The 56,655-nt window shown below is 66.9% G+C and carries 55 protein-coding genes, 2 tRNA genes and 1 pseudogene (2 of these 58 running past the window's edge); 11 read left to right on the top strand and 47 right to left on the bottom strand.

Features of this window, described 5'->3' with window-relative positions; all coding sequences use genetic code 11:
• A protein-coding gene (locus VHP37_32485; GenBank protein HEX2831098.1) for a hypothetical protein crosses the window boundary here: on the top strand, positions 1–128 show its 3' portion. The gene continues 1 nt to the left of window position 1, outside the view; only the last 128 of its 129 coding nucleotides appear in the window; the start codon is cut by the window's left edge — 2 of its three bases fall inside, at positions 1–2; its stop codon occupies positions 126–128.
• 123 nt (positions 129–251) lie between these two features.
• On the opposite strand, the gene VHP37_32490 is transcribed toward VHP37_32485, so the two are convergent.
• The 23 genes and pseudogenes from VHP37_32490 to VHP37_32600 all read right to left on the bottom strand — a co-directional run bounded on the left by VHP37_32490 (position 252) and on the right by VHP37_32600 (position 19,362).
• Positions 252–325 (bottom strand) — tRNA-Cys (locus tag VHP37_32490).
• 89 nt (positions 326–414) lie between these two features.
• Positions 415–490 (bottom strand) — tRNA-Gly (locus tag VHP37_32495).
• A gap of 42 nt (positions 491–532) precedes the next feature.
• Positions 533–1,099, bottom strand: coding sequence for a CDP-diacylglycerol--glycerol-3-phosphate 3-phosphatidyltransferase (gene pgsA / locus VHP37_32500; protein HEX2831099.1), 567 nt, complete (start codon positions 1,097–1,099; stop codon positions 533–535).
• Positions 1,099–2,901 (bottom strand): excinuclease ABC subunit UvrC, encoded by a 1,803-nt coding sequence (gene uvrC / locus VHP37_32505; protein ID HEX2831100.1) that lies wholly within the window; start codon positions 2,899–2,901, stop codon positions 1,099–1,101. Before uvrC ends, pgsA begins: the two co-directional genes overlap by 1 nt.
• 1 nt (position 2,902) lies before the next feature.
• Complete coding sequence (locus VHP37_32510; protein HEX2831101.1) at positions 2,903–3,544, bottom strand: uracil-DNA glycosylase; 642 nt, start codon at positions 3,542–3,544, stop codon at positions 2,903–2,905.
• On the bottom strand, positions 3,541–4,476 hold the full coding sequence (locus VHP37_32515) for a cation diffusion facilitator family transporter (protein ID HEX2831102.1): 936 nt from the start codon (positions 4,474–4,476) through the stop codon (positions 3,541–3,543). Before VHP37_32515 ends, VHP37_32510 begins: the two co-directional genes overlap by 4 nt.
• Positions 4,473–5,534, bottom strand: a complete 1,062-nt coding sequence (gene nagZ, locus VHP37_32520; GenBank protein ID HEX2831103.1) for a beta-N-acetylhexosaminidase — start codon at positions 5,532–5,534, stop codon at positions 4,473–4,475. The genes VHP37_32515 and nagZ overlap by 4 nt, the downstream gene beginning before the upstream one ends.
• Positions 5,527–5,922, bottom strand: coding sequence for a holo-ACP synthase (acpS, locus tag VHP37_32525; protein ID HEX2831104.1), 396 nt, complete (start codon positions 5,920–5,922; stop codon positions 5,527–5,529). Before acpS ends, nagZ begins: the two co-directional genes overlap by 8 nt.
• Positions 5,919–6,656 (bottom strand): pyridoxine 5'-phosphate synthase, encoded by a 738-nt coding sequence (locus VHP37_32530; GenBank protein ID HEX2831105.1) that lies wholly within the window; start codon positions 6,654–6,656, stop codon positions 5,919–5,921. Before VHP37_32530 ends, acpS begins: the two co-directional genes overlap by 4 nt.
• Positions 6,657–6,666: 10 nt before the next feature.
• Positions 6,667–7,398, bottom strand: coding sequence for a DNA repair protein RecO (gene recO, locus VHP37_32535; GenBank protein ID HEX2831106.1), 732 nt, complete (start codon positions 7,396–7,398; stop codon positions 6,667–6,669).
• Positions 7,395–8,288, bottom strand: coding sequence for a GTPase Era (gene era, locus VHP37_32540; GenBank protein ID HEX2831107.1), 894 nt, complete (start codon positions 8,286–8,288; stop codon positions 7,395–7,397). Before era ends, recO begins: the two co-directional genes overlap by 4 nt.
• Positions 8,289–8,311: 23 nt before the next feature.
• A pseudogene (rnc, locus tag VHP37_32545) lies at positions 8,312–8,953 on the bottom strand (ribonuclease III).
• A 28-nt stretch (positions 8,954–8,981) separates the two neighbouring features.
• Positions 8,982–9,335, bottom strand: a complete 354-nt coding sequence (locus tag VHP37_32550; GenBank protein HEX2831108.1) for a DUF4845 domain-containing protein — start codon at positions 9,333–9,335, stop codon at positions 8,982–8,984.
• 11 nt (positions 9,336–9,346) lie between these two features.
• Positions 9,347–10,150: a signal peptidase I gene (gene lepB, locus VHP37_32555; protein ID HEX2831109.1), complete on the bottom strand. Its 804-nt coding sequence runs from the start codon at positions 10,148–10,150 to the stop codon at positions 9,347–9,349.
• A 133-nt stretch (positions 10,151–10,283) separates the two neighbouring features.
• Complete coding sequence (lepA, locus tag VHP37_32560) at positions 10,284–12,074, bottom strand: translation elongation factor 4 (protein HEX2831110.1); 1,791 nt, start codon at positions 12,072–12,074, stop codon at positions 10,284–10,286.
• Between the two features lie 58 nt (positions 12,075–12,132).
• Positions 12,133–12,417, bottom strand: a complete 285-nt coding sequence (locus VHP37_32565; GenBank protein ID HEX2831111.1) for a glutaredoxin family protein — start codon at positions 12,415–12,417, stop codon at positions 12,133–12,135.
• 2 nt (positions 12,418–12,419) lie between these two features.
• Complete coding sequence (locus tag VHP37_32570; GenBank protein ID HEX2831112.1) at positions 12,420–13,817, bottom strand: DegQ family serine endoprotease; 1,398 nt, start codon at positions 13,815–13,817, stop codon at positions 12,420–12,422.
• A 115-nt stretch (positions 13,818–13,932) separates the two neighbouring features.
• A complete protein-coding gene (locus tag VHP37_32575; GenBank protein ID HEX2831113.1) occupies positions 13,933–14,961 on the bottom strand; it encodes a MucB/RseB C-terminal domain-containing protein in 1,029 nt (342 codons plus the stop codon).
• Positions 14,962–14,965: 4 nt separating this feature from the next.
• Positions 14,966–15,496: a sigma-E factor negative regulatory protein gene (locus tag VHP37_32580; protein ID HEX2831114.1), complete on the bottom strand. Its 531-nt coding sequence runs from the start codon at positions 15,494–15,496 to the stop codon at positions 14,966–14,968.
• 2 nt (positions 15,497–15,498) lie between these two features.
• Positions 15,499–16,098: an RNA polymerase sigma factor RpoE gene (gene rpoE / locus VHP37_32585; protein ID HEX2831115.1), complete on the bottom strand. Its 600-nt coding sequence runs from the start codon at positions 16,096–16,098 to the stop codon at positions 15,499–15,501.
• A gap of 192 nt (positions 16,099–16,290) precedes the next feature.
• Positions 16,291–17,808, bottom strand: coding sequence for a glycine betaine ABC transporter substrate-binding protein (locus tag VHP37_32590; protein ID HEX2831116.1), 1,518 nt, complete (start codon positions 17,806–17,808; stop codon positions 16,291–16,293).
• Positions 17,805–18,533 (bottom strand): ATP-binding cassette domain-containing protein, encoded by a 729-nt coding sequence (locus tag VHP37_32595; protein HEX2831117.1) that lies wholly within the window; start codon positions 18,531–18,533, stop codon positions 17,805–17,807. The genes VHP37_32590 and VHP37_32595 overlap by 4 nt, the downstream gene beginning before the upstream one ends.
• A complete protein-coding gene (locus VHP37_32600; GenBank protein ID HEX2831118.1) occupies positions 18,517–19,362 on the bottom strand; it encodes a polysaccharide deacetylase in 846 nt (281 codons plus the stop codon). Before VHP37_32600 ends, VHP37_32595 begins: the two co-directional genes overlap by 17 nt.
• 69 nt (positions 19,363–19,431) lie before the next feature.
• Here VHP37_32600 and VHP37_32605 point away from each other — a divergent pair, with 69 nt between their 5' ends.
• Positions 19,432–20,763: an aspartate aminotransferase family protein gene (locus VHP37_32605; protein ID HEX2831119.1), complete on the top strand. Its 1,332-nt coding sequence runs from the start codon at positions 19,432–19,434 to the stop codon at positions 20,761–20,763.
• A 5-nt stretch (positions 20,764–20,768) separates the two neighbouring features.
• On the opposite strand, the gene VHP37_32610 is transcribed toward VHP37_32605, so the two are convergent.
• Both VHP37_32610 and VHP37_32615 read right to left on the bottom strand, forming a co-directional pair.
• A complete protein-coding gene (locus VHP37_32610) occupies positions 20,769–21,620 on the bottom strand; it encodes a class I SAM-dependent methyltransferase (GenBank protein ID HEX2831120.1) in 852 nt (283 codons plus the stop codon).
• An 81-nt stretch (positions 21,621–21,701) separates the two neighbouring features.
• Positions 21,702–25,235 (bottom strand): FAD-dependent oxidoreductase, encoded by a 3,534-nt coding sequence (locus tag VHP37_32615; protein ID HEX2831121.1) that lies wholly within the window; start codon positions 25,233–25,235, stop codon positions 21,702–21,704.
• Positions 25,236–25,360: 125 nt separating this feature from the next.
• Between VHP37_32615 and VHP37_32620 the strand changes: the two genes are divergently transcribed.
• Positions 25,361–25,537, top strand: a complete 177-nt coding sequence (locus tag VHP37_32620) for a hypothetical protein (protein HEX2831122.1) — start codon at positions 25,361–25,363, stop codon at positions 25,535–25,537.
• Positions 25,538–25,557: 20 nt separating this feature from the next.
• Here the strand turns inward: VHP37_32620 and VHP37_32625 are convergent, their stop codons facing one another.
• From VHP37_32625 to ppsA, 6 genes are all read right to left on the bottom strand, one after another.
• Entirely contained in the window at positions 25,558–26,409 is an 852-nt protein-coding gene (locus VHP37_32625; GenBank protein HEX2831123.1) for a bifunctional methylenetetrahydrofolate dehydrogenase/methenyltetrahydrofolate cyclohydrolase, read from the bottom strand.
• 24 nt (positions 26,410–26,433) lie between these two features.
• Positions 26,434–26,757 carry a cell division protein FtsB gene (gene ftsB / locus VHP37_32630; GenBank protein ID HEX2831124.1) on the bottom strand — a complete coding sequence of 108 codons (324 nt, stop codon included), beginning with the start codon at positions 26,755–26,757 and terminating at the stop codon, positions 26,434–26,436.
• Positions 26,758–26,776: 19 nt separating this feature from the next.
• The gene (gene eno / locus VHP37_32635) at positions 26,777–28,060 is read right to left on the bottom strand and encodes a phosphopyruvate hydratase (GenBank protein HEX2831125.1); all 1,284 of its coding nucleotides are present in this window, start codon (positions 28,058–28,060) and stop codon (positions 26,777–26,779) included.
• A 16-nt stretch (positions 28,061–28,076) separates the two neighbouring features.
• A complete protein-coding gene (gene kdsA, locus VHP37_32640; GenBank protein ID HEX2831126.1) occupies positions 28,077–28,958 on the bottom strand; it encodes a 3-deoxy-8-phosphooctulonate synthase in 882 nt (293 codons plus the stop codon).
• Between the two features lie 4 nt (positions 28,959–28,962).
• Complete coding sequence (locus VHP37_32645; GenBank protein HEX2831127.1) at positions 28,963–30,642, bottom strand: CTP synthase; 1,680 nt, start codon at positions 30,640–30,642, stop codon at positions 28,963–28,965.
• Positions 30,643–30,759: 117 nt separating this feature from the next.
• Positions 30,760–33,171 carry a phosphoenolpyruvate synthase gene (gene ppsA, locus VHP37_32650; protein ID HEX2831128.1) on the bottom strand — a complete coding sequence of 804 codons (2,412 nt, stop codon included), beginning with the start codon at positions 33,169–33,171 and terminating at the stop codon, positions 30,760–30,762.
• Between the two features lie 67 nt (positions 33,172–33,238).
• Between ppsA and VHP37_32655 the strand changes: the two genes are divergently transcribed.
• Positions 33,239–34,066 carry a pyruvate, water dikinase regulatory protein gene (locus VHP37_32655; protein ID HEX2831129.1) on the top strand — a complete coding sequence of 276 codons (828 nt, stop codon included), beginning with the start codon at positions 33,239–33,241 and terminating at the stop codon, positions 34,064–34,066.
• Between the two features lie 204 nt (positions 34,067–34,270).
• On the opposite strand, the gene VHP37_32660 is transcribed toward VHP37_32655, so the two are convergent.
• Together VHP37_32660 and senA are read right to left on the bottom strand one after the other, a co-directional pair.
• The gene (locus tag VHP37_32660; GenBank protein HEX2831130.1) at positions 34,271–35,056 is read right to left on the bottom strand and encodes an RNA methyltransferase; all 786 of its coding nucleotides are present in this window, start codon (positions 35,054–35,056) and stop codon (positions 34,271–34,273) included.
• Complete coding sequence (senA, locus tag VHP37_32665; protein ID HEX2831131.1) at positions 35,053–36,306, bottom strand: selenoneine synthase SenA; 1,254 nt, start codon at positions 36,304–36,306, stop codon at positions 35,053–35,055. The genes VHP37_32660 and senA overlap by 4 nt, the downstream gene beginning before the upstream one ends.
• Before the next feature lie 80 nt (positions 36,307–36,386).
• On the opposite strand from senA, the gene senB reads away from it, so the two are divergent.
• Entirely contained in the window at positions 36,387–37,367 is a 981-nt protein-coding gene (gene senB, locus VHP37_32670) for a selenoneine biosynthesis selenosugar synthase SenB (protein ID HEX2831132.1), read from the top strand.
• Here senB and lpxB read toward each other — a convergent pair.
• The 14 genes from lpxB to rpsB all read right to left on the bottom strand — a co-directional run bounded on the left by lpxB (position 37,336) and on the right by rpsB (position 51,144).
• Positions 37,336–38,514 carry a lipid-A-disaccharide synthase gene (gene lpxB / locus VHP37_32675; GenBank protein HEX2831133.1) on the bottom strand — a complete coding sequence of 393 codons (1,179 nt, stop codon included), beginning with the start codon at positions 38,512–38,514 and terminating at the stop codon, positions 37,336–37,338. The two genes, senB and lpxB, sit on opposite strands and share 32 nt — an antisense overlap.
• Before the next feature lie 9 nt (positions 38,515–38,523).
• The gene (gene lpxA / locus VHP37_32680) at positions 38,524–39,309 is read right to left on the bottom strand and encodes an acyl-ACP--UDP-N-acetylglucosamine O-acyltransferase (protein ID HEX2831134.1); all 786 of its coding nucleotides are present in this window, start codon (positions 39,307–39,309) and stop codon (positions 38,524–38,526) included.
• A 1-nt stretch (position 39,310) separates the two neighbouring features.
• Positions 39,311–39,784, bottom strand: a complete 474-nt coding sequence (fabZ, locus tag VHP37_32685) for a 3-hydroxyacyl-ACP dehydratase FabZ (protein HEX2831135.1) — start codon at positions 39,782–39,784, stop codon at positions 39,311–39,313.
• Positions 39,781–40,830: a UDP-3-O-(3-hydroxymyristoyl)glucosamine N-acyltransferase gene (gene lpxD, locus VHP37_32690; GenBank protein HEX2831136.1), complete on the bottom strand. Its 1,050-nt coding sequence runs from the start codon at positions 40,828–40,830 to the stop codon at positions 39,781–39,783. The genes fabZ and lpxD overlap by 4 nt, the downstream gene beginning before the upstream one ends.
• A 28-nt stretch (positions 40,831–40,858) precedes the next feature.
• Positions 40,859–41,374: an OmpH family outer membrane protein gene (locus VHP37_32695; protein ID HEX2831137.1), complete on the bottom strand. Its 516-nt coding sequence runs from the start codon at positions 41,372–41,374 to the stop codon at positions 40,859–40,861.
• 58 nt (positions 41,375–41,432) lie between these two features.
• A complete protein-coding gene (gene bamA / locus VHP37_32700) occupies positions 41,433–43,703 on the bottom strand; it encodes an outer membrane protein assembly factor BamA (GenBank protein ID HEX2831138.1) in 2,271 nt (756 codons plus the stop codon).
• Positions 43,704–43,707: 4 nt separating this feature from the next.
• Positions 43,708–45,072 carry an RIP metalloprotease RseP gene (gene rseP / locus VHP37_32705; protein HEX2831139.1) on the bottom strand — a complete coding sequence of 455 codons (1,365 nt, stop codon included), beginning with the start codon at positions 45,070–45,072 and terminating at the stop codon, positions 43,708–43,710.
• Complete coding sequence (gene ispC, locus VHP37_32710; protein HEX2831140.1) at positions 45,069–46,328, bottom strand: 1-deoxy-D-xylulose-5-phosphate reductoisomerase; 1,260 nt, start codon at positions 46,326–46,328, stop codon at positions 45,069–45,071. The genes rseP and ispC overlap by 4 nt, the downstream gene beginning before the upstream one ends.
• A 4-nt stretch (positions 46,329–46,332) precedes the next feature.
• The gene (locus VHP37_32715) at positions 46,333–47,118 is read right to left on the bottom strand and encodes a phosphatidate cytidylyltransferase (GenBank protein ID HEX2831141.1); all 786 of its coding nucleotides are present in this window, start codon (positions 47,116–47,118) and stop codon (positions 46,333–46,335) included.
• Between the two features lie 22 nt (positions 47,119–47,140).
• Entirely contained in the window at positions 47,141–47,920 is a 780-nt protein-coding gene (uppS, locus tag VHP37_32720; GenBank protein ID HEX2831142.1) for a polyprenyl diphosphate synthase, read from the bottom strand.
• A gap of 1 nt (position 47,921) precedes the next feature.
• Positions 47,922–48,479, bottom strand: a complete 558-nt coding sequence (gene frr, locus VHP37_32725; GenBank protein HEX2831143.1) for a ribosome recycling factor — start codon at positions 48,477–48,479, stop codon at positions 47,922–47,924.
• A 29-nt stretch (positions 48,480–48,508) separates the two neighbouring features.
• Entirely contained in the window at positions 48,509–49,228 is a 720-nt protein-coding gene (gene pyrH / locus VHP37_32730) for a UMP kinase (GenBank protein ID HEX2831144.1), read from the bottom strand.
• Between the two features lie 56 nt (positions 49,229–49,284).
• The gene (gene tsf / locus VHP37_32735; GenBank protein HEX2831145.1) at positions 49,285–50,172 is read right to left on the bottom strand and encodes a translation elongation factor Ts; all 888 of its coding nucleotides are present in this window, start codon (positions 50,170–50,172) and stop codon (positions 49,285–49,287) included.
• Positions 50,173–50,388: 216 nt separating this feature from the next.
• Complete coding sequence (gene rpsB / locus VHP37_32740; GenBank protein HEX2831146.1) at positions 50,389–51,144, bottom strand: 30S ribosomal protein S2; 756 nt, start codon at positions 51,142–51,144, stop codon at positions 50,389–50,391.
• A gap of 324 nt (positions 51,145–51,468) precedes the next feature.
• Between rpsB and map the strand changes: the two genes are divergently transcribed.
• The 6 genes from map to VHP37_32770 form a co-directional block, all read left to right on the top strand.
• The gene (map, locus tag VHP37_32745; protein HEX2831147.1) at positions 51,469–52,269 is read left to right on the top strand and encodes a type I methionyl aminopeptidase; all 801 of its coding nucleotides are present in this window, start codon (positions 51,469–51,471) and stop codon (positions 52,267–52,269) included.
• A gap of 5 nt (positions 52,270–52,274) precedes the next feature.
• Complete coding sequence (locus VHP37_32750) at positions 52,275–54,860, top strand: [protein-PII] uridylyltransferase (protein HEX2831148.1); 2,586 nt, start codon at positions 52,275–52,277, stop codon at positions 54,858–54,860.
• Positions 54,857–55,792, top strand: coding sequence for a folate-binding protein (locus VHP37_32755; GenBank protein HEX2831149.1), 936 nt, complete (start codon positions 54,857–54,859; stop codon positions 55,790–55,792). The genes VHP37_32750 and VHP37_32755 overlap by 4 nt, the downstream gene beginning before the upstream one ends.
• Positions 55,793–55,869: 77 nt before the next feature.
• The gene (locus VHP37_32760) at positions 55,870–56,178 is read left to right on the top strand and encodes a hypothetical protein (protein ID HEX2831150.1); all 309 of its coding nucleotides are present in this window, start codon (positions 55,870–55,872) and stop codon (positions 56,176–56,178) included.
• A 54-nt stretch (positions 56,179–56,232) separates the two neighbouring features.
• Complete coding sequence (locus VHP37_32765) at positions 56,233–56,514, top strand: DUF4936 family protein (protein ID HEX2831151.1); 282 nt, start codon at positions 56,233–56,235, stop codon at positions 56,512–56,514.
• 3 nt (positions 56,515–56,517) lie between these two features.
• Positions 56,518–56,655, top strand: partial view of an NRDE family protein gene (locus VHP37_32770; protein HEX2831152.1) — the beginning only. The gene runs 663 nt beyond the window's last position; the window shows 138 of its 801 coding nt (coding positions 1–138); it begins with the start codon at positions 56,518–56,520; its stop codon lies off the right edge, out of view.

The following is a 56,655-nucleotide window of genomic DNA, read 5'->3' on the forward strand; positions in this document are numbered from 1 at the left end:
TGATCGGCGCCGACTTTCCCGTTCTGGAGTACGAGAAGATCGTCGCCGACTGGCGCTCACTCGGCTACCCGGAAGAGGTGCTCGACAAGATCCTTTACCGGAATGCCGAGTCGTATTTCAAAGTTTGATCGGCGACTCGCGGGTACTGCCAGATCCACGGCAACGTTTTCAAGTTCCACCCACCGCGACAGCTTTCGTCGGCGCCGTGAATGTTCCGCGGATTCTTATAGTTATCGTATTAGATAACTGGCTGGAGGCGGGGGTCGGAATCGAACCGGCGTACACGGCTTTGCAGGCCGCTGCATAACCACTCTGCCACCCCGCCCGGGGTGTGCTGCCAGCGCATCGGACGGGCGTCCGGCGCGCACGGGACAAAAAAGAGGGGGAAACGAATGTTTCCCCCGGGGAGAATTCTGGAGCGGGAAACGAGGCTCGAACTCGCGACCTCAACCTTGGCAAGGTTGCGCTCTACCAACTGAGCTATTCCCGCGTCGAGCTGCGAATTATACGCGAATACAAAGTTTTGGGGCAACTACCGCTTCCACGCGAGCGGCAGCGAGAGCTTCAGGTACCACACCATGGACACGAGGGTCAGGACGGCGGCGATATAGACGAGCCACGTCCCCCAGTACTGGGGATCGAAGGCGCCGATCGGGTCGTAATAGAGCAGCATCGGGATCGCCACCATCTGCGACACCGTCTTGATCTTGCCGAGCATCGACACCGCGACGCTCTTGGCCTCCCCGATCTTGGCCATCCACTCGCGCAGCGCCGAGATGGTGATCTCGCGGCCGATGATGATGAGCGCGACGACCGCGTGCACGCGCCCGAGATGCACCAGGACGATGAGCGCTGCCGCAACCATCACCTTGTCGGCCACCGGGTCGAGGAACGCCCCGAAGGCGGAGGTCTGGTTGAGCTTGCGGGCGAGCCAGCCGTCGAGCCAGTCGGTGATCGCCGCCGCGGTGAAGATGACGGTGGCGACGAGGTTCTGGTTCGGCGCCGAGACCCAGCTCTTGTCGAAATAGAAGATTCCCACGAACAGCGGTATCAGGAGGATCCGCGCCCACGTGAGCAGGTTCGGCAGGTTGAGCGGCATCAGTGCAGCTCCTCGTAGATCTTCTCCGCGAGCACGCGGCTGATGCCGTCGACCTGCGCCAGGTCGTCGACGCTCGCGGCGAGCAGCCCGCGCATGCCGCCGAAGCGCACGAGCAGGCGCTGCCGGCGCTTCGCGCCGATGCCCGAGATCGCTTCCAGCGGCGAGACGTTGCGCGCCTTGGCGCGCCGCGCGCGGTGGCCGGTGATCGCGAAGCGATGCGCCTCGTCGCGGACCTGCTGGATGAGATGCAACGCCGGATGGTCGGGACCGAGCACCAGCGCCTCGGGCTTGTTCGGGATGAAGAGCTGCTCGAGCCCGGGCTTGCGCTCCTCGCCTTTGGCGACTCCCACGAGCGGCACGTCGGTCAGGCCCAGCTCGGTGAAGACTTCGACCGCCACCCCGAGCTGTCCCTTGCCGCCGTCGATCAGCACCAGGTCGGGCAGCTTGCCCTCGCTCGCCACGATCTTGCCGTAGCGGCGCGACAGCACCTCGCGCATCGCGCCGTAATCGTCGCCGGGCTCGACGCTGCGGATGTTGTAGCGCCGGTATTCGCTCTTCTGCATGGCCCCGCGATCGTATACGACGCACGAGGCCACTGTCGCCTCGCCCATGGTATGGCTGATATCGAAGCACTCGATGCGCTGCATCGATTCGCCGAGCTCGAGCGCCTGCTGGAGCGCGGTGAGCCTGCGCTCGGCGGTCGACTGCGAGCTCGCCGCCTGCTCTGCGCCGAGCTGCGCGTTCTTCTGCGCCATCTCCAGCCACACCCGGCGCGGCCCGGTCGGATTGACGTTGATGTGCACCTTGCGGCCCGCCTGCTGCGACAGCGCCTCCTCGAGCGCGCCGGGCTGGAAGCCCGCGCCGACGACGATCTGCCGCGGGATGCCGTGGCGCAGGTAATGCTGGGCGATGAACGCTTCGAGCACCTCGTCCTCGGAGAACTCCTCGGCGTTCTTCGGAAAGAAGTTCTTGTCGCCGAGATGGTGGCCGCCGCGGATCATGACGAGGTTCACGCAGGTGATGCCGGAGACGCGATGCAGGGCGACGACGTCGGTGTCGCGCCCGCCCTCGTCGCTCACGAACTGGCGCTCGCGCACGCGGCGCAGCGCCGTGATCTGGTCGCGCACGATCGCGGCTTCTTCGTATTCCATGCGCTCGGCCGACGACTCCATGCGCGCTTCGAGCCGCTCCATGACCTCGTCTTCCTTGCCGGAGAGGAAGAGCTCGGCGCTCTTCACGTCTTCCGCGTAACCCGCCGCGTCGATCAGGTGCACGCACGGCGCCGTGCAGCGCTTGATCTGGTGCAGGAGGCACGGCCGCGAGCGGTTGGTGAACACCGTGTCCTCGCAGGTGCGGATGCGGAAGACCTTCTGCATGAGCTGGATGCTCTCGCGCACCGCGCCGGCGCCGGGGAACGGGCCGTAGTAATGATGGCGCGCGTCGAGGCTGCCGCGGTGGAAGCCGAGGCGCGGGTATTCGTGGCCGGTGACGACGAGATAGGGATACGACTTGTCGTCGCGGAAAAGGATGTTGTAGCGCGGGTTGAGCGCCTTGATCAGGTTGTTCTCGAGGAGCAGCGCCTCGCCTTCGGAGCGGGTGACCGTCGTCTCGACGTTCGCGACCTGCCCCACCATGATCGCGATGCGCGGGCTGTGGCCGGCGGTCTTCTGGAAGTACGACGACACGCGCTTCCTCAGATCGAGCGCCTTGCCGACGTACAGCACCTCCCCCGCCTCGTTCAGCATGCGGTAGACGCCCGGCAGGTGCGGCAATCCGGCGATGATCTCGGCGACGTCTGCCATGTCACGACCCGTTCGCGAGATGCTCGCCGATGCGCTCGAAGACGTCGCGGAACATGGCCTCGGTGAGCCGGCGCGTGTTGGTGTTGTAGCGGCTGCAATGGTAGCTGTCGAAAAGCACCTTGCCGTCGGGAAGCACGTGGCGGGCCGCATGGGCGAACGGGTGCCCGTTGCGCTTCAGTCCCAGGGCCATCAGCACCGCCTGGTGCGCGATCGCGCCGAGCGCGAGGATCGCGGCGCGCCCGGGCAGCGCCTCCAGCTCCGCCTTGAGATAGGCGTTGCATTGCCGCACCTCGGACGTCTCCGGTTTGTTCCCGGGCGGCAGGCATTTCACCGCGTTGGTGATGCGGCAGCGCTTGAGCTTCAGGCCGTCTTCCGGCGCGACCGACACCGGCCGGTTCGCGTAGCCGTAACGGTGCAGCGTCTCATAAAGAAGGATGCCCGCGTAATCGCCGGTGAACGGCCGCCCGGTGCGATTCGCGCCGTGCATGCCGGGCGCGAGTCCGACGACGAGCAGGTCCGGCCTGGCGGCGCCGAAAGGCGCGACGGGTCGGCCATGATAGTCCGCATACTCCTCGCGCACGCCGGCGAGGTGCTTCGACAGCCTCGGGCACGCGCGGCAGTCGGTAGTGAACGCGGCGCTCATGAGGGTCGCTGCCCGCGCGGCCAGACGGTGACCGTCGCACGTTGCGGCCGCGGATCGACGAGCTCCGGCTGCAGCGTCACGTGATCGATGCCGTATTCGGCATGCAGCATCTCGCGGCTCGCCTGGAGGATGCGCGGCCAGTCTTCGAGGCGCTCGATGTCGACGTGCGCCGACAGCGCGGCGCGCTCGCTGCCGATGCTCCAGATGTGCAGGTCGTGCACCGTGACCACGCCGGCCACGCGCGCGAGCGCCCCGCCGATCTGCGCCATGTCGAACGCGCTGGGCACCCCTTCCATCAGCACGTGCAGCGTGTCGCGCAGCAGGCGCAGCGTGGTGACCAGGATCAGCACCGCGATGAGCAGCGAGAGGATCGGGTCGATCAGCACCCAGTCGGTGACGTACACCACCGCGCCGGCGATCAGCGCGGCGAGCGAGCTCACGAGATCGCCGAGCACGTGGATCATGGCGGCGCGCGAGTTGAGATCGGAGTGCCCCCGGCTCAGCACGAACATGACGCCGATGTTGACGAGCAGCCCGATCGCCGCGATGACCATCACCGCCACCGCCGTCACCGGCCGCGGATCGAGCAGCCGCTGCACCGCCTCGACCACCAGCAGCACGATGATGCCGAGCATGATGAGACCGTTGAGCGTCGCGCCGATCACTTCGGCGCGCGCGAGGCCGTACGAGTGCTTCAGTCCCGGCGGACGGCGCGCGACCCACGCCGCGCCCGCCGCCAGCGCGAGCGCGAGGGCGTCCGAGAACATGTGGCCGGCGTCGCTCGCCAGCGCCAGCGAACCGGACATGAGGCCGCCCGCAAGCTCGACGATCGCGTAGGCGAGCGTGATCGACAGCGCTAGCGCGTAGGCGGGCGGGCCTTCGCCGTGGTCGTGCGCATGGCCGTGGTGATGGGGGTGGGCGTGCGCGCTCATGCGAGCGGCAGCTCGCCGCTTTCGTCGCCGAGGCCGGCGATGGCGTGCAGGGCCGCGACGTAGCGCGCGTCCTCGCGCAGCTCGATCGTCGATTCCGCGGCGGGCCGGCCGTGCAGCCTGGCGAGGCGCGCGAGCGAGACCGCCGGCATCGTGCGGTGCATGCGCCGATACAGCTCGTCCACGGTCTGCGGCTCGTTGCAGATGAGCACCATGTCGCAGCCCGCGTCGAGCGCCGCGCCCGCGCGCGTGGCGATGTCGCCGAAGGCCTTGGCGCCTTCCATCGAGAGATCGTCGCTGAAGACGAGGCCGTCGAAGCCGAGGCGCTCGCGCAGGATGCGCTTCAACCACACCTCGGAGAATCCCGCGGGCTTGGAGTCGACCCTGGCGTAGACGATGTGCGCCGGCATCACCGCCGCCACACCCGATTCGATGAGCCGCACGAACGGCACGAGATCGTCGGCTTCGATCGCGTCGTACTCGCGCTCGTCGACAGGGAGCTCGCTATGCGAATCGGCCCGCACGTGGCCGTGGCCGGGGAAATGCTTGCCGACCGCGGCCATGCCCCCGTCCTTCATGCCTTGCGTGAGCGCGCCCGCCAGCGCGGCGACGGCCTCGCGCTCGCGATGGAACGAGCGGTCGCCGATGACGCTGCTCGAGCCGTGGTCGACGTCGAGCACCGGCGCGAAGGACAGGTCGACGCCGTGCGCGCGAAGCTCGGCGGCCAGGATGAAGCCCAACGCGTGGGCGAGCTTCGCCGCGTGCTGGGCGTTGCGGTCCCACGCGCGGCCGAGGGCGCGCATCGGCGGCAGCCGCGTGAAACCATCGCGAAAACGCTGCACGCGCCCGCCTTCGTGGTCGACCGCGACGAGCAGCGCCGGCTCGCGCAGCGCGTGGATCTCCGCGGTCAGCGCGCAGAGCTGCTCGGGCGACTCGTAGTTGCGCGCGAACAGGATGACGCCGCCGGCCAGCGGATGCAGCAGCCGCTCGCGGTCGTCGGCGGTGAGCCTCAAACCGGCGACGTCGGCGACGACCGGCCCGAGCGGTTTGTTCTCAGCCATGCCCGTGGGTCGCGGACTCGAGCACCACGCACGCGCAGGCGAGGCTCTTCTCGTCGCTGATCGTGAGATGGTGGCCGACGATGCGCTCGCGTTCCATCATCGCCTGGAGCTTGAAGTCGAATTGCAGGCTCGGCTTGCCGAGCCCGTTCTGGACGACGCTGATGCACTGCAGCGTCACGGGATAGCGAAAGCCGGTGCCCATCGCCTTGGAGAACGCTTCCTTTGCCGCGAACCGGTTCGAGACATACAGCACCTTCTTCGCCGTTTTCTCGTAGCCCGGCCACTCCACCGCGGTGAGCACGCGGCGCGCGAAGCGCTCGCCGTAGAGGCCGAGCAGCCGCTCGATGCGATGCGGCTCGACCACGTCTATGCCGATGCCGTAGATCAACGAGCGTGTCCGATCGCTGCGAGGTAGCCGCGCACCGTCGCCGCGAGGCCCTCTTCGAGCGCATCGGCGATGAGCGCGTGGCCGATAGAGACTTCGAGCACGCCCGGCACCTCGGCGACGAAGCGCGGCAGGTTCTGCTGGTTCAGATCGTGGCCGGCGTTGACGCCCAGCCCAGCCGCGGCGGCCGCCGTCGCGGCGGCGGCGAACTGCGCGCGCGCTTCGGCTTCGCGCGCGGTGCCGAACGCGGCGGCATACGGCTCGGTATAGAGCTCGACGCGGTCGGCGCCGACCGCCGCCGCGCCCGCCATCGCGTCCGGATCGGCGTCCATGAAGAGGCTCACGCGCACGCCGAGGCGCTTCACTTCGGCGATGAGCGGTTTCAGACGCGCTTCGTGACGCGGAATGTCCCAGCCGTGATCCGACGTGAACTGGCCCGGATCGTCGGGCACGAGCGTGAACTGGTGAGGCTTCACCTCGCGCACGAGGTCGAGCGCGTTCTCGAACGGATTGCCTTCGATGTTGTATTCGGCGTGCGGGTAGCGCCGGAGCAGCGCGGCGAGCTCGTGCACGTCCTCGGTGCGGATGTGGCGCGCGTCGGGCCGGGGATGGACGGTGACGCCGTGCGCGCCGGCGTCGAGCGCGATCTGCGCCGCGCGGGTCACGCTCGGAATGCCGAGGTGGCGCGTATTGCGCAGGAGCGCGACCTTGTTGACGTTGACGCTGAGCTTCGTCATGCGCTTGACGCTAGAGCTCCTGAAGGTCCCGCAACAGCTGGCGCGTGTGGAGCTCCTGGTCGCCGAGATGGTGGTTGATGAGCAAACGCATCAGCGCTTTGCTCTGCGCAAGGGTGGTCGCGCTCCGATAATCGTTCGATTGCATGTCGAGCAAAGTCTGGCCGACCAATTCTACCCCGTTTCTCCCGGCATCCGGCCCTGCGCGGACCGGTCCTTTCTCGAGCAGATAGGTGTAACGCGCCTCGGCGGCGATCGGCTGTCCGGTGTCGACGTCGCGGTCGAGCGTCACCGCGTAGCCGAGCTCGGACAGCAGGCTCTTCTCGAACCCGCGCAGGATGCGCGCGTGGTCGCCGCCCGGCGCGAGCTCCAGCAGCGTCTCGGCGTAGTGGTCGAACAGCCGCTCGTGTGCGTCGTGCCGCGCGAGGAGCTTCAGCATGAGCTCGTTCAGGTAGAAGCCGCAGATGAGCGAAAGCCCCTTCAGCGGGTGATAGCCGCCGTGCCATTCGGCGCGGATCAGCGTGTGCAGCTCGCCTTTGCCCGACCACGACACGAGCAGCGGCTGGAACGCGAGCAGCACGCCGCGCAGAGCCGACTTCGGACGCCGCGCGCCTTTGGCGACCACCGCGACGCGGCCGAAGTCGCGCGACAGGAGCTCGACGACGAGGCTCGTCTCCTTGAACGGGTAGCTGTGCAGGACGAACGCGGGCTGCGCATCCTGCCGCGTGGCGTCCCGTGTGCTCACTCGATACCCATGCGCTTCAGCGTCGCCGCGTCGTCCGCCCACCCGCTCTTCACGCGCACGAAGGTCTCGAGGAAGACCTTGCCGCCGAACAGCTTCTCCATGTCCTTGCGCGCCTGCGTGCCGACCGCTTTGAGCTTCTCGCCGTCCTTGCCGATGATGATCGGCTTCTGGTTCGGCTTGTCGACGAGGATGGCGACGTGGATGCGGCGCAGCGTGTCGGTCGTCTCGAACTTCTCCACTTCCACCGCGGTCGAGTACGGCACTTCTTCGCCGAGCAGCCGGAAGAGCTTCTCGCGCACGATCTCGCTCGCCAGGAAGCGCTCCGAGTGCGTGGTGATCTCGTCCTCGTCGTACAGGCGCTCGCCTTCGGGCAGGAGGGGCACGATCTCGCGCACGAGGTCTTCGACCTGCTGTCCGCGCTCGGCGGACACCGGCACGATGGCGGTGAACGGGTGGCGCTCGCTCATCGCTTTCGTGAAAGGCAGCAGCGTGCGCTTGTCCTTCACCTTGTCGATCTTGTTCATCGCGAGCACCACCGGCACCTTCTCGGGCATGAGCTTCAACAGCGCTTCGTCGCGCGCGTCGAAGCGTCCCGCCTCGATCACCCACACGACCGCGTCGACCTCTTCCAGCGCGGTGCGCACCGAGCGGTTCATGAGCCGGTTCATCGTCGAGCGATGCTGGGTCTGGAAACCCGGGGTGTCGACGAACACGAGCTGCCCCGCAGGCACCGTGAGGATGCCGTTGATGCGGTGGCGGGTCGTCTGCGGCTTGCGCGACGTGATGCTGATCTTCTGCCCCACGAGGTGGTTGAGCAGCGTCGACTTGCCGACGTTCGGCCGGCCGACGATGGCGACCAGACCCGCGCGGTGACCCGGGGCTACACTCATGTCGCCGCGCGCTCGTAGACCGCGCGCGCCGCCTGCTGCTCGGCGCTGCGCCGGCTCGCGCCGGTGCCGCGGCAGCGGATGTCCAACTCTTTCACTTCGCACTCCACTTCGAAAAGCTGTTCGTGCGCCTCGCCGTGTATGGCGATGACGCTGTAGCGCGGCAGCGCCATGCGGCGGCTCTGCAGGAATTCCTGGAGCAGCGTCTTGGCGTCCTTGCCGCTGGTCTGCGGGTCGATCTTCGACAGCGCGTCGCTGAAGAGCCGCGCGACGATGCCGTGCGCGGCGTCGAAGCCGCCGTCCAGGAACGCCGCGCCGATCACCGCCTCGACCGCGTCGGCAAGCATCGACGGACGCCGGGCGCCGCCGCTCCTGAGCTCCCCTTCGCCCAGCCGCAGGTGGCGGCCGAAGCCGGACTCGGACGCGATGCCGGCGAGCGAGGGCTGCGACACGAGCGATGCGCGCAGGCGCGACAGCTCGCCTTCGGTGAGTCCGGGAAATTTGCGGTAGAGCTCCAGCGCGACCGCGCAGTTGACCACGCTGTCGCCGAGGAACTCGAGGCGCTCGTTGTGCTCCGCGCCGTAGCTGCGGTGGGTCAGCGCCCGGGCGAGCAGCCCCGGCTGTTTGAAGCGGTACCCGATCGCGAGCTCGAAGCCTTGCAGGTCCATTGCAGCGGAGATCGGCCCGTCGCCATCGTTAATCGGACGTCGGATGGAAATCGATGCACGCGTTGACGTTGGCGAAGAGCTTCACCTTGACCGAGTAGTCGGCGGAAACGTGCAGGCCGTTCGCATCCTTGGCGTACTCGATGGCCGAGCCGTCGAGGTTCTTCACGTCGTCGACCATGGTGCGGGAGCTCCACGAGCGGTCGAGCTCGCCGCGGCTCGCCTTGCGCAGCGCGGGGTCCTCGGACATGCTCTTGAAGATCGTCTTGATCCTGTTGTACTCGAGGTAGACCGGAACGAGCTTGAAGCCGCCGATCGCCACGAGCACGACGATGAAGCCCAGCACGATGAGCCCGCTGAGGCTCAGCCCCTTCTGTCTGTTCATGGCTCCCCTTCTCATTCGATCCCGCGGCCGATGCGCCTGAACTCGTCGAAGTTCCACCAGATCAGAAAGGCCTTCCCGACGATGTTCTCCTCGGGGACGAATCCCCAGTAGCGGCTGTCGCTGCTGCTGTCGCGGTTGTCGCCCATCATGAAGTAATGACCGGGCGGCACCTTGCACGTGAACCCCTCGTCATTGTAGGCGCAATTATCGCGAGACGGAAAGTTGCCCACTCCCGACAGCTGCACCGGCGGCTGCTCCTTCTGTATGAGGATCGCATGCTGGTGCTCGCCGAGCTTCTCCTGGAAGCGCTGGGTCGGCACGAAGTTCAGCCCGCTTTCGACGTAGTTGAACTCGCCGTCGGCCTTGACGGGCATCTCCCGGCCGTTCACGGTGAGGCGCTTGTTCCGGTACACGACCTCGTCCCCCGGCAGACCCACCACGCGCTTGATGTAGTCGAGCGAAGGGTTGACCGGGTAGCGGAAGACCATCACCTCGCCGCGCTTGGGCTCGTTGACGTCGACGATCTTCATGTTGATCACCGGTAGACGGATCCCGTACGTGAATTTGTTGACGAGGATGAAATCCCCCACGAGCAGCGTCGGCAGCATCGAGCCCGAAGGGATCTTGAACGGCTCGACGAGGAACGAGCGCAGCAGGAAGACCACGAGGATGACGGGAAAGAAGCTCTTCGGATACTCGACCCACCACGGCTCGCGCGTGTCGGCGACGCGCCGCTTGGCGAGGACGGCATAGTCGAGCAGCCAGATGGCGCCGGTCACGACCAGCAGCACGAACATGATCAATGCAAAATTCATTGTTTTTCTCGTGAACGGTGACCCGTGAAACGTGACATGTGAAACGTGAAACGTGCGTCCCCGGATGTACCCGCGTCCGGCGGCTTGATCGGACGTTTACGTTTCACTTTTCACTTTTCACGTTTCACGAACCTTACTTCTCCACCTGCAAGATCGCCAGGAACGCTTCCTGCGGAATCTCGACGTTGCCCACCTGCTTCATGCGCTTCTTGCCTTCTTTCTGCTTCTCCAGCAGCTTCTTCTTGCGCGTGATGTCGCCGCCGTAACACTTCGCCAGCACGTTCTTGCGCAGCGCCTTGACCGTCTCGCGGGCGATGATGTGCGCGCCGATCGCAGCCTGCACCGCGATGTCGAACATCTGCCGCGGCAGCAGCGAGCGCATCTTGGAGGCGATCTCGCGGCCTCGATACGTCGCGTTCTCGCGATGCACGATCAGCGACAGCGCGTCGACCTTGTCGCCGTTGATGAGGATGTCGAGCTTGACGAGGTCGCCCGCGCGATACTCGATGAACTCGTAGTCGAGCGAGGCGTAGCCGCGCGACACCGACTTGAGCCGGTCGAAGAAGTCCATCACGACTTCGTTCAGCGGCAGCTCGTAGGTGAGCATCACCTGCCGCCCGAGGTACTGCATGTTCTTCTGCGTGCCGCGCTTCTGCGTGCACAGCGTGATCACCGCGCCGACGTATTCCTGCGGCACGAGGATCGACGCCTTGATCATCGGCTCGCGGATCTCGTCGATCAGCGTCTGGTCGGGCAGGCGCGACGGATTCTCGATCTCGATCACGCTGCCGTCGCGCATCGCCACCTGGTAGACCACCGTCGGCGCGGTGGTGATGAGCGACATGCCGTACTCGCGCTCGAGCCGCTCCTGCACGATGTCCATGTGCAGGAGGCCGAGGAAGCCGCAGCGGAACCCGAAGCCCAGCGCCTGCGACGATTCGGGCTCGTAGCGCAGCGACGAGTCGTTCAGGTGGAGCTTTTCCAGCGCGTCGCGCAGCGCGTCGTACTCGCTCGAATCGACCGGGTACAGGCCCGCGAAGACCTGCGGCTTGATCTCCTTGAATCCGGGCAGCGCCTCGGCCGCCGGCGCGCCCGCGAGCGTGAGCGTATCGCCCACCTGTGCCGCCTTGAGCTCCTTGATGCCGGCGATGACGAAGCCCACTTCCCCCGCCGACAGCGATTCCTTCTGCCGCGACTTGGGCGTGAAGACCCCGACCTGCTCGCAGAGATAGCTCGCGCCGGTCGCCATGAACTGGAGCTTGTCCTTGGGCTTCAACCTGCCGTCGACGACCCGCACCAGCATGACGACGCCGACGTAATTGTCGAACCACGAATCGATGATGAGCGCCTTGAGGGGCATCGAAGGATCGCCTTTGGGCGGCGGGATGCGCGCGATCACCGCTTCGAGGATGTCCGGCACCCCTTCGCCGGTCTTGGCGCTCACCTTGATCGCGTCCTGCGCGGGGATGCCGATGATGTCCTCGATCTCGGCGATCACCCGCGGCGGGTCGGCCTGCGGGAGGTCCATCTTGTTGAGCGCGGGCACCACCTCGACGCCGAGCTCGATCGCGGTGTAGCAGTTCGCGACGGTCTGCGCCTCCACGCCTTGCGAGGCGTCGACGACCAGCACCGCGCCCTCGCACGCCGAAAGCGAGCGCGAGACCTCGTACGAGAAGTCGACGTGCCCCGGGGTGTCGATCAGGTTGAGCTGGTAGATCCTGCCGTCGCTCGCCTTGTAATTGAGCGCCGCGGTCTGGGCCTTGATCGTGATGCCGCGCTCGCGCTCGAGGTCCATCGAGTCGAGCACCTGCGCTTCCATCTCGCGGTCCGACAGCCCGCCGCACGCCTGGATGATGCGGTCGGCGAGCGTCGACTTGCCGTGGTCGATGTGCGCGATGATGGAGAAGTTGCGGATATGCTGCATGAGAAAGGGCACCTGTTTTGGATCCAGGTGCCCTCGATAGAGCTATAAGCGCTTAATTTTAGCCGATTTTGGCCAGGTATTCAGTAACGCGACGCGCGTCCAGCCGGTGCCGGCAGAGCGCGTGCTCGCCGTGCGCGAGCACCGGGGTGTCCTCCCCGTAGCGCGCTTCGAGCGCGTCGTCCTCGTCGACATCGACGATCGCGAGCGAGAACGCAAAACGGGCCTGCAAGGTGCGCAGGCCCGCGATCATCTCGTCGCAGAGATGACAGTAGCTCCGGCTGTAGACCGTCAGGGTGACGGTTACGCGGCCTGCGCCCGCCGCGTCCGCGGGCGCGTGGTCCACGTTTACTGGCCGTCCACCCGGAACGGGATGTAGATTGAGTTCCCGGCGCGGCGCACGAGCAGCGCGACGATCCGGCCTTTCTCCACCTGCTGCATCAGCTGGGTGAACTGCTCGACCGACTTCACTTCCTGGTTGTTGACCTGCAGGATGACATCGCCGCGGCGGATGCCGGCGCGGGCGGCGGCGCCCTGCACCTCGCTCACCAGCACGCCGCCTTCGACCTTGAGCTCCTTGCGCTGCGCGTCGGTGAGCTCCTGCAGCGTCATGCCGAGCACGCCGGGCACGCCGGCCGGCGGCTTCGCACCGCGCTTCTGAGCGGCCGCTGCGGCGCGATCGTCCGGCAGCTCGGCGACCACGACCTGCACCTCGCGCGGCTGCTTGTTGCGCCAGAGCTGCATGGTCACCCGGGTGCCGGGCTTGGTAGCGCCGACGACGCGGGGAAGGTCTTCCGAGGACGCGACGGGCTTGCCGTCGAAGCGCAGGATGACGTCGCCCGGCTCGACGCCGGCCTTCTCCGCCGGACCGCCTTTCTCCACCGAGTTCACCAGCGCGCCGGCGGGTTTTTGCAGGCCGAAGCCGTCAGCAAGCTCCTTGGTCACCGGTTGAATGACCACGCCGATGCGGCCGCGGATCACGCGTCCGGTCGACTTGAGCTGCTGGGCGATGTCGTTGGCGACGTCGATGGGAATCGCGAACGAAAGGCCCATGAATCCGCCGGTGCGGCTGTAGATCGCCGAGTTGATGCCGACGACTTCGCCGCGCAGGTTGAAGAGCGGACCGCCCGAGTTGCCGGGGTTCACCGCGACGTCGGTCTGGATGAAGGGAACGAAGTTCTCCTGCGGCAGCGAGCGGCCCTTGGCGCTGACGATGCCGGCGGTCACGCTGTTCTCGAATCCGAACGGCGAGCCGATCGCCACCACCCATTCGCCCACGCGCAGCTTGTTGGGGTCGCCGAAGCGCACGAACGGCAGCCCGTTCGCGTCGATCTTCAGGAGCGCGATGTCGGTGCGGCGGTCGGCGCCGATCACCTTCGCCTTGAGCTCGCGCTTGTCGGTGAGCTTGACCGTGATCTCGTCGGCCTGGTCGACGACGTGCGCGTTGGTCAGGACGTAGCCGTCGGCGCTGATGATGAAGCCCGAGCCGAGCGACTGCGACTGGAATTCGCGCGGCGCGCCGGGGCCGGGGTTGGGCATGAAGCGCCGGAAGAATTCGTAGAACGGATCGTCCTCCGGGATGTTCGGCCCGCCGCGCTGCGCGAGCGGGTTGGTGCTCTTCATGGTGGTGCTGATGTTCACCACCGCGCCGCCGGACTTCTCGACGAGATCGGTGAAATCCGGAAGCTGCGCGAACACCTGCAGCGGGATGAGGAAGATCAGAGCGGCGACGAATCGTTTCAGCATGTGAAGACCCGATTTATTCGAATTGGTAATGGTACAAGACGCGGACGCACCGCGTGCGTCCCGTGATAACCCCTGTTGCGCAAGCGAAGCCGGGAACGTGAGCGTCAGGTGAATGTCACTGCGGCGCGCTGGCCGCGGCCGTCGAGTGCTTGGGCTCGACCGAGTTCGCGATCTGCATGATCGTCGCGGCGGGCGCCTCGCCCAGCACGGTCACGACGTGGTTGCCGTGGGGCCGCTTGTAGATGTTGACCGCACCCTGATGCGACAGCGACTGCGTCGGCGGAACCGACGGCATCGGTTCGATGAATATGGAGACCGCCGCGATCCCGTCGGACAGCACGATCTGCGACAGCGCGCCGGGCTTGCCGCCGAGCGAGCGCTTGGCTTCCATCATCTTCTTGAAGCCCGGGAACGACCTGGATACTGCCCAGCCGGTATCGGCCGGCGTCGGCTGCGGCACCGCGAACGCCGAACGGTCGACACGCCAGTTCTGCGAACGGCTCTTCTCGGCGTACCTCGACTTCACCTTGTCGCGGCTGAACGCGCCGCCGAGCGTGATCTGCGTGAAGCCGAACGATTCGATCGTCTCCCCGCGCTCGTTCAGGGTCTGCGCGCGCAGCGGCAGCGCCGTCCCGAGATCGGCGCAAAAGCGTCGGCCGTATCGGAGATGGTCCTTGGGCTCCAGCGCGATCCACTGGCAGTCGTAGCCCGCGACCCGGTCGACGCCGTCAGCCTTGATGCGGTAGTTCTCGCTGATGCCGTGGAGGGATTCGGGAACCAGCGCCGGAAAGTTGCGCGCGCTGCGGTTGCGGTCCTCGATCAGCACGGTCTTCGCGTTGGGCAGATAGCAGATGACCTGCTCGTTGCTGCGGATCACTTCGCGCGCCGGGCCGTCGAGCGTTTCGAGCTTCTCGAATTCTCCGCCGGAGGGATTGACGAAATGCGCGACGCGGGAGGTTTCGACGCTGTTGCCGTGCTGGTAGACGATCGTCCCGCTGTAGTTCTGCTGGCGCGAGGACGTCGCCATCTTCTTCAGCCACGCCATCGGGTCGGCGTGGGCGGGAGTTTCAGCGGCTTGCGCCGCGCCCGCGCACACCAGGAACAGCAGTGCGCAGCGGTGTGACCTGGAGCTGCCTGCGTTCACGCGTTCAGCGGCCCTGCTCGGCGGGTCGAACCGCGCTCACGCTGCGGATGTACGGCGCCACACCCTGGAATTCGCTGCTGGGGGAGACACCCTGATGCAGGAGGAAGTACTGGTTCATCGAGCTGTCGCTCGACACGCTCGCCGGAACCACGATGGCGTTCGGCACCGGCTCGGACTTGGCGATCTGGGACGGCGACTGCTCGGAGCCGCTCAGCGCGACCCAGGCGACGAGCGCGGCCGCGGAGACCGAGGCCGCCGCGGACAGCGCGTAGGTGGTGACCCGCCTGGGGGTGAGGACGGTCTTCTTCGGCGCGAGGATGGTGGGCTCGGCCTCGAGGCGTTCGGCGAACGCCGCGGAGAAACCCGAAGAAGAGAGTAAAGGCGACAGCAGCGGCTCGCGTTTGAGCGCGTCGCTGATCAGATGATAGGTTTCCCAGCGCTCGCGCAGCTCCGGGTCCTCCTTGATCTTCGCCAGTACGCCGCGGGCCGGATGCTCGTCCAGCTCGCCGTCCATCAATGCGGATACGCCATCCATCTCTACCATCTCCTGTCCTTGCGCGTGCCGAGCAGCGGTCGCAGTCGCTCCGCGATCGCCTCACGCGCGCGGAATATCCTCGATCGCACCGTGCCGATAGGACAATTCATGATGTTGGCGATGTCCTCGTAGCTCAACCCCTCGATCTCCCGAAGGGTGATGGCGGTGCGTAACTCTTCTGGCAGTTCTTCCAGTGTTTGGTTCACCGTTTCCGCGACCTGCCGGCTCATCATCTCGTTTTCCGGCGTGTTCAGGTCGCGGAGCTGGTCTCCGTCCTCGAAGCCTTCGGCTTCTTCGCTGTCGATGTCGGTGGTCGTGGGCGCCCTGCGTCCCATCGCCACCAGGTAGTTCTTGGCGGTGTTGATTCCTATTCTGTACAGCCACGTATAAAACGCGCTATCCCCGCGGAACGACGGCAGCGCCCGGTAGGCCTTGATGAAGGCCTCCTGCGTGACATCCTCGACCTCGGTCGGATCCCGGATGAACCGCGAGAGCAGCCGCCCGAGCTTCCGCTGGTACTTGCTTACGAGCAGCTCGAAGGCTTGCTTGTCGCCGCGCTGCGCGCGCTCGACCAACTGCTGATCGATCTCGCGATCGCTCATCTATTCCGTCCCTGAACCCTGCTTTTTTTTCCAAGTCTAGCGGTGATACCGGCCGGACAAAGGCGACAGTATAACCGTCCGGCCTCACCCCTAGGGACGCACGGGAGCGAAGCGACTGGAGGGCAGACCGGGCTCGCGCGATAAAGTTCACGCGGCCGCGCATGAAGTTAGCGCGCTGTGTTGAGCATCGCCTCACGCGCGACCCGCGCCCTCGCCCAGGCGCAGCCCGGCGGGCACCAGGCGGCGCTCGAGCAGGTCGAAACCCCATTGGACGATGAGCGCCAGCGCCGCCGCCGGCACCGCGCCCGAGAGGAGCACCGCAGCATCGTTCACCGCGAGCCCGGCCACGATGCGCTCGCCGTAGCCGCCGGCCCCGATGAAGGCGGCGATGGTCGCGGCCCCGACGCTGATCACCGCCGCCGTCTTGACCCCGGCGAGGATGCTGCGGCTCGCCAGCGGCAGCTCGATCCTCCGCAGCCGGAAGCCCGACGGCAGCCCCAGCGCCCGCGCCGATTCGCTCACGCCGGGCGGGATGTCGCCCAGGCCCGAGGCGGTGTTGCGCACGATGGGCAGGAGCGCATACAGAAAGAGCGCCACCACCGCCGGGACCGCGCCGATCGTCCCCATCAGCGTGATGAGGAAGGCGAGCAGCGCCAGCGCCGGGATCGTCTGCAGCAGCCCGACTACGGCCATGATCGCCGGCGCCGCCCGGCGCGAGCGATGCGCCCAGACCCCGAGCGGCACGCCCACCGCGACCGCCGGGATGAGCGAGGCGAAGACCAGCGCGATGTGCTGGAGCGTCACGCGGCCGAAATCGGGACCGAAGAGCACCTGCATGAACGAGCGAGCGGCCTGCGGCCGCGCTGCCTGAGCGTTCGCGGCGGGCGCGCCCAGGAATGCGCCGGCGACCTGCGCGAACGACCGCCCGTCCAGCTCGACCGCGGCGTTCATCTCGCCCATACGCTTCGCATCGATGCGGTTCTCCAGCTCGCTCAAGCTCGCCCACGTCTTCGGGTAGCGCCGGGGAAAATCGAGGCGGTACAGGACCACCGCGTCGTACGGCGGGAAGAACCGCCGGTCGTCCTGCAACAGGCGCACGCCGTAGCGGCCGACCTTGGCGTCGGTGGTGTAGACGTCCATGACGTCGATCTGCCCGGCTTTCAGCGCCTCGTAGGCGAGCCCGTGGTCGAGCCCGCGCGGCGCCTGCGGCAGGCCGTAGGCCGCCCGCAGCGCGTTCCAGCCGTCCTTGCGATTGAGGAATTCCTGGGAGACGCCGAGCTCGAGCGCAGGCTGCCGCACCAGGTCCGAGATGCGCGTCAGCCCGAGCGCCTGCGCGCGCGCTTCCCGCACGCCCAGCGCGTAGCTGTTGGAAAAACCGAGCGGGATCGCGACCCCGAGGCCGTCGCGCGCGAGCAGCTTCGAGAGCTCGTCGAGCGTCGGCGCGTGGTCCAGCCGCAGCAGCTCGAACGCGAGCGTGCCGGTGTATTCGGGATAGAGATCGATGCTGCCGGTCTTCAGCGCGGCGAACACCACCGCGGTATTGCCCAGCCCCTGCTGGTGGGTCACCCCCGCCTCGCCCGCCGCGCGCGCTTTCTGCGTGAGGATCTCGCCGAGGACGTACGACTCGGTGAAGCGCTTGGAGCCGACGTTGATCTCGGCCTGCGCCGCGGCGCACAACCACACCAGCGCGAAAACGGCTATCCGCCTCATACCGGCGGCCGCTGCGCCTGGACGAAGCGCGACACGTAAGGCGCGGCCGGACGCTCGACCAGATCGGCGATCGTGCCGCGCTGGACGACCTTCCCCTCGTACAGCATCACGATGTCGTCGGCAAAGAACGCCGCTTCGCCCATGTCGTGGGTGACGATGATCACGGTCTTGGCAAGCTTCTCGAAGATGGCGGCCAGCTCTTCCTGCAGCTCGTAGCGCGTCACCGGATCGAGCGCGCCGAGCGGCTCGTCGAGGAGCAGCAGCGGAGGATCGAGCATGAGCGCGCGCATGAGCCCGACGCGCTGGCGCTGCCCGCCCGAGAGCTGTTGCGGATAGCGCGCCAGCAAGTCCGCCGGGATGCTGACGATCTCGCGCAGCGCTTCGAGGCGCTGCGCGACGCGGTCTTCCTCCCAGCCGAGGTGGCGCGCGAGCAGCGCGACGTTGTCCGCGCACGTGAGGTGGGGAAAGAGGCCGCCTTCCTGGATGACGTAACCGATGGCGTGACGGACGCGGTCGGCGTTCTCTGCGGTCAGCACGTCGTCGCCGATGACGACCTGTCCGGTGTCGGGACGCACCAGCCCGACGATCATGCGCAGCAGCGTCGACTTGCCGCAGCCGCTGGCGCCGATCAGCGCGGTGGTCCGGCCGCGCTCGAACGAGAGGGTAAGAGGATGCAGCGCGACGCGCGCGCCGTAATGCTTGGAGACGCTATCGAGCCTGACCACCGGCCCGCCGCTCGTATTCGGCCGCCGCGCCCTCGAGCGTCATGAACACCGCGCCCTGCTCCCTGAGCGTGGCGATCAGCTTGTCGAGGATGACCATGCGGTGCCCGCGTCCGATCACGAAGGGGTGGAACGTGTAGGTGATCACGCCCCAGTCGAGGTTCTGGTTCAGATAGTGGAAGTCGTCCAGCCAGTTGCCCAGCACCGCGTTGGCGTTCATATTGCCCGGGAGGATCGTGGTCGGCGTGCGCAGGAACTCGAAGTGCGGGTAGTCGTCGAGCGTCCAGCTGATCGGCATCTCGAGGAGCCTGGTCTCGCTGCCGAAGACTGCGGGCTTCTCCAGCGTGATGACGTCGCCCTGCCGCACGCGATACGGGACGTAGTCGTCGCCCATCATGCTGCTGTCGTACACGAAGCCGTGTTTCAACAGGAGCTCGACCGAATGCGGCGAGAGGTCCCACGACGGCGAGCGGTAGCCGCGCGCGTAGCGCCCGGTGAGCTTCCTGATCTGCTCGTTGGCCCGGACGAGCTCTTCCTCCTCCTGCTCGCGCGTGAGCGTGGCAGGCGGGCGATGGGTCCAGCCGTGATGGCCGATCTCGTGGCCGGCATCGAAGACGCGGCGGCACGGGTCCGGATAGGTTTCCAGCGTGTGGCCCGGGATGTACCACGAGCTCGTCACGCCATGGCGCTTCAGCAGGTCGAGAATGCGCGGCGTGCCGACGTGCGGGCCGAATTCGCCCCGCGAGATCGGGCTTGGAGAGGTCATCCCGCGCGCGATCCAGCCCGAGATCGCGTCGAAATCGAAGGTGAGGCAGACGATCGAGCGGCCCATTACCGTATTCCTGTAAGCGTCGCCCGAATATAGCAAAATAACGCTTTACTCCCTCGAAAGCGCCCTGCCATGAACCCCAAAGACACGCCCCTCGATTCCTTCTGGATGCCGTTCACGGCGAATCGGCAGTTCAAACAGGCGCCCCGGATGCTGGTCGCGGCGAAGGACATGCACTTCACGACCGACGACGGACGCCGCGTGCTCGACGGCACGTCGGGGCTGTGGTGCACCAACGCCGGCCATTGCCGGCCGAAGATCGTCGAGGCGATCCGCGCTCAGGCGGGCGAGCTCGATTACGCGCCGCCGTTCCAGATGGGGCATCCGGGTCCCTTCCGCGTCGCCGAGCGCCTCAAGGCGCTGATGCCGGGCGACCTGGACCACACCTTCTTCACCAACTCGGGATCGGAGTCGGTCGATACCGCGCTCAAGATCGCGCTCGCCTATCACCGCGCGAAAGGCGAGCCGACGCGGCGCATCCTCGTCGGGCGCGAGCGCGGCTACCACGGCGTGAACTTCGGCGGCATCTCGGTCGGCGGCATCCCGAACAACCGCAAGGCGTTCGGCAACCTGCTCCCGCACGTGGCGCATCTGCCGCACACGCACAACCTCGAGCAGAACTCGTTCTCGCGCGGCCAGCCCGCGTGGGGCGCGCACCTCGCGGACGAGCTCGAGACGCGCATCGTCGCGCTGAACGACGCGTCCAGCATCGCCGCGGTCATCGTCGAGCCGATGGCCGGCTCGACCGGCGTGCTCATCCCGCCCAAAGGCTATCTCGAGCGGCTGCGCGCGATCTGTGACAAGCACGGCATCCTGCTCATCTTCGACGAGGTGATCACCGGTTTCGGCCGGCTGGGCTCGGCGTTCGCGTCGACGCTCTTCGGCGTGGTGCCCGACATGGTGTGCATCGCCAAGGGACTCACGAACGGCGCGGTGCCGATGGGCGCCGTCGTGGCGCGCCGGCACGTGCACGACGCGATCGTGAACGCGGCCGCCGAGAACACGATCGAGCTCTTCCACGGCTACACCTATTCCGGACACCCCCTCGCCTGCGCGGCGGCGCTGGCCTCGCTGGATACCTTCGAGGAAGAGAAGCTCTTCGACCGCGCGCGCGAGCTCGCGCCGTACTTCGAGAACGCGGTGCACAGCTTGCGCGAGCTGCCGCACGTCGCCGACGTGCGCAACCTCGGCCTGGTCGCGGGCATCGAGCTCGAGTCCATCCCCGGCAAGCTCGGCGCGCGCGCGTTCGACGTGTTCCTCAAGTGCTTCGAGAAGAACGTGATGATCCGCACCACGGGCGACATCATCGCGCTGTCGCCGGCGCTCATCATCAGCAAGCAGCAGATCGACGAGCTGGTGGGAACGATCGCCGACGTGCTGCGCGCGGCCGGCCGCAGCTCGTAACCGCGTTACGCGCCCGCGCTCCTGTCGAACACGAACTCGTTGCAGGACTCGCCCGTTTTCAGACGGGCGAGCGTGAAACCGCGCGCGCGGTAGAAGTCGAACACCTCACCGGGCCTGGAGACTTCGAAGGGATAGCCGCCGATCCAGTCGATCATGTCGCGGATGCGGCTCATGCCGCGGCCCCGCTTGTAGGTGCGGAACCCCGCGAAGTACTCGCCGAGCTGGAAGCGCACGAGATGGACCAGGAAGTAACGGATCTCGATCGGCGCGTAGACGAGCACCGTAAACACGCCTCTGAGCGCGGCCGGGAGCCTGCAGTAGATCCGTTTGACGGTCGTCCAGCGCCGGCTCGCGCCGCCCTCGTCGTTATAGAGCGCTATGAAGAGACGGCCGCCGTCAGCGACGAGCGGCACGACGTTGTCGAGCGCCTGCCACATCGCGCCGGTGTGGTGCAGCACGCCCCACGAGTAGACGATATCGAAGCGGCCAAGGCTGGCGAGATAGGCGGGGTCGAGCACCGACGCCTCGTCGACGCGCCACCGGGTGTCATCGGGAAAGTAACGGCGCTTGAGCTCGCGCGTGCACGCCACCGACTGCGGGTCGTAGTCGAAGGAGTGAACGGTGGCGCCCAGCCTGCACGCGGCGAGGCTGAAGAGACCGCTCCCCGAGCCTACGTCGATGAAGCGGCGCCCCGCGAGGTCCTGGACCTCGAGCATCTCGCGCAGCGACGCTTCCGCGCTGGCGATCCGTTCTTCATCGAGGAGCTCGAGAAAGCGCGCCCAGTTCGCGCCGAACGTGAAGCGCTCGCCCCTCTCGACTTCGAGTCGATGTCCCGCCGGAACCGCGTTGTCGGCCATGCGACAGCTCCCCCCGGAGCGGATCTGCGGCGCCCCGTCGGGCGCCGCCGCTCATCATAGCGGAGGCCGCGCTCGCGCGGTTCAGATTCGTTGCATCTCCCGGTCGCCGAGCTTCACCAGGCAATGGTCGATCCACTCGGCCGTGAGCTTTTCCGTCGTGGAGTTCTGCTTCAGGCGCTGGTCGAGCGCTTTCCAGTCGACCGAATCGAGCGGCTGGTCCTGGTTGAAGCACGAGAAGACATAAGTCGTCTTGCCCGTCGCCGGGTCGGTGTGCGGCTGCAGGCACTGCGCGCAGATCTCTTTCATCATGCACTGCATCGGCGAGTTGATCGAGCCGATCGCGAAGTGGTGCTCCTTGAGATAGGGCTTCAGCACCTCGTGACGCGCGCGCGCCACCGCCGCCATCATGCGGTCCGAGCCGATTGCGATGAGGCGATCGGCGTCCGCGAACGGAATCGGCTGCTCGCCCAGGTCGCCCTCGGCGTAGGCGTGCATCGCCTGCACCACGTTGCCGACGAAGGTCTTGTCCTGCGGCCGATCGGGCGTGAAGCCGGGCTCTTCGTCGCAGCACCACACCACCGCGTCCGACGCCGCTTCGATCTCGGAGATCTTGTAGCGATCGGTCATGTGCTTGTACGCGGCGAAGTAGAGCACGCGGCAGCCCGCCGCGCGCATCGCCTGCCCGATCGAGAACAGCACCGCGTTGCCGAGACCGCCGCCGGCGAGCACGACGGTCTCGTTCGGCACGATGTGCGTCGGCGTGCCGGTCGGTCCCATCAGGATCACGGGCTCGCCGGGCTTGAGCATCGCGCACAGATCGGACGAGCCGCCCATCTCGAGCACGATCAGTGAGACGAGCCCCTGCTGGCGGTCGACCCACGCCCCGGTGAGCGCGAGGCCTTCCATCGCGAGGCGCGTGCCTTCGGATTCCGCCGACAGCATCTCGAAGTTCTGCAGCCGGTAGAACTGCCCCGGCTCGAAGCGCCGCGCCGCGAGCGGCGCGCGCACCACGACCTCGACGATCGTCGGCGTGAGGCGCTCGACGCGGTAAACCGTCGCGCGCAGCAGGTCGTTCAACTGGCCGAGGAAGAGCTCGTCGGATTCGCCCGACGCGGGCTCCACGTGCGAGAGCATGTGGCTGACGATGGGATAACCCTGCTTGGCCGACCCGATCGCCTTCACGACGTTGCCGAAGAACGACGGATGCACGTCGCCGAAGTAGCTCATGCAGCGCCCGTCCGCGCGGCGCGAGAGCAGCACGCGCACGTCGGTCGGCTTGGAAATCGATTTCTCCGGTCGTATGGCGTTGCCCTCGGCGTCGACCGCCTGGAAGTAGCGCCCGTCGAGCTTGAAGTGCTCCGCGTCTTCGCGCGCGAGCACGGTGTTGGGCTGCGTTCCCGCCGCGACGAGGATGGTGCGCGCGCGCAGCTCGACTTCGCCGGCGTCCTCCCACTTACCTTCGTCGGTTCGCTTCTGGATACCGAGACGGATCGCGCGCGCGTGGCCGTAGCCGTCGACTTCCACGCGCAGCGGCGTCAGCCCTTCCGCGAACGTGATGCCCTCTTCCAGCGCTTTCTGCACTTCCTCGTGGTTGAGGGTGTACGACGGGCTGTCGACGAGACGCTTGCGGTATGCGATGCCCACACCGCCCCACGATTCGATGAGCTCGACGAGGCGCGGTGCGCGCCCTTCGGACGCGGCCGCCGCGCGCTCGGCGCGGATCGCGCGCGCGTGCGCGATGAACTCGTCGGCGACCTCTCGCTCTTCGGCCGTCCACGCGATGCGCGCGGCCGCTTCGCCGTGCTCGCGCGCGAGGAGCTCGTAGCGCAGCAGGAACTTCTCGACCTGCACCGGGTAGTACGCGAGCGCTTCGGTCGCGGTGTCGATGGCAGTCAGGCCGCCGCCGATCACGACGACCGGCAGGCGTAGCTGCATGTTCGCGATCGAATCGGGCTTGGCCGCACCGGTCAGTTGCAAGGCCATCAGGAAGTCGGACGCGGTGCGCACGCCGCGCGCGAGGCCGTTGGGCATGTCGAGCACCGTCGGGCGCCCCGCGCCGATCGCGAGCGCGACGTGATCGAAGCCCAGCGCGAACGCTTCTTCGACGGTGACCGTGCCGCCGAAGCGCACCCCACCGATCAGCGCGAAGCGGCTGCGGCGCTCGATCAACAGGCGGATCACCTTGAGGAAGTTCTTGTCCCAGCGCACCGTGATGCCGTACTCGGCGACGCCGCCGAAGCCCGCCATCACGCGGTTGTCGAGCGATTCGTACAGCTCGTTCACGTCGCGGATGGGCTTGAACGGCACGCGCGCCCCGTTCGGTCCCACGCCCGAGATCTCGGGCGGCAGCGGCTCGATCTTGAGGCCGTCGATGCCGACGACGGTGTGGCCGTCGTTCATGAGGTAATGCGCGAGCGAGAAGCCGGCGGGGCCCATGCCGGCGATCAGCACGCGCTTCCCCGAAGGCGCCGCCGGTAGAGGCTGCCTCAGGTTGAGCGGATTCCAGCGCGTGAGCAGGCCGTAGATCTCGAAACCCCACGGCAGCGCGAGCACGTCCTTGAGCGTGCGCGTCTCCGCCTGCGGGATGTCGACCGGCTCCTGCTTCTGGTAGATGCACGCCTTCATGCAGTCGTTGCAGATGCGATGGCCGGTCGCCGCGCACATCGGGTTGTCGACCGTGATGACCGCGAGCGCGCCGATCGCGTGCCCCTGCGTCTTGGTCTTGTGGAACTCGGAGATCTTCTCGTCGAGCGGGCAGCCGGCGAGCGTCACGCCGAAGACGCTCTTCTTGAACGACGCTTCTCCGCGGCCGGTCGCGTTCTTCTCGCGCAGGCCTTTGGAGCACGAGTCCTTGCCCTGCTCGTGGCACCAGATGCAGTAGTTGGCGTGGTCGAGCGCGCCGGTGAGGTCGGTGCCGCGATCGGTGAGCTTGAAGCCCTCGCGATGGCGCAGCTTCTCTTTGGGATAGGTGTACGAACGAAAGCCCCGGCTCTCGTCCACCGCTGCCGCAGGGACCAGGTGCATCGCGTCGAGCTTGTGCGGCGCCTTGAAGAGCACGCCGGCGCGGTGCTTCTCCCTGCCCGCCTTGCTTTGCGCGGCCCATGCGGCGTACTGAAGCGCGGCATCGAGCGCTTCGGCGTTTGCCGCCTCGTCCTTCTGCCATTCGGTGACGTGGCGCGCGAACGAAAGCTCGGTCAGAGGCTCACCGGTCAGCGCTTCGAGCCTGGCCGCGAGCGCGGCGCCGTCGAGGGCCTCGGCCGCCTCGGCCTTGATCTTGTGCATCGCCTTGCGCTGCACGAAGTTGCGCTTGACGCCGTACAGCGGCGCGAGCTCGTGATGGCGCGCCGAGAGCGCAGCCGCTTCCTGCTCGATCCCGAACAGCCACGCGATGTAATCGTCGACGTGCGGCGCTACCGCGATGAGGAGCTCGGACTCCTGCTTCGGGGCGAGCCCGGCGGGATTCGCCCGCGCCTGGACCAGCGCGTCGCGCAGCGAAGGGTCGGCTTCGCCGAGGCGCTGGAGAAAGCGTGCGTCGACGCGCTGCAATCCGTCGTGCTCGTACAGGTCGATGAAGGAAAGGCCCGACGCGGGGATCGGGATGCTCGCTGTGCTCACAGGGTGACGGCGCGAAAAGTCGCAATTATAGCAATGGCTTGCAACGGCCTTAGGCCGTGACGGCCTATCGTTATGCGAGGCTTCGGAAGCCTGCCGCTCGCGCGATGTGGTGCGATAATCGCGGGATGAGCACGCACGGGCTGCACTTCTCCCATCCCGAGCACAAGAGCGCGCCCGGCGCGCGCCGCGCGCTCGCGTGGGTCGTGCTGGCGGTGGTGGCGGCGACGCTGGGGTGGCTCGGGTTCCGCGGGTATCTCTCGCCCGAGTTGCTGTTTCATTTCGCCAATAGCCTGGTCTGTTAGCGTCGCGGTCAGCACGCGACCTACGGGTTGGCGCGCTCGGCCGCCAACACGGTATTCGAGACCAGCATCGCGACGGTCATGCGGCCGACGCCGCCCGGCACCGGGCTGATCGCCCCCGCCACTTCCTTGACCCCTTCGAAATCGACGTCGCCGACGAGCTTGCCTTCGGCGTTGCGATTGATGCCGACGTCGATGACGACCGCGCCGGGCTTCACCATGTCGGCGGTGACGAGCTTCGCGCGGCCCGCGGCCACGACGAGGATGTCTGCGTTTCGCGTGTAGCTCGCCAGGTCCGGCGTCTTCGAGTTGCACACCGTCACCGTCGCCCCGGCGTTGATGAGGAGCAGCGCCATCGGTTTGCCGACGATGCTGCTGCGGCCGATCACGACCGCGTGCCTGCTTTCGAGCGCGGCGCCGGCGTGCTCGAGCATCTTCATGACGCCGAGCGGCGTGCACGGCACGAGCCTGGGATGTGCATCGACGATGGCGCCGAGGCTCGCCCATTTGAAGCCGTCGACGTCCTTTTCGATCGCGATCGCCTGCAGCACGCGCCGCACCTCGATGTGCTTCGGCAGCGGAAGCTGGACGATGATGCCGTGGATCGCGGGGTTGTCGTTGAGCGCGCGCACCCGCTCGACGAGGTCGGCCTCGGTGCATTCGACGGGAAACGCCTGGACTTCGGCGTGCAAGCCGGTCTCCTCGCACGCCCTGGCCTTGTTGCGCACGTAGACGCGCGAAGCGGGGTTGTCGCCGACGACGACCGTCGCGAGGCCCGGCGTGACGCCGCGGGCTTTGAGCGCCGCCAGCCGCGGGGCGAGATCGGCGAAGACCTGGCGGGCGATCGCCGCGCCGTCGAGTATCGAAGCTGTCATGGGAACCTAGGTATTGCGGGGGCGCTACTGCGTGCGCGAATCCGCGCCGAGCGTGCCTTTCTTGGCGGTCGTGGTGGTGGCTTCGAGCACCTGGAAGAAGATCTCGTCCTGGCGGACCATGCCGAGCTCGCTGCGCGCGCGCTCCTCGATCGCCTCCAGTCCCTGCTTGAGATCGCGCACTTCGGCGTCGAGCGCGCCGTTACGCGTGCGCAGCTTGGCGTTGACCTCGCGCTGCGCGCCGATCTCCCGATCCACCTCCCACACGCGCATCCAGCCGCCCTTGCCGAGCCATAGCGGATACTGGATCGCGCCGACGAGTGCGAGCAGGATGAGAGTCAGCCATTTCACGGCACGCGGCTGGAGCGCCTTACCTGATCTGGTAGAAAGCACTGCGGCCGGGGTAGCTCGCGCTCTCCCCGAGATCTTCCTCGATCCGCAGCAGCTGGTTGTATTTCGCGAGGCGGTCCGAGCGCGACATCGAGCCGGTCTTGATCTGCATCGCGTTGGTGGCGACGGCGATGTCCGCGATCGTGGTGTCCTCGGTCTCGCCCGAGCGGTGCGACACGACCGCGGTATAGCGCGCGCGCTTCGCCATCTCGATCGCGGCGAGCGTTTCGGTCAGCGTGCCGATCTGGTTCACCTTGATCAGGATCGAGTTCGCGACGTGCTCCTTGATCCCGCGCTCCAGGTACCTGGTGTTGGTCACGAACAGGTCGTCGCCGACGAGCTGCACGCGGTCGCCGAGCTTGCGGGTCAGCATCTGCCAGCCTTCCCAGTCGTCCTCGGCCATGCCGTCCTCGATCGACAGGATCGGGTACTTGTCGACCCACGCAGCGAGGTAATCGACGAACTCCGCCGAGGTCAGGTTGCGGCCCTCGGATTTCATCGCGTAGCGGCCGTCCCTGAAAAACTCCGAGCTCGCGCAGTCGAGCCCCAGGCCTACGTCCTCGCCGACCTTGTAGCCGGCCGCGCCGATCGCTTCGATGATGAGCTGGATCGCCGCTTCGTGGTTGGCGAGACGCGGCGCGAAACCGCCTTCGTCGCCCACCGCGGTGGCGAGCCCGCGGTCGTGCAGGATCTTCTTGAGCGTCTGGAACACTTCCGCCCCGCAGCGCAGCGCTTCGCGGAACGAATCGAACGCGAGCGGCAGGATCATGAACTCCTGCATGTCGAGGCCGTTGTCGGCGTGCGCGCCGCCGTTGATGACGTTCATCATCGGCACCGGCATCGTCATCGGGCCCGCGCCGCCGAGATAGCGGTGCAGCGGCAGGCCGGACTCTTCGGCGGCGGCCTTGGCCACCGCCATCGACACCGCGAGGATCGCGTTGGCGCCGAGGCGCGACTTGTTCTCGCTGCCGTCCAGATCGATCATCGTGTTGTCGATGAACGTCTGCTCGGTGGCGTCGACACCGATGATCGCTTCGCAAAGCTCTGTATTCACGTGCTCGACGGCCTTGAGCACCCCCTTGCCGCCGTAGCGCTTCTTGTCGCCGTCGCGCAGCTCGATCGCCTCGCGGCTGCCGGTGGACGCGCCCGAAGGCGCCGCCGCACGGCCGAGCACGCCCGACTCGAGCAGCACGTCGGCCTCGACGGTCGGGTTGCCGCGCGAATCCATGATCTCGCGCGCGATGACGTCTACGATCGCACTCATTGGAAGTCTTCCTGTTCTATTTCTGTTTCGAAGCGACGAGGTCCGGCTCAGAGGTCGGCGCGACAAGCGCCTCGGCAAACCCCGCCCGCTTTACGGTCTCATCTATGGTTTTCAGCGTCTCCAGCAACCGTTTCATGTGTCCCAGCGGCCATGCGTTCGGCCCGTCCGACAACGCCTTGGCCGGGTCAGGGTGCGTCTCCATGAAGACGCCCGCGACGCCGCTCGCGACCGCGGCGCGTGCCAGCACCGGGACGAACTCGCGCTGGCCTCCGCTAGAGCTGCCCTGCCCGCCCGGCAACTGCACCGAGTGGGTCGCATCGTACACGACCGGACAGCCGGTCTCACGCATGATCGCGAGCGAGCGCATGTCCGAGACGAGGTTGTTGTAGCCGAAAGACGCGCCGCGCTCGCAGACCATGATCGTGTCCGATCTGCCCGCGGCGTCCCGCGCTTTCTCGACGACGTTCTTCATGTCGCCGGGCGCGAGGAACTGGCCTTTCTTGATGTTCACCGGCTTGGCCGTAGCGGCGACGGCGGTGATGAAATCGGTCTGGCGGCAGAGGAAGGCCGGCGTCTGGAGCACGTCCACCGCCGCCGCGACCGCGTCGATCTCGTCGATCTCGTGCACGTCGGTGAGCACCGGGATGCCGAGGTCCTTGCGCACGTCGGCCAGGATCTCCAGCCCCTTGTCCATGCCCAGACCGCGGAAGGACTTGTTCGAGCTGCGGTTCGCCTTGTCGTACGACGACTTGTAGATGAACGGCACGCCGACCGCGGCGGCGATCTCCTTCAACTGCCCCGCGGTGTCGAACGCGAGCTGGCGCGATTCGACGACGCACGGACCGGCAATGAGGAAAAGCGGCTTATCGAGGCCGACTTCGAAGCCGCACAGGTTCATGGCCTCAGGCGATGTTCTGCAAAGGCTCGGGCGATTCGACCGCTTCGCCTTCGCCCGTCGCCGTGCGGCCGTTGTCGAGCGCCGCCTGCACGAACGCCTTGAACAGCGGATGGCCCGCGCGCGGCGTCGAGGTGAACTCGGGGTGGAACTGGCAGCCCACGAACCACGGATGATCCGGGAGCTCGATCATCTCGCACAGGTCCCCGGATGCCGAGGTGCCGCTGACGGCAAGACCGGCTTCCTGCAGCCGCGGCAGGTAATGGTTGTTGACCTCGTAACGGTGCCGGTGGCGCTCGACGATGCGCTCCGCGCCGTAGATCCGGCGCACCAGAGAGCCTTCCTGGAGCACGCACTCCTGCCCGCCGAGGCGCATGGTGCCGCCGAGCTCCGACTGTATGTCGCGGCGCTCGATGCGGCCGTCGCGGTCCTGCCACTCGGTGATCAGCGCGATGACCGGGTGCGGTGTCTCGGGCTCGAATTCGGTGCTGTGGGCGCCCTCGAGCTTCGCGAGGTCGCGCGCATACTCGATCACCGCGAGCTGCATGCCGAGACAGATGCCGAGATACGGCACGCGATTCTCGCGGGCGTAGCGGATGGCCCCGATCTTGCCCTCGACGCCGCGCTTGCCGAAACCGCCCGGAACCAGGATCGCGTCCATCTGCTCGAGCGCGGCGGTGCCGTTTTTCTCGATGCTCTCCGAATCGACGTACTGGATCTCGATGCGCGCGCCGGTGTGGATGCCGGCGTGGATCAGCGCTTCGGACAGCGATTTATACGATTCGGTCAGGTCGACGTACTTGCCGACGATCGCGATGTTGACCGTGCGCTGCGGGTGCTCCAGCGCGTAGACGAGCTTGTCCCACTGCGCGAGATTCGCCGGCGGCGGGTTGAGACCGAGCCGTTTACAGACGATCTGGTCGAGGTCCTGCGCGTGCAGACCCGCCGGAATCTTGTAGATGCTGTCGACGTCCACCGCCGAGATCACCGCTTCCACGCCGACGTTGGTGAAGAGCGCGATCTTGCGGCGCTCGTCGTCCGGCAGCGGGCGGTCGGCGCGGCAGAGCAGGACGTCGGGCTGGATACCGATCTCGCGCAGCTCTTTCACCGAGTGCTGGGTGGGCTTGGTCTTGATCTCGCCCGCGGAGCGGATGTAGGGCACCAGGGTCAGGTGGATGAAGCAGGCGTTCTCGCGCCCGACTTCGATCGCCATCTGCCGGATCGCCTCGAGGAAAGGCAGCGACTCGATGTCGCCCACCGTCCCGCCGATCTCGATCATCCCGACCTGGGCATCGCCCACCCCACGCCGTATGCAAGCCTTGATCTCGTCGGTGATGTGCGGGATCACCTGCACCGTGCCGCCGAGATAGTCGCCGCGGCGCTCCTTGCGGATCACGCTCTCGTAGATCTGGCCCGTGGTGAAGTTGTTGCGCTTGCTCATTTTTGTGGAGACGAAGCGCTCGTAGTGGCCCAGATCGAGATCGGTTTCCGCACCGTCTTCGGTGACGAAGACTTCGCCGTGCTGGAAAGGGCTCATGGTGCCCGGATCCACGTTGAGGTACGGGTCCAGCTTCACCATCGAGACTTTGAGGCCCCGCGATTCGAGGATCGCGGCGAGGGAGGCGGCGGCGATGCCTTTGCCAAGGGAGGAAACTACACCACCGGTGACAAAGATATATTTAGTCATCAGATTACTACTAAGCCGTTTGCGGATTTTAGCCCGCCGGATCGCGCGGCGTCTATCGCCGCGCGATCCGGGACAGGAGAGAGGCGAGAGGAGAGAGGCGAAAAAGCGGGGATCGCCTCAGTGCTTCTCCTCTCTCCTCTCTCCTTTCTCCTCTCTGGCGAGATACAGCCACGTCTCGACGACGGTGTCGGGGTTGAGTGACAGGCTCTCGATGCCCTCCTCCATCAGCCATTTCGCGAGGTCCGGATGGTCGGAGGGGCCCTGGCCGCAGATCCCTACGTACTTGCCCGCCTTGCGGCACGCCTGGATGGCGAGGTGCAGCATGTGCTTGACCGCCGGGTCGCGCTCGTCGAACGCGTCGGCGATGATGCCGCCCGAGTCGCGGTCGAGCGCGAGCGTCATCTGCGTCATGTCGTTCGAGCCGATCGAGAAACCGTCGAAGTGCTCGAGGAACTGGTCGGCGAGCACCGCGTTGGCGGGGATCTCGCACATCATGATCACCCGCAGGCCGTTCTCGCCGCGCTTCAGCCCGTTCTGCGCCAGCAGCTCGAGCACCTTGTTGGCCTCGGCCAGAGTGCGCACGAAAGGCACCATGATCTCGACGTTGGTGAGGCCCATCTCTTCCCGCACCTTCTTCATCGCGCGGCATTCCAGCTCGAAGCACTTCCTGAAGGATTCGGAGATGTAGCGCGAGGTGCCGCGGAAGCCCAGCATCGGGTTTTCTTCGTGCGGCTCGTAGCGCGAGCCGCCGGTCAGGCTCGAGTACTCGTTCGACTTGAAATCCGACAGCCGCACGATGACCGGCTTGGGCCAGAACGCCGCGCCGAGCGTCGCCACGCCTTCGGCCATCTTGTCGACGTAGAAGCTCACCGGGTCCGGATAGCCGGCGGCGTGCTCCTCCACCGCGCTCTTCAGGTCCGCCGGCAGATCGGGATACGCGAGCACCGCCTTGGGGTGCACCCCGATCATGCGGGCGATGATGAACTCCAGCCGGGCGAGCCCCACGCCTTCGTTCGGCAGGCGCTGGAACTCGAAGGCGAGCTCCGGATTGCCGACGTTCATGGTGATCTTCACCGGCGCCTTGGGCATCTTCGCGAGCGAGAGGTCGATCACCTCGGTCTCGAGGATGCCGCGGTAGACGAACCCGGTGTCGCCTTCGGCGCACGAGACCGTCACGTCCTTGCCGTCCCTGAGCACGCGCGTCGCGTCGCCGCAGCCGACGACCGCCGGGATGCCGAGCTCGCGCGCGATGATCGCGGCGTGGCAGGTGCGCCCCCCGCGATTGGTGACGATGGCGGAAGCGCGCTTCATCACCGGCTCCCAGTCGGGATCGGTCATGTCGGTGACGAGGACGTCGCCGTCCTTCACGGTGTCCATCTCCGCCGCGCTCTTCACCAGCCGCACCGGCCCGCTGCCGATCTTCTGGCCGATCGCACGACCGGTGGCGAGGACCTCGGAGCGCGACTTCAGGCGATAGCGGCGCAGGGTGTCGACGCGCTCGCTCGCCTTCACGGTCTCCGGGCGCGCCTGGAGCACGTAGAGCTTGCCGTCGGCGCCGTCCTTGCCCCATTCGATGTCCATCGGGCGGCCGTAGTGCTTCTCGATGATCTGTGCGTAGCGCGCGAGCTCCTCGACTTCCGCATCGGTGATCGAGAAGCGCTTGCGGTCGGCGTCCGGCACGGGAACGGTCTGCACCGAGCGGCCCGCCTGCTTCTCCTGCGTATAGACCATCTTCACGGCCTTCGAGCCGAGTCCGCGGCGCAGGATCGCCTGCCGGCCCGATTCGAGCGCGCGCTTGTAGACGTAGAACTCGTCGGGGTTCACCTGCCCCTGCACCACGGTCTCGCCCAGGCCGTAAGCGGAGGTGATGAACACGACCTGGTCGAACCCCGATTCGGTGTCGAGCGTGAACATGACGCCGCTCGCCGCGAGGTCGCTGCGCACCATGCGCTGGATCGCCGCGGACAGCGCGACCTCGGCGTGGGCGTAACCCTTGTGCACCCGATACGAGATCGCGCGATCGTTGTAGAGCGACGCGTAGACGTGGCGGATCGCCTCGACCAGGTTGTCGAGGCCGTGCACGTTGAGAAAGGTCTCCTGCTGGCCCGCGAACGACGCGTCGGGGAGGTCTTCGGCGGTCGCGGAAGAGCGCACCGCGAACGAAGCTTCGGTGCCGGCGCCCGCGGTCAGCGTCTCGTAAGCGGCGGCGATGTCGCGCTGTAGCGCGGCGGGCAGCGGCTGCGCGAGGATCCAGCCGCGGATCTCGGTGCCGGCCGCCGCGAGCGCCTTGACGTCGTCGGGGTCGAGCGTAGTCAGGCGGTCCGCGATGCGCTTGTCGAGACCGTTCTGCGCGAGGAACTCGCGGTAGGCGTGCGCCGTCGTCGCGAAGCCGCCGGGCACGCGCACGCCGGCCGCGCCGAGCTGGCTGATCATTTCGCCGAGCGAAGCGCTCTTGCCGCCGACGCTCGCCACGTCGCTCATGCGCACCGAGGCGAGATCGACGACGAGAGAATCCGAAACCTGAGTCATAAAGTTTTGTGCCGCCCTGGAAAACACGCTATTTTACCGGAAGCCCCCGGGTTCCCTGTAACGCACGATGACCTCCCAGAAACGCGTCGCCTTCTTCATTTCCGACCGCACCGGCATCACCGCCGAGATGCTCGGCCACAGCCTGCTCACGCAATTCGAGGGCGTGCGCTTCCAGGAGGTCACCCTGCCCTTCGTCGACACGGTCGACAAGGCGCACGAGATCGTCGCGCAGATCAACGAGACCGCGGGCAAGGAGGGCATGCGCCCGATCGTGATCAGCACGCTGGTCAACACCGAGATCGCGCAGATCGTGGGGGCCGCCAATGCGCTCTTTCTCGACTGCTTCGAGATCTTCATCTCGCCGCTGGAGAAGGAGCTCGGCGAGCGTGCTTCGCACGCGATCGGCCGCAGCCACAGCGTCAACGATCTGGTGAACTACTATCACCGGATCGACGCGGTCAATTACGCGCTCGGTCACGACGACGGGGTCACCACGCGCGAGCTGTCCGACGCCGACATCATCCTGGTGGGCGTGTCGCGCTCCGGCAAGACGCCGACGTGCTTGTACATGGCGATGCAGTTCGGCATACGCGCCGCGAACTACCCGCTGATCCCGGAAGATTTCAGCACGATGCAACTGCCGAGCCAGCTCAGGCCGCTGCGCGGGCGCATCCGCGGCCTCACGATCAAGCCCGCGCGGCTCTCCCAGATCCGCACCGAAAGACGGCCGGGCAGCCAGTACGCGACGCTCGCGAACTGCGAATACGAGGTGAAGGAAGCCGAAGCGCTGATGCGCCAGGAAGGCATCCCGTACCTCGACGTGACCAGCAAGTCGGTCGAAGAGCTCGCGACGACCATCCTGCACGAGGCCAAGCTCGTGCGCAGAATTTACTGATCGCTCGGCTCTGGGGTGTAAAAAGCGATCGACCGCCAAGGACGCAAAGGACGCAAAGGTTTTCCTCGGTCGGTACGCTTCGGCGTCTCGTGCTCAAGTGCACCGACATCGAGATTGCTCACCCGCCTCATCGCTTTTCCTTTGCGTCCTTTGCGTCCTTTGCGGTTAAAAAGCTTTTAAAAACGCGGTGCGCTCGCGCGCACCCTACGGTTTGCGAGCGAGCTGCCGGACCCGCTCGAAGAGGCAGATTGCCGCGGCGGCGGCGACGTTGAGGGACTCGGCTTTGCCGGGCATGGGGATCGAGATCGTGCGATGCGCGGCCTTGCGCAGCCCCGCGCTGATACCCGCGCCTTCGTTGCCGAAGATCAGCGCGACACGGCCGCTCAGGTCGGCGTCGTAATACGGGACGTCGCCGTCTCCCGCCGCCGCTAAGACGCTGCCGTCGTAGCGCTGCGCGATGCCGTGCAAGTCGATCGCGTCGTAGATGCGCAGCGCGAAATGCGCGCCCATGCCCGCGCGCAGCACCCGCGGCGACCACGCCTGCACGCACGCGGGCGAGAGGTAGACCTCATCGATGCCCGCCGCGGCCGCCGAGCGCAGGATCGAGCCGAGGTTGCCGGGATCCTGGATGTCTTCGAGCATCACGCAGGCGGCGGGCTTCTCCGGCACCTCCCGCGCGCGCGGCGTCTTCACCGCGGCGATGAGACCCGTCGGCGTCGACACCGACGAGAGCTCGCGCATGAGCCCGTCACCCAGCACGAGCGGCTCCGGCATGAGCTTCGAGCGGAGCAGCGCCGCGATCTCCGGGTCGGCGAGCGCCGATCGCGACACGGCGACCTGGTCCGGCGCGCCGACGTGCTCGACGTAAGCCTGCACCAGATGCACCCCGTCGAGCAGCGACCGACCGGCTTTCTTGCGCTCGCGCGAGGACTGGTGGAGCTTGAGCAGCGCTTTGAACTGCGCGTTGTCGGCGGAGGTGACGTGCCTCATGCGCGCGGCGCGCAGGTGCGAAAGCCCGCGTACACGTCGCGCCGATCGGGCGTATAGAAGTTGCGCCACGTGTTGCGGATCAGCGCAGGACGCGTCTCGAAACAGCCGCCGCGCAGCACCTTGTGGGTGTGGAACCACGGCTGCGAATACTCCTTGTACGGATCGGCGACGAATCCCGGATAAGGCGCGAACGCGTCGGCGCACCATTCCCAGACGTTGCCGATCATCTGCCGGCAGCCGTCGGCACTGTCGCCGATCGCGAGCGCCGAGACATCGCACGTGTAGTCCGATGCGCCGTGCAGATTCGCGCGCTCCGGACCCGGCGCTTCGACACCCCACGGATAGTCCCGCTTTTCCATGCCCGCCGCCGCGAGCTCCCATTCGGCCTCGGTCGGCAGCCGCCGTCCTGCCCACCGGCAATACGCGTCGGCTTCGTACCAGTTGACGTGGATCACCGCGGCGTGGGGGTCGATCGGCCGCCAGGCGTCGAAGATCCGCGCGCGCCACCACGAGGCTTCGCGGCGCCAGTACACCGGATGTTCCGCGCGCTCGGCCGATCGCCACCGCCAGCCATCGACGCTCCACAGCTCGGGCCGCTCGTAGCCGCCGTCGTCGACGAATGCGGCGAAGGCGTCGTTCGTGACCGCGGTCTTGGCGATCGCGAACGGAGCGACTTGCACCTCGTGCAGCCATTTCTCGTTGTCGAAGACGAAACGCCCGTCGTCGCGGGCGCCGAGCGTGAAAGTCCCGCCGCGGATTTCGACATCGCCGCTCGCCCCCAACCGCGCCCCCGGCACTCGCGAGCCGGTCCGGGGCGGCGGACCGTAGCCAAGGGTCTGGCGCGTATAGCTCAGCGCTTCGCAGTGCATCTCCTCGTGCATCGCGCACAGCCAGGCGAAGTAGCGCATGTGGGCGCAGCGCTGTGCGTCGAGGCGCTCGAGCACGCGCCGGAGGACGTTGTCGAGGTAGCCGAGCGTCGCTTCGAACGTCGGCAGCGGCAGGTCCCACCGCGTATCGTGGGCGACCGCGGCGGAATCGTAGAGCGCGTCCGCGTGCGCGAGGATCGACGGCCGCAGCGGTTCGCCTTCTCCCGCGTAACGCAGGCACCAGCGCTCCTGGAACCACGCCGCGTGGCCGATCTCCCATAACGGTGGATTGACGATCGCGAGCTTCGGCCCGAGCAGCCGCTCGCCCGTGAGATCGGCGGCGAGCCCGAGGAAGCGCGCGCGCGCTTCCCGAAGCTGCCGCATGAGCGCATCCGCGCTCGAAGGGTCCGACGTCATGCCGTCAACGCTTTGCTATAGTCACGCGACAGTTTAGCGTGCCTCCCGTGAGAATCTGCATCGTCACACCCGCGCGTCCCGGATCGCGCAGTGGTAACCGCAACACCGCCGCGCGCTGGGCCGCATTCCTCCGCGCCGCAGGCCACCGCGTCAGGATCGAGCAGACGTGGAGCGGCGCCGCCGCCGACGTGCTCGTCGCGCTGCACGCGCGGCGCAGTCACGATTCGATCGCCGCTTATGCCGCGCGGTATCCGCAGCACCCGCTGGTCGTCGTGCTCACCGGCACCGACGTCTATCGCGACATCGTGCACGATGCTTCCGCGCAGCGCTCGCTCGAGCTCGCCACGAAGCTCGTCGTGCTGCAGGACGCCGCGATCGACGAGCTCGCGCCGCGCCTGCGCGCGAAGACTCGTGCGATCTACCAGTCCGCGCGCGCCGTAGCGCGCGCGGCGCCTCTCGCGACGTGCTTCGAATTCGTGGTGAGCGGCCATCTGCGCGCGGAGAAAGATCCCTTCCGCGGCGCCGCTGCGCTCGCGCATATCGATACGCAGTCGCGCGCGTACGTGACCCATATCGGCGGCGCGCTCGACCCGGGCTCGGACGACGAAGCGCGTGCGTGGATGGCGCGAGAGCCCCGCTATCGCTGGCTCGGCGAGCTCCCGCACTGGCGCGCCATGCGCATGCTCGCGCGCGCCCGCGCGATGGTGATCAGCTCGCGCATGGAAGGCGGCGCCAACGTCGTGTCCGAAGCCCTCACCATCGGCGTGCCGGTGATCGCTTCGGATATCTCGGGCAACATCGGCATGCTCGGCCGCGATTACCCCGGCTATTACGCGGTCGGCGATGAGCGCGCACTCGCCGACGCGATGCGGCGCGCGGAATCCGACCCTGCCTATTACGCGCGGCTCGAGGAAGCGTGTCGTGTCCGCGGCAAGCTCGTCACGGTCGAGCGCGAACGCGGAGCGCTCGAATCGCTGATCGCAGCGCTCGGCACGGTCAGGCCCGCGCCCGAGGAAGTAACGGGATAACCGCCGCGGCCGCCTTCTCGGCGGTGTTCTGCCGCAACGCGCGGCGCATCGCTTCGAACCGTGCGTCGAGCGCTTCGCACGCCTCTTCGTCCTGCAGCCATTTCAGCAGCGCCTGCGCGAGCGCGTCCGGCGTCGCCGCGTCCTGAACGAGCTCGGGCACGATCTGCTCGCCCGCGAGGATGTTGGGCAGCCCGAGGAACGGCTGGTACGCGCGGCGCCTCAACACCCAGTACGAGAGCCTGGAGACCTTGTAGGTGATCACCATCGGGCGCTTCAGCAGCGCCGCTTCCAGGGTCGCGGTGCCGGAGGCGACGAGCACTGCGTTCGCCGCCGCCATCGCTTCGAGCGAGTGACCGATCATCAGGGTCAGGTTGAGCTCTTCCGGCGAGACCTTGGCGAGCGCGGTCTCGAAGAGCTCCTTGGTCGTGCGGCTCGCGAACGGCACCAGGATCCTTATCCCGGGGATCGCCTCGTCGAGCTTCACCGCGGTGCGTATGAAGAGCTCGGCCATGTTCTCGAGCTCCGAGACGCGGCTGCCGGGCAGCATCGCGACCACCGGGATGTGGGCCGCGATGCGCAGCTCCTCGCGCACCGCCTCGATCGGCGGCAGCTCCTCGAGCATGTCGGCGAGCGGGTGGCCGACGTAGCGCACCGACACGCCCTCCTTCTCGAAGATGCGCGCCTCGAACGGAAACAGCGTGAGCAGGGTGCTCACCGCGTGCTTGACCGTCTGCACCCGCTCGCGCCGCCAGGCCCACACCGCGGGCGCCACGTACTGCACGGTGGGGATGCCGGCGCGCTTGAGGTCGATCTCCAGGCCGAGGTTGAAGTCCGGCGCGTCGACGCCGATGAACGCCGCCGGCGGCGTCTGCAGGAAGTGATCGCGCAGCCTGCGGCGGATGCCGGCGATCTCCCAGTAGTGCCTGACCACTTCGACGTAGCCGCGCACCGCGAGCTTTTCCATCGGGAACAGCGATTCGGCGCCCGCCGCTTCCATCCTCGGTCCCGCGATGCCGACGAAGCGCAGGTCCGGCCTCTGCGCCTTCAGCGCGCGTATGAGGTGCGCGCCGAGGAGATCGCCCGAAGGCTCGCCGGCGACGATGCCGATGACATTCGACTGCCGGAAAGCCGCCTTGCGCGTCGCCAAGGCAGCCCTCTAGCGAACGATGCCGCGGCTGGCGACGCCGAGGAAATCCACGAAGCGCTGCACGTCGGGCTGCTCCGCCGCCTGCGAGGCGAGCTCGGCCTTGGCTTCTTCCAGCGTATGGCCCGATCGATACAGCGTGCGGTACGCGCGCTTGATCCCGTTGATCGCCTCGTTCGAAAAGCCGCGTCGGCGCAGCCCTTCGGAGTTGATGCCGTACGGATGCACCGGATTGCCCGAGGCCTTGACGTACGGGGGTATGTCCTGGAGCACCACCGTGCCCAGGCCGGTGATGCTGTGCGCGCCGACGCGGCAGAACTGGTGCACCAGCGTGAAGCCGCCGAGGATGACCTCGTCCTCGATGTGCACGTGCCCCGCGAGCTGCGCGTTGTTGGCGAAGATCGTGCGGTTGCCGATCTGGCAGTCATGCGCGATGTGCACGTAGGCCATGATCCAGTTGTCGTCGCCGATGCGCGTGACGCCGACGTCCTGCACCGTGCCGGTGTTCAGCGTGCAGAACTCGCGGATCGTATTGTTGTCGCCGATCTCGAGCCGCGTGGGCTCGCCCTGGTACTTCTTGTCCTGCGGCGGGCCGCCGATCGACGAGAACTGGTAGACGCGATTGTTCGCGCCGAGGCGCGTGTGCCCGTCGATCACGGTGTGCGGGCCGATGCGGCAGCCGTCGCCGATCTCGACGAACGGCCCGATCACCGCATACGGCCCGATCTCGACGCCGCTCCCGATCGCCGCGCCCGGGTCGACGAGGGCGGTCGGGTGTATGCCTGCAGCCCCGCTCATCTCATTCGCCGCCGGAGCGCGCCTGCTCCTGGTTGACGTGGCGTATGGTGCAGAGCAGGTCCGCCTCGGCCGCGACGACGTCGTCGACGAGCGCCTTGCCGTGGAACTTCCACAGCCCGCGCATGTAGCGCGTGAGCGAAACGTCGAGGTGCAGCGCGTCGCCGGGCGTCACCGGTTTCTTGAAGCGCGCGTTGTCGATGCCGACGAAGTAATAGAGGATGTTCGGATCGGCCTTGTGCCCTTCGGTCGAGAACGTGAGGATCGCCGCCGCCTGCGCGAGCGCCTCGATGATCATCACGCCCGGCATCACCGGGTGGTGCGGGAAATGCCCCGGGAAGAACGGCTCGTTCATCGTCACGTTCTTGAGCGCGACGATGTTCTTTCCCGCCTCGCACGACAGCACGCGGTCGACCATCAGGAACGGATAGCGGTGAGGCAGGTACTCGAGGATCTTGTGTATGTCCATTGTGTTCAAGAGCGGCTCCTTCTCAGCTCCGCGAGTCCTTCCTCGAGCGCGGCGAGGCGCCGCGCGATCTCGGCAAGATGACGCACTTGCGCTGCGTTCCGGCGCCATTCGCGGTTGGTCTCGAACGGATAGACGCCGCTGTAGACGCCGGGTTGATCGATGGATTTGGTGATCGAGGTGTGGCCGGAGATGTGCACGCGGTCGGCGATCGTGACGTGTCCCGCGATGCCGACCGCCCCGCCGATCTGGCACCAGCGTCCGATCTGCACGCTGCCGGCGATGCCGGTGCACGCCGCGATCGCGGTGTGCGCGCCGATCCTGACGTTGTGCGCGATCTGGATCTGGTTGTCGAGCTTCACGCCGTCCTCGATCACGGTATCGTCGATGGCGCCCCGATCGATGGTGGTGTTGGCGCCGATCTCGACGTCGTCGCCCACGCGCACGCCGCCGACCTGCGGCACCTTGACCCAGCGGTCTTCGTCCATGGCGATGCCGAAGCCGTCCGCGCCCACGACCACGCCCGAATGCACGATGACGCGGTCGCCGAACGTGCAGCCGGCGTAGACCGTGACCCCGGCGTTGAACCGGCAGTCGCGCCCGACGCTCACGTGCTCGCCCAATACCGTTCCCGCGCCGACGATGCTGCCCGCCCCCACGCTCGCCCCGCTCGCCACCACGCAATAGGCGCCGATCTGCGCCGACGGGTCGATGCGCGCGTCGGGCGCGACGACCGCGGTCGGATCGACACCGGGCACGGCCTCGCGGGCGGGCCTGAGCAGCGCCGACACGCGCGCGAAATAGAGATACGGATTGTCGTGGACGATGCGCGGCAGCCCGGTCGCGTCGCGCGCGGCCGGCGCGACGATGACCGCCGAGGCGCGCGTGGTCGCGAGCTGCTTGAGATAGCGCGGATTGGCGAGGAAGGCGATGGACGCGTCGCCCGCGTTATCGAGCGTCGCGACGCGGTCGATCCGCACGCCGGCATCGCCGACGATCTCGCCTCCGAGCCTGGCGGCGATCTCGCCGAGTGTGTAGGTGACAGAGCTGCCGTTCATGATCGCGGCGCCGGCAGCGCGCCGTGCCCTATTTCTCCGAAGCGAGCGCCTTCAGGACGCGGTCGGTGATGTCGAGGCGCGGACTGCGGTAGACGGCCTCCTGCAGGATGAGGTCGTACTTCTCGGACTCCGCGATCGCCTTGATCACGCGGTTCGCGCGCTCGAAGAGCGATTGCAGCTCCTGGTTGCGCCGCAGGTTCAGGTCCTCGGTGTACGAGCGCTGCAGGCGCTGGAAGTCGAGCGTCTGGCGGGACAGCTCCTGCTCGCGCGAGCGCCGGTCGGTCTCGCTCATGGTCATGGCGTCTTTTTCGAGCTGGCCCTGGAGCGCCTTGATCTGGCTTTCGCGGCGCTGGAGCTCCTGCATGCGGGGCGCGAACTCCTTCTCGAGGCGCTTGCTGGCCTGGTCGGCCTGCACCGATTCACGGTTGATGCGCTCGGCGTCGATGAAACCGATCTTCAGCTCGGCCGCCGCGGCAGTAGGTGCGCCCGACCACAGCGCGGACGACAGCGCCACGGCTGCGAGCGTCGAGTAGAAATACTTCAATGTCGTCTCCTTCGTCTTCGTCGGGCGCGGTCTCGCGCGCGCCGGGCGAGCCATTCTGCTAGAACGCGCCGCCGAACGTGAACTGGAAAAACTGCTTCCGGTCGAGCGGCTCGCTCTTGAGCGGCGCGGCAATGCTGATTTTAAGCGGTCCCATCGGGGACACCCAAAGCACCCCGAGCCCCGCCGCGACGCGCAGCTCGTCGAACGCGTACCTCTCCGCCGTCATGCCGGTATCGACGAACGCGCTCATGCGCACGCTGCGCTCGTTCTGCATGCCCGGGAACGGGAACAGGAACTCGGCGTTGCCGAGCAGCTTCTTGCTGCCGCCCCGCGGATTGCCGTCGATGTCCTTGGGGCCCACCGTGAACACGCGGAAACCGCGCAGCGAGTTTACCCCACCCACATAGAAATTCTTGAAGAACGGCAGCGCCGTGGTGTCGTTGTAGCCCTTGCCGTAGCCGATCTCGCCGTTGAGCATCAGCGTGTAGTCGCGCGAGATGGGGAAATAGCGCTGGTACTGATAGCTCGCCTTGTAGTAGTTCAGGCTCGCCCCCGGCAGGCCGAGCTCGCCGTTGGCCTTCTGCATCGTGCCCTTGGTGGGATAGATCAGGCTGTCGCGGCTGTCGCGCGTCCACCCGAGGGTGGCGAGGATCGCGTCGGACTTGTCGCCGAACGTCGCGACGTAATCGAGGTAGATCCGCGGGCTGTCGGCGAAGGTCGAGATCTCGGTGTGCTCGTAGCCCAGGCCGTAGTTGATCGTGTCGATCTCGGTGATCGGCACCCCGAAGCGCATCGTCGCGCCCAGGGTCTTGGTCTGGTAATTGCCGAGCCCGGCGTTGGCGGCGTCGACCTCGCGCATGAAGACGTCGAAACCGCGCGACACGCCGTCGACGGTCCAGTACGGATCGGTGTACGAGAACGCGTACGTCGTGTTGAGCTTGCTCGTGTTCAGGCCGATCGACACGTGCTTGCCCGAGCCGAAGATGTTCTGCTGCGTGACCGAGCCCGACAGGATCACGCCTTCGCCGCTGCCGAAGCCGGCGCCGAGCAGCACCGCACCGGTCGGCTTCTCCGCCACGGTGACGTTGACGTCGACCTGGTCGGTCGTGCCCTGCACCGCCGGCGTCTCGATGTTCACCTCGGTGAAGTAGCCGAGGCGGTCGATGCGGCTCTTGGAGGTGGCGATCTTCTGCGAGGAGAACCAGCCGCCTTCGAACTGCCGCATCTCGCGGCGGATCACCTCGTCGCGCGTGCGCGTATTGCCGGCGACGTTGATGCGGTGCACGTAGACGCGGCGGCCCGGATCGACGAAGAACGTGAAGGCCGCCTGGCGCTTGTCCTTGTCGAGGTCGGGCGCGGCGTTGACGTTGGCGAACGCGTAGCCTTCGTTGCCCAGCCGGTCGCTGATCGCCTTGGTCGACTCGGTCACCCGCGCGCGCGAGAACACCTCGCCGGGTTTGAGCGTGATGAGCTTGCGCAGCTCTTCCTCGGGCAGCAGCAGCTCGCCGCCCAGGTCCACCTTCGACACCGTGTACTTCGGACCTTCGCTCACCGCGACGGTGATGTAGATGTCCTTCTTGTCGGGCGTGATCGAGACCTGGGTCGACTCGATGTTGAACTCGAGATAGCCGCGGTCGAGGTAGTACGAGCGCAGCGTCTCCAGGTCCGCGGAGAGCTTCTGGCGCGAGTACTGGTCGGCCTTGGTGTACCACGTGAAAATGCCGGGCGTGGTCAGGCTCAGCTGCTTGAGCAGGTCTTTCTCGCTGAACGACTGGTTGCCGATGATGCTGATCTGGCGGATCTTCGCCGCGTCGCCCTCGTCGATGCTGAAATTGAGCGAGACGCGGTTACGCTCGAGCGGCGTCACCGTGGTGCTCACGTTCGCGGCATAACGGCCGCGGGACAGGTACTGGCGCTTCAGCTCCTGCTCGGCGCGGTCCAGGAGACCCTTGTCGAAGATGCGCCCTTCGGCGAGACCGATCTGGCTCATCGCCTTCAGCACGGTCTCCTTGTCGAATTCCTTGAGGCCGGTGAACTCGATCTGCGTGATCGACGGGCGCTCCTGCACGATGACGACGAGCACGCCGTCCTCGGCTTCGATGGTGACGTCCCTGAAGAACCCGGTTGCGAAGAGCGCCCGCAGGGTCTGCGAGGCCTTGTCGTCGGTCATGGTGTCGCCGACCTTGACCGGGAGATAGCTGAAGACGGTGCCCGCTTCGGTGCGCTGGATGCCTTCTACGCGTATGTCTTTTATGACGAAGGGTTCGATTGCCAGCGCTGGAGTTGCACTGATAGCCAGCGCTAAAACACCGACTCGTAAAAAATGCATCTATTCAGCCAGAGATGAGACGATTGATGTCGTTATATAAAGCAAAAGCCATCAAGACGAACAACAGCGCCATGCCCAACTGTTGCCCGATTTCGATGGCTTTGTCCGAGACCGGACTGCCTTTGATCAACTCGAAGACATAATACATCAAATGCCCTCCATCCAATAAGGGCACTGGCAGCAAGTTGAGCACGCCGAGGCTGATGCTGATCAGCGCGAGGAACAGCAGGAACGAGACCCAGCCCATCTGCGCCGACTGGCCCGCGTAGTCGGCGATGGTGATCGGCCCCGACAGATTCTTGAGCGATACGTCGCCCACGATCATCTTGCCGAGCATCTTCAGGCTGAAGGTCGACGTGTCCCACGTCTTGTACAGCGCCTTGCCGATGCTCTCGACCGGACCGTAGCTCACCACGGTCATGAGCTGGGCGGCCGTCTGCGGGTCGGCCTTGGGATACGCGCCGACCCGGCCGATCGGTTTGCCGTTCTCGGTGTGGACCTTCGGCGTCACCTGCACGAAGCTCGCGCTGCCGCCGCGGCGAACCTCGAACGTGAGCGGCTTGCCGGGATGCGCACGAACGACCGTGACGAGATCTTCCCAGGTCTTGATGGGGGCATTGTCGACGCCGGCGATCTCGTCGTCGGCCTTCAACCCCGCCTGCTCGGCGGCGCTGCCGCCTTCGATCCTGCCTATGACAGGGGCAATCGGCGGGTTGAAGCGCGAGAGCCCGGCTGCGCGCAGGAAATCGCCGTCGAGGTCTTCGGGCCGGGTCGCGGAGAGGTCGAGCTCGCGCACCCGCGTCTCGCCGGTCGAAGTCTTCACGGTGACGGGGACACGGTCCTTCTTCACCGCATGCTGGAGCAGGACCCAGCGGGCGTCCTGCCACGTGGCGACCGGCTCGTCGCCGACGCGCTCGATCGCATCGCCGCTCGCGAAGCCCGCCGTCGCGGCCGCGCTCTGCGGCGGCACGTCGCCGACCAGCGGCTTCAGGCCCGGAACCCCGTGCATGAAGAGGATCCAGTACAGCAGGATCGCGAGGATGAAATTGGCGACCGGTCCCGCGAGCACGATCGCGAAACGCTTGCCGACGCTCTGGCGGTTGAAAGCGCGATCGAGCTCGCGCGGATCGACCGCGCCTTCGCGCTCGTCGAGCATCTTGACGTAGCCGCCGAGCGGAAACGCGGCGAGCGCCCATTCGGTCTGGTCGGGCCCGTAGCGCCGCGACCACACCGGCTTGCCGAAGCCGAGGGAAAAGCGCAGGACCTTCACGTTGCACAGCCGCGCGACGAGATAGTGACCGAGCTCATGGACGACGATGAGCAGGCCCAGCGTGACGACGAACGCGACGACCGTGGTGATGAAGCTCATGAGCTTGCGCCGGTAGTGGTGACCGTAGATAAGAGCCCCGAACGCGCCCCGGTGTTCCCCGGTTTTTTGCCGGCGCGCTCGGCCAGCCAGCGCTCGGCGCAATGCCTGGCGTCGCGATCGGCCGCGAGCACGTCGGCGAGCGTCGCCACGGCGCCTGCCGGGCAGCGCTCGAGCACCGCTTCGATCATGCGCGGGATCTCGGTGAAGCCCATGGCCCCGGCCAGGAAGTTCGCGACCGCGACTTCGTTCGCGGCGTTGAGCACCGCGGGCGCCGCGCCGCCCGCGTGCAGCGCTTCGTACGCCAGCCTGAGACACGGGAAGCGCTGGGTGTCGGGCTTCTCGAAATTGAGCGCGCCGATGCGCGCCAGGTCGAGGAAATCGACGCCCGCCTCGATGCGGTCCGGAAAGGCCAGCGCGTGCGCGATCGGCGTGCGCATGTCGGGATTGCCGAGCTGCGCGATGACCGAGCCGTCGACGTACTCGACCATCGAGTGCACCACGCTCTCGGGATGGATGACCACTTCGATCCGCGAGGGAGCTGCGTTGAACAGCCACCGCGCCTCGATCACCTCGAGGCCTTTGTTCATCATGGTCGCCGAATCGACCGAGATCTTGCGGCCCATGATCCAGTTCGGATGCGCGCACGCGGCCTCGGGCGTCACATGCTCGAGCTCGCCGGGCGGCGTCAAGCGAAAAGGCCCGCCCGAAGCGGTCAGCAGAATGCGGCGCACGCCCACCGGCTCGAGCTCACGGTCGAAATGCCGCGGCAGCGCCTGGAAGACGGCGTTGTGCTCGCTGTCGATCGGCAGGATCGCCGCGCCCGCCGCGCGCGCCGCGTTCATCAGGACTTCGCCCGACGTCACCAGCGATTCCTTGTTGGCGAGGAGGAGCTTCTTGCCCGCGCTCGCGGCGGCCAGCGCGGACTTGAGCCCGGCGATGCCGACGATCGCCGCCATGACGGTATCGACATCGGCGTCGCTCGCCACGCGCTCCAGCGCCTCCGGTCCGCACAGCACCTCGGTCTCGACGCCCGCATCGCCGAGCTTGCGCGCGAGCGCGTCCGCGGCGGTTTCGTCGAGCATGACGGCGTAGCGCGGCCGGAACGCGACGCACTGCGAGAACAGCGTGTCCACGCGGGTGTTCGCGGTCAGCGCATGGACGTTGAAGCGATCGGGATGACGCGCCACGACGTCGAGCGTGTTGGCGCCGACGCTGCCGGTCGAGCCGAGGATCGTGAGATTTTGCGGTCTGCCCATCGTCCTAGCGCAGGTGGAAAGCGAGCGCCGCGAGCGGCATGGTCGCGGTCAGACCGTCGATGCGGTCGAGGATGCCGCCGTGCCCGGGCAGGAGCTGTCCGCTGTCTTTCACGCCCGCCTGGCGCTTGAGCCACGATTCGAAGAGATCCCCTTCGACCGACAGCACGAAGATCAGCAGGAAGAGGCCGAGGCCCACGCCCATCGAGAAATAACGGCTCGAGGGCTCGGCGAGCATCTGCACCGCCACGAAGTACACCGCCACCGCGATCGCCGCGCCGAGCGCGCCTTCCCACGTCTTGCCCGGACTGATGAGCGGCGCGAGCTTGTTTCTGCCGAAGCTCTTGCCGGCGGCATAGGCGGCGGTGTCGGCGATCCACACCACGGACATCACGAGCAGCAGCGCCCACGGCGTGGGCTGCAGGCGGACCAGTGCGACCCACATCGGGACCATCGCGATCCAGCCGGCGGCGGCGAGGACGAGCAGGTTACGCAGCGTCCATCGCTGCACCAGCCAGAACGGCGCGACCAGCACCCAGAAAGCGACGCTCAGCGCGAACACGTACACGTCGAACTGCGGCAGGAAGTACAGCGCCCCGGCCGAGACGAGGATGAGCCCGATATACGCGATGCGCGCGGCGCCGGCCATGCGTGCGAGCACGGTCCACTCGTGCGAGCCGAGCGCGAGGACGACCAGGAGCAGCACGGCCCACGCGCCCTGCGGCAGGAAAAACAGCGCAGCGCCGAAGACCGCGAGCGCGATGACGGCGGTGATCACGCGCTGCATGAGCATCGATGTTCTCCTGGGCTCGGGGTCAGCCGGCCGAGATGCGCGCGACGCGGCGGCCCGCCTGCACCTGCTCGCTCGTGCGGCCGAAGCGGCGCTCGCGCTCCTGGTACGAGGCGATCGCGGTGTCGAGCGCGGCGGCGTCGAAGTCGGGCCACAGCATGTCGGTGAAGTACAGCTCGGTGTACGCGAGCTGCCACAGGAGGAAGTTGCTGATGCGCTGCTCGCCGCCGGTGCGGATGAAGAGATCGGGCTCGGGGGCGTAGCTCATCGAGAAATACGGCGCGAGGTCGCTTTCTTCGAAGCCGTTCGCGCGCTCGGGCTTGTCGGCGAGCATGCGGCTTACCGCCTGCATCATGTCCCAGCGTCCGCCGTAGTTCGCGGCGACGGTGAGGACGAGCCCTTTGTTGCCTGCGGTGCGCTCTTCGGCTTCGCGCACCAGGCGCACGATGCGCGGCTCGAATCGCGACAGATCGCCGATCGCGCGGAAGCGCACGCCGTTGGTGTGCAGCTTCTCGATCTCCTGCTCCAGCGCGGCGATGAAGAGCTGCATCAGGAACTTCACCTCGTCCTGCGGACGGCGCCAGTTCTCGCTGCTGAAGGCGAAGAGCGTGAGGAAGCCGACGCCGCGCCGCACGCACGCCTTGACCGTCGCGCGCACCGCTTCCAGGCCGCGCTTGTGCCCCGCCACCCGCGGCAGGAAGCGCTGCTTCGCCCAGCGCCCGTTGCCGTCCATGATGATGGCGACGTGGCGCGGCACGCCGTCGGTGTCGGGAATCTCGAGAGTGGAGCTGGTATGGGCGCTCATCTCAGATCGCCATCAGGTCGGCTTCTTTCGCCTGGAGCAGCTTGTCGATCTCGGCGATGTGGCGGTCGGTGAGCTTCTGGACGTCGTCCTGCGCGCGGCGCTCCTCGTCTTCGGCGACTTCCTTCTTCTTGAGCGCCTCCTTCAGATGCTGGATCGCATCGCGGCGGACGTTGCGCACCGCGACTTTCGCGGCTTCGGCTTCCTTGTGCACGACCTTGATGAGGTCCTTGCGGCGCTCTTCGGTGAGCGCCGGCATCGGCACGCGGATCGTGTCGCCCATCGCGGCGGGATTCAGACCGAGGTCGGAATCGCGGATCGCTTTCTCGATCGCGCCCGTCATCTTCTTGTCCCACGGGTTGACGCCGATGGTGCGCGCATCGAGCAGCGTCACGTTGCCGACCTGCGGCACCGGCGTGGGCGTCCCGTAGTAATCGACCATCACGTGGTCGAGCAGCCCGGTGTGGGCGCGCCCCGTGCGCACCTTGGCGAGATCGTTGCGAAGCGCTTCGATACTCTTCTTCATCTTCTGCTCGGCGGTCTTCTTGACGTCGGCAATCATGCCCCGCTCCTTCGCAAGTTGGGTGCGCTCTAGACGTGCACCATCGTGCCTTCGTCCTGCCCGAGGACGACGCGCCTGAGCGCATGAGGTTTGAATATGCTGAACACGTTGATCGGCAGCTTCTGATCGCGGCACAGTGTCAGCGCCGTCGCGTCCATCACCTTCAGGTTCTTGATGATCGCTTCGTCGAAGGTGAGCTCCTTGTAGCGCATCGCCTCCGGATGGGTCGCGGGATCGTCGGTGTACACGCCGTCCACCTTGGTCGCCTTGAGCACGAGCTCCACGTTCATCTCCATCCCGCGCAGCGCCGCCGCGGTGTCGGTGGTGAAGAACGGATTGCCGGTTCCCGCGGCGAAGATGACGATCTTGCCTTCCTCCAGGTAGCGCATCGCCTTGCCGCGGATGTAGGGCTCGACGACCTGCTCGATGTTGAGCGCGGACTGCACGCGGCTCACCAGCTCCACGCGGCGCATGGCGTCCTGCAGCGCAAGCGCGTTCATCACCGTCGCCAGCATGCCCATGTAGTCGGCCGTCGCGCGATCCATGTGCGAGGCTCCGGGTGCCAGGCCGCGGAAGATGTTGCCGCCGCCGATGACGACGGCGATCTCCACGCCCAGCTTCGCCACTTCGGCGATCTCGCCGACGATCCGCTCGATCGTCGGACGGTTGATGCCGTAATTGTCCTCCCCCATCAGTGCTTCGCCGCTCAACTTCAGAAGGATGCGCTTGTAAGCCGATGATTCGGGCATGTTCTGGTCTGGCCTTGCCTTTTGGGGTTGAGCGTCGAGGTCCTGGAGGTCGGTCGCTACGCCTTCGAAGCCTGGACCTGCGCCGCGACCTCTGCGGCGAAATCGTCCTTCTTCTTCTCGATCCCTTCACCGACGACGTACAGCGCGAAAGCCGCGACGCTCGCGTTCTTCGACTTGAGCAGCTGATCGATCGTCTGCTTGTCGTTCTTCACGAACGGCTGGCCGAGCAGCGTCACTTCCTTCAGGAACTTGGCGACCGAGCCTTCCACCATCTTCTCGACGATGTTCGCCGGCTTGCCCGACTCCGCGGCTTTCGCCGCGGCGATGTTGCGCTCCTTCTGGATCTCTTCGGCCGACACGTCCTTGTCCGAGAGACCTTTCGGCTTGGTCGCCGCGATGTGCATCGCGATGTCCTTGGCGAGCGTCTCGTCGCCGCCGACCACGTCGACCAGCACGCCGATCTTCGCGCCGCCGTGGATGTAGCTCACGAGCTTGCCTTGCGCGTCGAAGCGGCGGAAGCGGCGCACCGACATGTTCTCGCCGATCTTGCCCACGAGGTGCTTGCGGCGCTCTTCCACGCTGCCGCCGTCGAGCGACTGGGACGACAGCGCTTCGACGTCCGCCGGATTCTTGTCCGCGACGAGCCTGGCGAGCGCATCCGCGAACGCGCGGAACTCCTCGTTCTTGGCGACGAAGTCGGTCTCCGAGTTCACTTCGACGATCGCGCCGCTCTTGCCGTCCGACGCGACGTAGATCGCGACCACGCCTTCGGCCGCGACGCGGCCGGCCGCCTTGCTCGCCTTGTTGCCGAGCTTGATCCGCAGGATCTCTTCGGCCTTGCCGAGGTCGCCGCCCGCTTCGGTCAGCGCCTTCTTGCACTCCATCATGGGGGCATCGGTCTTTTCGCGCAGCTCGCGCACCATGCCTGCGGTGATTTCCGCCATTTCGGTACTCTCCATCTTAAAAAAAAGGGGCTCGCGCCCCTTTAGCGCACCGCCCGTCCCCGCGCTCTTTTGCGGGATCGGCCGGTCGCCCGGCGTTCAGCCGGTCCTTGTTTCTCAGCCTGAGCGAGCTTCCGCCTCTTGCCGAAGCCTCTAACGCCCTTCGTTCGCCCTTAGGCGCAGCTTCCAGCGGCCCTCGTTCGCCCTTAGCCGCAGCCTCTAGCGGCCCTCGTTTTCTTCGCTCTCCTCGAGCTCGACGAACTCGTCGCCGCCGCCCTGGGTGATCTCCTTCAGGCTGTCGTTACGCCCTTCGAGGTATGCATCCGCAATGCCGCGTGCGTACAGCCGGATAGCACGGCTCGAATCGTCGTTGCCGGGAATCACGTAGTCGACGCCGTCCGGGGTGTGGTTGGTGTCGACCACGCCGATCACCGGGATGCCGAGCTTGTTCGCTTCGGCGATCGCGTTCTTCTGGTAGCCCACGTCGATGACGAACATCGCGTCGGGCAGGCCGTTCATGTCCTTGATGCCGCCGAGGCTGCGCTCGAGCTTTTCCATCTCGCGCGTGTAGAGCAGGCCTTCCTTCTTCGAGATGCGCTCGAACGTGCCGTCCTGCTTCATCTGCTCCATGTCCTTCAGGCGCTTGATGGAGCCTTTCACCGTCTTGTAGTTGGTGAGCATGCCGCCCAGCCAGCGATAATCGACGTACGGCGCGCCGCTGCGCTGCGCTTCCTCGCGAATGATCTCGCGCGCCTGGCGCTTGGTGCCTACGAACAGGACCGTGCCCTTGTTCGATGAGAGCTGGCGCACGAACTTGAGCGCGTCCTGGTACATGGCCAGGGTCTTCTCGAGGTTGACGATGTGGATCTTGTTGCGATGGCCGAAGATGTACGGGGCCATCTTGGGATTCCAGAAGCGGGTCTGGTGACCGAAATGGACACCTGCTTCCAGCATTTCACGCATGGTGACTGACAATGTAAGACTCCTTACGAGGGTTAGGCCTCCATCCGCCCTCAACACCTTTTTCCCCGGCCGCGGCCGAGCTCGAAAGGCACCCTTGAATTACGGCGGATGTGCGTAGTGTGGTTACGATCGGGGCTCGCCCCGGCCGTAACCGGACTGCTCAATTGAAGTTACTGAGCTAACCGCCTATTTTAGCACTGGATTCGGACCTGCCTCAACCGCAGGTTAACCCGCGGTGGCGCCGGGCGCGGGCCCGAGTTCTGCAATACAATTCCGGCTTTCCTGAAAAACCAAGCACTTGGAATCCAGTATCCCGGACCCATGTCCGGGTCAGCCATGTCCGTAACGCTCAAAACCCCTGAAGAAGTCGAAAAGATGCGCGTCGCCGGCCGCCTCGCGGCCGAAGTGCTCGATTACATCGGCCCGCTGATCAAGCCGGGCATGACCACGGCGGAAGTCGACCGCCTGTGTCACGAATACATGGTCGAGCAACAGGGCGCCACCCCCGCCCCGCTCAACTACGCCCCGCCCGGCTATCAGCCGTTCCCGAAATCGGTCTGCACCTCGGTCAACCACGTGGTGTGCCACGGCATTCCGGGCGAGAAGAAGCTCAGGCCCGGCGACATCGTCAACGTCGACGTCACCGTCATCAAGGACGGCTTCCATGGCGACACGAGCCGCATGTTCTACGTCGGCCAGCCGTCGATCCAGGCCCGGCGGCTGTGCGAGGTCACCTACGAATGCATGTGGCGCGGCATCGAGGCGGTGAAGCCCGGCTCCACGCTCGGCGACATCGGCCACGCGGTGCAGACCCACGCCCTCGGCAACGGCTTCTCGGTCGTGCGCGAGTTCTGCGGCCACGGCATCGGGCGCAAATTCCACGAGGAGCCCCAGGTGCTGCACTACGGCCGGCCGGGCGCCGGCATGAAGCTGGTGCCGGGCATGATCTTCACCGTCGAGCCGATGATCAACGCCGGCAAGGCCGATATCCGGCAGCTCGCGGACGGCTGGACCGTCGTCACCAAGGACCACAGCCTGTCGGCGCAGTGGGAGCACACCGTCCTCGTGACCGATTCGGGGTTCGAGGTCCTCACCGTATCGGCCGGGACCCCGCCCCGGCCCCAGCTCGTCGGCTGACCCCCATGAACGCTCCCGCGTCGGCCGCAGCGGGCGCGTCGTCGACGCCGGCGGCGCAGTGGAAGCACGCGCTCGCGCAGGCGCGCGGGCAGCTCAAGGCCGATTTTCTCGAGCAGCCTTCGCCGGGCGACATGCTGCGGCGGCTGCGCAGCATCATCGACCGCCAGCTTCGGACGATCTGGGCGAGCCTGCGCTTGCCGCCGGACGTGGCCTTGCTGGCGGTGGGCGGATACGGCCGCGGCGAGCTCTTCCCGCATTCCGACGTCGACATCCTCATCCTGCTCCCGCGGCCCGCCGACGGCGCGCTGGAGCGCCGGCTCGAGCAGCTGATCGGCGCGCTGTGGGACATCGGCGTCGAAGTCGGCCACAGCGTGCGCACCGTCGAAGAGTGCCTGCACATGGCGGCGCAGGACGTGACGGTGCAGACGACCTTCCTCGAATCGCGCCTGCTCGCGGGCAACCGCGAGCTCTTCAAGCGCTTCGTCGACGAGACCGCGCAGGCGCTCGATCCGCGCGCCTTCCTCGAAGCGAAACAGCTCGAGCAGCGGCAGCGCCACGCGCGCTCGCAGGAAAGCAACCTCGAGCCCAATATCAAGGAAAGCCCCGGCGGCCTGCGGGACCTGCAGACGATCCTGTGGATCGCGCGCGCGGCAGGCATCGGCAAGACTTTTCGCGAGCTCGCGCAGCGCGGCCTCATCACCGCGGCCGAAGCGCGCGAGATCGACCGTCACGAGCGTTTCCTGAAGGCGCTGCGCATACGGCTGCATTACATGGCGGGCCGCCGTGAAGATCGCCTGCTCTTCGATCACCAGTCGGCGCTCGCGCGGCAGTTCGGGATCGCCGACGCGCCTCACCGCCTCGCGAGCGAGCAGCTCATGCAGCGCTACTACCGCGCCGCCAAAGCGGTGCAGCAGCTCAACACGATCGTGCTGCAGAACCTGACGACGCTGATCGCGCCGCAGGCGGACCGCGAATACCACCCGATCAACGAGCGCTTCGGCGTGCGGGGCGAGCTGCTGGAGACGCGCACCGAGGATCTCTACGAGCGCGAGCCGTCCGCGCTGCTCGAGACCTTCGTGCTCATGCAGCAGCACCCCGAGATCAAGGGCATCAGCGCCTCGACCCTGCGTGCGCTGTGGCGCGGGCGCAGCCTGATCGACGAGGCGTACCGCAAGAACTACCGCAACCGCGAGATGTTCATGCGCATCCTGTCGAGCCCGTCGCGCGTGACGCGCGAGCTGCGGCGCATGAACCAGTACGGCGTGCTCGGCCGCTATGTCCGCGCGTTCGGCCGCGTCGTCGGCCAGATGCAGCACGACCTCTACCACGTCTATACGGTCGACGAGCACATCCTCAAGGTCGTGCGCAACCTGCGGCGCTTCGCGGTGCCCGAGCTCGCGCACGAGTTTCCGCTGTGCTCGCGGCTCATGAGCGATTTCGCGCGGCCCGAGATCCTGTACGTCGCCGGGCTCTTCCACGACATCGCGAAAGGCCGCGGCGGCGATCACTCCACGCTCGGCGCGGTCGACGCGGCGCGCTTCGCGAAAGCACACCGCCTGGGCAGCGAAGACGCCGAGCTCGTGTCGTGGCTCGTCGCCAATCACCTGGTCATGTCGGCGACCGCGCAGAAGCAGGACATCAGCGATCCCGACGTGGTGAAGGCGTTCGCCGAGCGCGTAGGTGACGAGCGCCACCTGATCGCGCTGTATTTGCTCACGGTCGCCGACATCCGCGGCACCAGCCCTAAAGTCTGGAACGCGTGGAAAGCGAAGCTCCTCGAAGATCTCTTCCACCTGACGCGGCGGCTGCTCACCGGCCACAGCGTAAGCCTCGAGACCAGCGTGCAGGCACGACAGGAAGAAGCGCTGGCGAAGCTGCGGCTCTATGCGGTGCCCGACACCGCGCACCAGAAGCTGTGGGCGCAGCTCGACACCGCGTACTTCCTGCGGCACGACCCGCAGGAGATCGCGTGGCACGCGCGCACGCTGTATTACCGCGTCGATACGCCGAAGCCGGTGGTGAAAGCGCGCATCTCGCCGGCGGGCGAAGGCCTGCAGGTGTTGATCTACATCCCGGACCAGAAAGAGCTCTTCGCGCGCATCTGCAGCTTCTTCGAGAGCATCAGCTACGACATCCACGAAGCGAAGATCTACACCACGCGCCACGGCTACGCGCTCGACACGTTCCAGATCCAGGACCCGACCAACACGCGCCCGCGCTACCGTGACATCATGAGCTACATCGAATACGAGCTCGGCGAGCGCCTGGCGCATCGCACGCCGCTCCCGACGCTGCCCCACCCGCGCCTGTCGCGGCAGCTCCGTCACTTCCCGATCTCGCCCGAAGTGAACATCCAGCCCGACGATCGCGGCACTTACCAGGTGCTCTCGGTGATCGCGGGAGACCGCCCGGGGTTGCTGTCACGCATCGCGCGGGTGTTGACGAACCACGACGTGAATCTGCACACCGCGAAGATCAACACGCTCGGGGCGCGCGCCGAAGACGTCTTCCTCATCACCGGCACCGCCCTCCACGACGCGAAGAAAGTCGTTCGCCTCGAATCCGAGCTCGTCGAGCAGCTCCGCACATGACGCAACGCCCCCTCTACCATGAGCTCTCCGACCGGGCTCTGATCTCGTTCGCCGGCGACGACGCGGTCGCCTTCCTGCACGCCCAGCTCACGAGCGACCTCGCCGCGCTGAAGCCCGGCGAGACGCAATACTCCGGATACTGCTCGCCCAAGGGCCGGCTGCTCGCGACGTTCCTGGTGTGGCGGCTCGAGGACGAGGTGCTGCTCGAGCTTCCGGCCGCCTTGCGCGAGCCGATACAGACGCGGCTCGCGCGCTACGTGCTTCGCGCCAAGGTCAAAGTGACCGACGCGGGCGAGCGCTATCGCCTTTTCGGAGTCTCCGGACCGAACGCCAATGCTGCGCTCATCGCGGCGTTCGGCGCCGCGCCGGGCATCGCGCACCGGTCGATCGAGACCGGCGGCGTGCGCATCGCGGCGCTGCCGATCGAGCGCTACGTCCTCCTCGTGTCCGAGGACGCCGCCGACGCGGTGCGCGAGCGGCTCGCCTCGGCGTTCCCGCAAGCCGGCGCCGCATGGCCCGCGCTCGACGTCGAAGCCGGCGTGCCCGTCGTCACCGCGCCGGCGCAGGAGGAGTACGTCCCGCAGATGGTCAATCTCGACCTCGTCGGCGGGGTGAGCTTCAACAAGGGCTGCTACCCCGGCCAGGAGATCGTGGCGCGCATGCACTATCTCGGGCGGCTCAAGCAGCGGATGTATCGGGTGCGGGTTCCGGGCCTGACGCGCGTCGCGCCCGGACAAACGCTGTTCAGCGCCGAATTCGGCGCGGAGCAGTCGTGCGGCGCGATCCTCTACGCCGGCGCCTGCGGCGACGGCGGCTGCGAGGCGCTCGCGGTCATCCAGAAGGCGAGCGCCGAAGCGGGCGACGTCCGCTTCGGTGCGCTCGCCGGTCCTCGCGTCGAAATCCTGCCCCTGCCCTACACGCTGCCCGAATAGCGCCCGGCGGGCGGCATGCCCATTGCTCTTCTTTGTAGGAAGCACACCACCGGGTGTGCGCCAGCATCGGGTGCATCATGGATCTCATCGGAGCTTTCTTCGGCACGATCGCCAAATGGTTCGGCTTCGTCGGCGCGTGCGTGGCCGGGCCGAGCGCCGCTTGCGTGCCGTTCGTCGCGTTCTTCGCGCTGGCGGTCGCCGCGTGCGCCGCGCTGTGGCTGATCGCGCGGGCATACCGCAATCTTCAGGACAGGGACGCAGCGTCCGCGGAGGAGCGCCGCGAACGCACGCAGCGGTTACGCAACGAGCAGCGCGTGCGCGCCGCAGTCGCGGAGCACGTCGCCCCGCGCCAGGTCGCGCATCGCGGCTGGCGCATGCCCGCGTAACGCGTCCACGCTCGCGCCGAGTTCGGCTTACAATGCGGGGCCCGCGAGGACCCCATGGCCTATTCGTACTACATCTACTACCGAGTAGCACCGCAGCACGCGAAAGAATGCGAAGCGCGCGTGCTCGACCTTTTCTCGGCTCTGAAGCAGGCCACCGCCGTCGGCGGCCGCCTGCTCAAGAAACGCAGCGAGCCGATGCTCTGGATGGAGGTGTACGACAACGTCCGCGACGACGCCAAGTTCGAGCTCGAGCTCAAGCAGGCCGAGGCCCAGCTCGAGCTGGCGCAGCTCCTCCAGGAAGGCTCGACCCGCCGCGCCGAATGCTTCGAGGCGTGAGCGATGTGCGTCATCCTGTTCTCGGCGGGCGCTCACGCGCGCTATCCGCTGATCGTCGCAGCTAACCGCGACGAGGCATACGACCGTCCCGCGGCGCCCGCGGGCTTCTGGAACGACCATCCCCACGTCTGCGCGGGCCGC

The sequence above is a fragment of the Burkholderiales bacterium genome, from assembly GCA_036262035.1.
Taxonomy (GTDB): Bacteria; Pseudomonadota; Gammaproteobacteria; order Burkholderiales; family SG8-41; genus JAQGMV01.

Excerpts from the sequence above, each read along its gene's own strand:
- VHP37_32760 (HEX2831150.1), top strand. The coding sequence starts at position 55,870 with ATGGATCTCATCGGAGCTTTCTTCGGCACGATCGCCAAATGGTTCGGC.
- uvrC (HEX2831100.1), bottom strand. The coding sequence starts at position 2,901 with ATGGCAGACGTCGCCGAGATCATCGCCGGATTGCCGCACCTGCCGGGC.
- VHP37_32590 (HEX2831116.1), bottom strand. The coding sequence starts at position 17,808 with ATGAGGCGGATAGCCGTTTTCGCGCTGGTGTGGTTGTGCGCCGCGGCG.
- map (HEX2831147.1), top strand. The coding sequence starts at position 51,469 with ATGTCCGTAACGCTCAAAACCCCTGAAGAAGTCGAAAAGATGCGCGTC.
- pgsA (HEX2831099.1), bottom strand. The coding sequence starts at position 1,099 with ATGCCGCTCAACCTGCCGAACCTGCTCACGTGGGCGCGGATCCTCCTG.
- VHP37_32605 (HEX2831119.1), top strand. The coding sequence starts at position 19,432 with ATGAACCCCAAAGACACGCCCCTCGATTCCTTCTGGATGCCGTTCACG.
- VHP37_32610 (HEX2831120.1), bottom strand. The coding sequence starts at position 21,620 with ATGGCCGACAACGCGGTTCCGGCGGGACATCGACTCGAAGTCGAGAGG.
- VHP37_32570 (HEX2831112.1), bottom strand. The coding sequence starts at position 13,817 with ATGCTGAAACGATTCGTCGCCGCTCTGATCTTCCTCATCCCGCTGCAG.
- bamA (HEX2831138.1), bottom strand. The coding sequence starts at position 43,703 with ATGCATTTTTTACGAGTCGGTGTTTTAGCGCTGGCTATCAGTGCAACT.
- VHP37_32655 (HEX2831129.1), top strand. The coding sequence starts at position 33,239 with ATGACCTCCCAGAAACGCGTCGCCTTCTTCATTTCCGACCGCACCGGC.
- VHP37_32755 (HEX2831149.1), top strand. The coding sequence starts at position 54,857 with ATGACGCAACGCCCCCTCTACCATGAGCTCTCCGACCGGGCTCTGATC.
- VHP37_32580 (HEX2831114.1), bottom strand. The coding sequence starts at position 15,496 with ATGGATGGCGTATCCGCATTGATGGACGGCGAGCTGGACGAGCATCCG.
- nagZ (HEX2831103.1), bottom strand. The coding sequence starts at position 5,534 with ATGGCTGAGAACAAACCGCTCGGGCCGGTCGTCGCCGACGTCGCCGGT.
- VHP37_32515 (HEX2831102.1), bottom strand. The coding sequence starts at position 4,476 with ATGAGCGCGCACGCCCACCCCCATCACCACGGCCATGCGCACGACCAC.
- lepB (HEX2831109.1), bottom strand. The coding sequence starts at position 10,150 with ATGAATTTTGCATTGATCATGTTCGTGCTGCTGGTCGTGACCGGCGCC.
- rpoE (HEX2831115.1), bottom strand. The coding sequence starts at position 16,098 with ATGAGCGATCGCGAGATCGATCAGCAGTTGGTCGAGCGCGCGCAGCGC.
- VHP37_32660 (HEX2831130.1), bottom strand. The coding sequence starts at position 35,056 with ATGAGGCACGTCACCTCCGCCGACAACGCGCAGTTCAAAGCGCTGCTC.
- VHP37_32620 (HEX2831122.1), top strand. The coding sequence starts at position 25,361 with ATGAGCACGCACGGGCTGCACTTCTCCCATCCCGAGCACAAGAGCGCG.
- kdsA (HEX2831126.1), bottom strand. The coding sequence starts at position 28,958 with ATGAACCTGTGCGGCTTCGAAGTCGGCCTCGATAAGCCGCTTTTCCTC.
- rseP (HEX2831139.1), bottom strand. The coding sequence starts at position 45,072 with ATGAGCTTCATCACCACGGTCGTCGCGTTCGTCGTCACGCTGGGCCTG.
- lpxD (HEX2831136.1), bottom strand. The coding sequence starts at position 40,830 with ATGAACGGCAGCTCTGTCACCTACACACTCGGCGAGATCGCCGCCAGG.
- VHP37_32600 (HEX2831118.1), bottom strand. The coding sequence starts at position 19,362 with ATGGGCCGCTCGATCGTCTGCCTCACCTTCGATTTCGACGCGATCTCG.
- ppsA (HEX2831128.1), bottom strand. The coding sequence starts at position 33,171 with ATGACTCAGGTTTCGGATTCTCTCGTCGTCGATCTCGCCTCGGTGCGC.
- lepA (HEX2831110.1), bottom strand. The coding sequence starts at position 12,074 with ATGCAGCATATCCGCAACTTCTCCATCATCGCGCACATCGACCACGGC.
- ispC (HEX2831140.1), bottom strand. The coding sequence starts at position 46,328 with ATGGGCAGACCGCAAAATCTCACGATCCTCGGCTCGACCGGCAGCGTC.
- pyrH (HEX2831144.1), bottom strand. The coding sequence starts at position 49,228 with ATGCCCGAATCATCGGCTTACAAGCGCATCCTTCTGAAGTTGAGCGGC.
- frr (HEX2831143.1), bottom strand. The coding sequence starts at position 48,479 with ATGATTGCCGACGTCAAGAAGACCGCCGAGCAGAAGATGAAGAAGAGT.
- eno (HEX2831125.1), bottom strand. The coding sequence starts at position 28,060 with ATGAGTGCGATCGTAGACGTCATCGCGCGCGAGATCATGGATTCGCGC.
- VHP37_32510 (HEX2831101.1), bottom strand. The coding sequence starts at position 3,544 with ATGAGCGCCGCGTTCACTACCGACTGCCGCGCGTGCCCGAGGCTGTCG.
- VHP37_32645 (HEX2831127.1), bottom strand. The coding sequence starts at position 30,642 with ATGACTAAATATATCTTTGTCACCGGTGGTGTAGTTTCCTCCCTTGGC.
- senA (HEX2831131.1), bottom strand. The coding sequence starts at position 36,306 with ATGCGGCAGCTTCGGGAAGCGCGCGCGCGCTTCCTCGGGCTCGCCGCC.
- VHP37_32715 (HEX2831141.1), bottom strand. The coding sequence starts at position 47,118 with ATGCTCATGCAGCGCGTGATCACCGCCGTCATCGCGCTCGCGGTCTTC.
- era (HEX2831107.1), bottom strand. The coding sequence starts at position 8,288 with ATGAGTGTAGCCCCGGGTCACCGCGCGGGTCTGGTCGCCATCGTCGGC.
- uppS (HEX2831142.1), bottom strand. The coding sequence starts at position 47,920 with ATGAGCGCCCATACCAGCTCCACTCTCGAGATTCCCGACACCGACGGC.
- VHP37_32765 (HEX2831151.1), top strand. The coding sequence starts at position 56,233 with ATGGCCTATTCGTACTACATCTACTACCGAGTAGCACCGCAGCACGCG.
- VHP37_32550 (HEX2831108.1), bottom strand. The coding sequence starts at position 9,335 with ATGAACAGACAGAAGGGGCTGAGCCTCAGCGGGCTCATCGTGCTGGGC.
- tsf (HEX2831145.1), bottom strand. The coding sequence starts at position 50,172 with ATGGCGGAAATCACCGCAGGCATGGTGCGCGAGCTGCGCGAAAAGACC.
- VHP37_32625 (HEX2831123.1), bottom strand. The coding sequence starts at position 26,409 with ATGACAGCTTCGATACTCGACGGCGCGGCGATCGCCCGCCAGGTCTTC.
- VHP37_32530 (HEX2831105.1), bottom strand. The coding sequence starts at position 6,656 with ATGACGAAGCTCAGCGTCAACGTCAACAAGGTCGCGCTCCTGCGCAAT.
- VHP37_32750 (HEX2831148.1), top strand. The coding sequence starts at position 52,275 with ATGAACGCTCCCGCGTCGGCCGCAGCGGGCGCGTCGTCGACGCCGGCG.
- lpxA (HEX2831134.1), bottom strand. The coding sequence starts at position 39,309 with ATGAGCGGGGCTGCAGGCATACACCCGACCGCCCTCGTCGACCCGGGC.